The sequence below is a fragment of the Streptomyces sp. NPDC020422 genome (genome assembly GCF_044386705.1).
Classification (GTDB): Bacteria; Actinomycetota; Actinomycetes; order Streptomycetales; family Streptomycetaceae; genus Streptomyces.
This window is the reverse complement of the sequence record NZ_JBIRVJ010000009.1, coordinates 1-56306: the sequence shown is the minus strand read 5'-3', so window position 1 is coordinate 56306 and position 56306 is coordinate 1. Positions and strand designations below refer to the sequence as shown.

Annotated in this window: 52 protein-coding genes (1 of these 52 running past the window's edge); 15 read left to right on the top strand and 37 right to left on the bottom strand. The window is 73.6% G+C overall.

The features are described 5' to 3' along the window. Positions 1-787 carry the start of an MFS transporter gene (locus tag ACH414_RS24370; RefSeq protein WP_398943317.1) on the bottom strand. 896 nt of this gene lie to the left of the window's left edge, so 787 of the gene's 1683 nt are visible here — the first part of the coding sequence; it begins with the start codon at positions 785-787; the stop codon falls past the left edge of the window. A 414-nt stretch (positions 788-1201) separates the two neighbouring features. On the opposite strand from ACH414_RS24370, the gene ACH414_RS24365 reads away from it, so the two are divergent. Beyond that, positions 1202-2206 (top strand): phosphatase PAP2 family protein, encoded by a 1005-nt coding sequence (locus tag ACH414_RS24365; RefSeq protein ID WP_398943315.1) that lies wholly within the window; start codon positions 1202-1204, stop codon positions 2204-2206. A 74-nt stretch (positions 2207-2280) separates the two neighbouring features. Here ACH414_RS24365 and ACH414_RS24360 read toward each other — a convergent pair whose 3' ends face one another. Further along, positions 2281-2472 (bottom strand): I78 family peptidase inhibitor, encoded by a 192-nt coding sequence (locus tag ACH414_RS24360; protein ID WP_386566574.1) that lies wholly within the window; start codon positions 2470-2472, stop codon positions 2281-2283. Positions 2473-2759: 287 nt separating this feature from the next. Between ACH414_RS24360 and ctaD the strand changes: the two genes are divergently transcribed. Next, positions 2760-4454, top strand: a complete 1695-nt coding sequence (ctaD, locus tag ACH414_RS24355; protein ID WP_382546491.1) for a cytochrome c oxidase subunit I — start codon at positions 2760-2762, stop codon at positions 4452-4454. 30 nt (positions 4455-4484) lie between these two features. Here the strand turns inward: ctaD and ACH414_RS24350 are convergent, their stop codons facing one another. The 3 genes from ACH414_RS24350 to ACH414_RS24340 all read right to left on the bottom strand — a co-directional run bounded on the left by ACH414_RS24350 (position 4485) and on the right by ACH414_RS24340 (position 7631). Then, positions 4485-5777 (bottom strand): glycosyltransferase, encoded by a 1293-nt coding sequence (locus ACH414_RS24350; protein WP_398943313.1) that lies wholly within the window; start codon positions 5775-5777, stop codon positions 4485-4487. A gap of 68 nt (positions 5778-5845) precedes the next feature. Then, the gene (locus tag ACH414_RS24345) at positions 5846-7153 is read right to left on the bottom strand and encodes an ABC transporter substrate-binding protein (protein WP_391770293.1); all 1308 of its coding nucleotides are present in this window, start codon (positions 7151-7153) and stop codon (positions 5846-5848) included. Next, positions 7131-7631 (bottom strand): hypothetical protein, encoded by a 501-nt coding sequence (locus tag ACH414_RS24340; protein WP_382546500.1) that lies wholly within the window; start codon positions 7629-7631, stop codon positions 7131-7133. The genes ACH414_RS24345 and ACH414_RS24340 overlap by 23 nt, the downstream gene beginning before the upstream one ends. 131 nt (positions 7632-7762) lie before the next feature. Here ACH414_RS24340 and ACH414_RS24335 point away from each other — a divergent pair, with 131 nt between their 5' ends. Genes ACH414_RS24335 through ACH414_RS24325 form a run of 3 tightly spaced genes read left to right on the top strand, consistent with a single transcriptional unit; the run spans position 7763 to position 11477 of the window. Beyond that, positions 7763-8164: a hypothetical protein gene (locus ACH414_RS24335; protein ID WP_382546502.1), complete on the top strand. Its 402-nt coding sequence runs from the start codon at positions 7763-7765 to the stop codon at positions 8162-8164. Further along, complete coding sequence (locus ACH414_RS24330) at positions 8152-10773, top strand: ATP-binding cassette domain-containing protein (protein ID WP_398943309.1); 2622 nt, start codon at positions 8152-8154, stop codon at positions 10771-10773. The genes ACH414_RS24335 and ACH414_RS24330 overlap by 13 nt, the downstream gene beginning before the upstream one ends. Beyond that, positions 10770-11477: an ATP-binding cassette domain-containing protein gene (locus tag ACH414_RS24325; RefSeq protein ID WP_398943307.1), complete on the top strand. Its 708-nt coding sequence runs from the start codon at positions 10770-10772 to the stop codon at positions 11475-11477. Before ACH414_RS24330 ends, ACH414_RS24325 begins: the two co-directional genes overlap by 4 nt. A 47-nt stretch (positions 11478-11524) precedes the next feature. Here ACH414_RS24325 and ACH414_RS24320 read toward each other — a convergent pair whose 3' ends face one another. Then, positions 11525-12046 carry a transglycosylase family protein gene (locus ACH414_RS24320; protein WP_382546511.1) on the bottom strand — a complete coding sequence of 174 codons (522 nt, stop codon included), beginning with the start codon at positions 12044-12046 and terminating at the stop codon, positions 11525-11527. 194 nt (positions 12047-12240) lie between these two features. On the opposite strand from ACH414_RS24320, the gene ACH414_RS24315 reads away from it, so the two are divergent. Together ACH414_RS24315 and ACH414_RS24310 are read left to right on the top strand one after the other, a co-directional pair. Continuing rightward, a complete protein-coding gene (locus ACH414_RS24315) occupies positions 12241-13023 on the top strand; it encodes a hypothetical protein (protein ID WP_382546514.1) in 783 nt (260 codons plus the stop codon). 176 nt (positions 13024-13199) lie between these two features. Beyond that, entirely contained in the window at positions 13200-13433 is a 234-nt protein-coding gene (locus ACH414_RS24310; RefSeq protein WP_382546517.1) for a hypothetical protein, read from the top strand. 81 nt (positions 13434-13514) lie between these two features. On the opposite strand, the gene der is transcribed toward ACH414_RS24310, so the two are convergent. The 6 genes from der to ACH414_RS24280 form a co-directional block, all read right to left on the bottom strand. Continuing rightward, positions 13515-14963, bottom strand: coding sequence for a ribosome biogenesis GTPase Der (gene der / locus ACH414_RS24305; RefSeq protein ID WP_382546520.1), 1449 nt, complete (start codon positions 14961-14963; stop codon positions 13515-13517). 70 nt (positions 14964-15033) lie between these two features. Further along, positions 15034-15621, bottom strand: coding sequence for a lysophospholipid acyltransferase family protein (locus tag ACH414_RS24300; RefSeq protein ID WP_382546626.1), 588 nt, complete (start codon positions 15619-15621; stop codon positions 15034-15036). Positions 15622-15674: 53 nt separating this feature from the next. Further along, a complete protein-coding gene (cmk, locus tag ACH414_RS24295) occupies positions 15675-16337 on the bottom strand; it encodes a (d)CMP kinase (RefSeq protein ID WP_382546628.1) in 663 nt (220 codons plus the stop codon). Between the two features lie 143 nt (positions 16338-16480). Continuing rightward, positions 16481-17569, bottom strand: a complete 1089-nt coding sequence (locus tag ACH414_RS24290) for a prephenate dehydrogenase (protein WP_382546522.1) — start codon at positions 17567-17569, stop codon at positions 16481-16483. Then, positions 17566-17928: a chorismate mutase gene (gene aroH, locus ACH414_RS24285; RefSeq protein WP_382546525.1), complete on the bottom strand. Its 363-nt coding sequence runs from the start codon at positions 17926-17928 to the stop codon at positions 17566-17568. Before aroH ends, ACH414_RS24290 begins: the two co-directional genes overlap by 4 nt. A gap of 87 nt (positions 17929-18015) precedes the next feature. Next, positions 18016-18510 (bottom strand): YidB family protein, encoded by a 495-nt coding sequence (locus ACH414_RS24280; protein ID WP_398943304.1) that lies wholly within the window; start codon positions 18508-18510, stop codon positions 18016-18018. Positions 18511-18589: 79 nt separating this feature from the next. Here ACH414_RS24280 and ACH414_RS24275 point away from each other — a divergent pair, with 79 nt between their 5' ends. From ACH414_RS24275 to ACH414_RS24265, 3 genes are read left to right on the top strand one after another with little or no spacing between them, the layout of a single operon-like run. After that, a complete protein-coding gene (locus ACH414_RS24275) occupies positions 18590-18925 on the top strand; it encodes a DUF952 domain-containing protein (RefSeq protein WP_382546531.1) in 336 nt (111 codons plus the stop codon). A gap of 45 nt (positions 18926-18970) precedes the next feature. After that, positions 18971-19372, top strand: a complete 402-nt coding sequence (locus ACH414_RS24270) for a Rieske (2Fe-2S) protein (protein WP_398943301.1) — start codon at positions 18971-18973, stop codon at positions 19370-19372. A 10-nt stretch (positions 19373-19382) separates the two neighbouring features. Next, positions 19383-20060: a DNA polymerase beta superfamily protein gene (locus ACH414_RS24265; protein ID WP_382546537.1), complete on the top strand. Its 678-nt coding sequence runs from the start codon at positions 19383-19385 to the stop codon at positions 20058-20060. On the opposite strand, the gene ACH414_RS24260 is transcribed toward ACH414_RS24265, so the two are convergent. The 12 genes from ACH414_RS24260 to ACH414_RS24205 form a co-directional block, all read right to left on the bottom strand. Continuing rightward, positions 20057-21097 carry an ADP-ribosylglycohydrolase family protein gene (locus ACH414_RS24260; protein ID WP_382546539.1) on the bottom strand — a complete coding sequence of 347 codons (1041 nt, stop codon included), beginning with the start codon at positions 21095-21097 and terminating at the stop codon, positions 20057-20059. The genes ACH414_RS24265 and ACH414_RS24260 overlap by 4 nt on opposite strands. Further along, complete coding sequence (locus tag ACH414_RS24255) at positions 21094-21834, bottom strand: NUDIX domain-containing protein (protein WP_382546542.1); 741 nt, start codon at positions 21832-21834, stop codon at positions 21094-21096. The genes ACH414_RS24260 and ACH414_RS24255 overlap by 4 nt, the downstream gene beginning before the upstream one ends. Continuing rightward, positions 21831-22715, bottom strand: coding sequence for an AAA family ATPase (locus ACH414_RS24250; RefSeq protein WP_382546545.1), 885 nt, complete (start codon positions 22713-22715; stop codon positions 21831-21833). The genes ACH414_RS24255 and ACH414_RS24250 overlap by 4 nt, the downstream gene beginning before the upstream one ends. Before the next feature lie 147 nt (positions 22716-22862). After that, positions 22863-23981, bottom strand: a complete 1119-nt coding sequence (locus ACH414_RS24245) for a pseudouridine synthase (RefSeq protein ID WP_382546548.1) — start codon at positions 23979-23981, stop codon at positions 22863-22865. Further along, a complete protein-coding gene (gene scpB / locus ACH414_RS24240) occupies positions 23981-24541 on the bottom strand; it encodes an SMC-Scp complex subunit ScpB (protein ID WP_398943557.1) in 561 nt (186 codons plus the stop codon). Before scpB ends, ACH414_RS24245 begins: the two co-directional genes overlap by 1 nt. 32 nt (positions 24542-24573) lie before the next feature. Continuing rightward, a complete protein-coding gene (locus ACH414_RS24235; RefSeq protein ID WP_398943298.1) occupies positions 24574-25467 on the bottom strand; it encodes a segregation and condensation protein A in 894 nt (297 codons plus the stop codon). A gap of 692 nt (positions 25468-26159) precedes the next feature. After that, positions 26160-26651: a hypothetical protein gene (locus ACH414_RS24230; protein ID WP_382546633.1), complete on the bottom strand. Its 492-nt coding sequence runs from the start codon at positions 26649-26651 to the stop codon at positions 26160-26162. Continuing rightward, positions 26648-27673 carry a ParA family protein gene (locus ACH414_RS24225; protein WP_345492490.1) on the bottom strand — a complete coding sequence of 342 codons (1026 nt, stop codon included), beginning with the start codon at positions 27671-27673 and terminating at the stop codon, positions 26648-26650. The genes ACH414_RS24230 and ACH414_RS24225 overlap by 4 nt, the downstream gene beginning before the upstream one ends. Positions 27674-28142: 469 nt before the next feature. Continuing rightward, on the bottom strand, positions 28143-29258 hold the full coding sequence (gene ald / locus ACH414_RS24220) for an alanine dehydrogenase (protein WP_382546554.1): 1116 nt from the start codon (positions 29256-29258) through the stop codon (positions 28143-28145). Between the two features lie 146 nt (positions 29259-29404). Next, entirely contained in the window at positions 29405-31420 is a 2016-nt protein-coding gene (locus ACH414_RS24215) for a tetratricopeptide repeat protein (protein ID WP_398943295.1), read from the bottom strand. A 144-nt stretch (positions 31421-31564) separates the two neighbouring features. Continuing rightward, positions 31565-32191, bottom strand: a complete 627-nt coding sequence (locus ACH414_RS24210; RefSeq protein ID WP_382546560.1) for an NUDIX domain-containing protein — start codon at positions 32189-32191, stop codon at positions 31565-31567. A gap of 93 nt (positions 32192-32284) precedes the next feature. Beyond that, the gene (locus ACH414_RS24205; protein WP_382546636.1) at positions 32285-33943 is read right to left on the bottom strand and encodes a CTP synthase; all 1659 of its coding nucleotides are present in this window, start codon (positions 33941-33943) and stop codon (positions 32285-32287) included. 537 nt (positions 33944-34480) lie between these two features. On the opposite strand from ACH414_RS24205, the gene ACH414_RS24200 reads away from it, so the two are divergent. Both ACH414_RS24200 and ACH414_RS24195 read left to right on the top strand, forming a co-directional pair. Further along, positions 34481-36244, top strand: coding sequence for a glycoside hydrolase family 15 protein (locus ACH414_RS24200; protein ID WP_382546638.1), 1764 nt, complete (start codon positions 34481-34483; stop codon positions 36242-36244). A gap of 87 nt (positions 36245-36331) precedes the next feature. Further along, positions 36332-37732 carry an FAD-binding oxidoreductase gene (locus ACH414_RS24195; protein WP_382546562.1) on the top strand — a complete coding sequence of 467 codons (1401 nt, stop codon included), beginning with the start codon at positions 36332-36334 and terminating at the stop codon, positions 37730-37732. Here the strand turns inward: ACH414_RS24195 and ACH414_RS24190 are convergent. Together ACH414_RS24190 and ACH414_RS24185 are read right to left on the bottom strand one after the other, a co-directional pair. Then, entirely contained in the window at positions 37725-39371 is a 1647-nt protein-coding gene (locus ACH414_RS24190) for a flavin monoamine oxidase family protein (RefSeq protein ID WP_398943292.1), read from the bottom strand. The two genes, ACH414_RS24195 and ACH414_RS24190, sit on opposite strands and share 8 nt — an antisense overlap. A 34-nt stretch (positions 39372-39405) precedes the next feature. Further along, complete coding sequence (locus tag ACH414_RS24185) at positions 39406-40932, bottom strand: APC family permease (RefSeq protein ID WP_386566601.1); 1527 nt, start codon at positions 40930-40932, stop codon at positions 39406-39408. A 161-nt stretch (positions 40933-41093) separates the two neighbouring features. Here ACH414_RS24185 and ACH414_RS24180 point away from each other — a divergent pair, with 161 nt between their 5' ends. Next, positions 41094-42716 carry a PucR family transcriptional regulator gene (locus ACH414_RS24180; protein ID WP_398943290.1) on the top strand — a complete coding sequence of 541 codons (1623 nt, stop codon included), beginning with the start codon at positions 41094-41096 and terminating at the stop codon, positions 42714-42716. A gap of 373 nt (positions 42717-43089) precedes the next feature. On the opposite strand, the gene ACH414_RS24175 is transcribed toward ACH414_RS24180, so the two are convergent. The 6 genes from ACH414_RS24175 to ACH414_RS24150 all read right to left on the bottom strand — a co-directional run bounded on the left by ACH414_RS24175 (position 43090) and on the right by ACH414_RS24150 (position 49033). Next, positions 43090-44169 (bottom strand): glycosyltransferase family 4 protein, encoded by a 1080-nt coding sequence (locus ACH414_RS24175; protein ID WP_382546574.1) that lies wholly within the window; start codon positions 44167-44169, stop codon positions 43090-43092. A gap of 90 nt (positions 44170-44259) precedes the next feature. Beyond that, entirely contained in the window at positions 44260-44961 is a 702-nt protein-coding gene (locus tag ACH414_RS24170; RefSeq protein ID WP_382546577.1) for a hypothetical protein, read from the bottom strand. After that, positions 44961-46703 (bottom strand): DNA repair protein RecN, encoded by a 1743-nt coding sequence (gene recN / locus ACH414_RS24165; RefSeq protein WP_386566606.1) that lies wholly within the window; start codon positions 46701-46703, stop codon positions 44961-44963. Before recN ends, ACH414_RS24170 begins: the two co-directional genes overlap by 1 nt. Before the next feature lie 287 nt (positions 46704-46990). Next, entirely contained in the window at positions 46991-47914 is a 924-nt protein-coding gene (locus tag ACH414_RS24160) for an NAD kinase (protein WP_382546582.1), read from the bottom strand. Beyond that, positions 47911-48726: a TlyA family RNA methyltransferase gene (locus ACH414_RS24155; RefSeq protein ID WP_398943287.1), complete on the bottom strand. Its 816-nt coding sequence runs from the start codon at positions 48724-48726 to the stop codon at positions 47911-47913. The genes ACH414_RS24160 and ACH414_RS24155 overlap by 4 nt, the downstream gene beginning before the upstream one ends. A 7-nt stretch (positions 48727-48733) precedes the next feature. Next, positions 48734-49033, bottom strand: a complete 300-nt coding sequence (locus tag ACH414_RS24150) for a hypothetical protein (protein WP_398943285.1) — start codon at positions 49031-49033, stop codon at positions 48734-48736. Between the two features lie 42 nt (positions 49034-49075). Here ACH414_RS24150 and ACH414_RS24145 point away from each other — a divergent pair, with 42 nt between their 5' ends. Further along, positions 49076-49423 carry an SCP2 sterol-binding domain-containing protein gene (locus tag ACH414_RS24145; protein WP_382546590.1) on the top strand — a complete coding sequence of 116 codons (348 nt, stop codon included), beginning with the start codon at positions 49076-49078 and terminating at the stop codon, positions 49421-49423. On the opposite strand, the gene ACH414_RS24140 is transcribed toward ACH414_RS24145, so the two are convergent. The 4 genes from ACH414_RS24140 to ACH414_RS24125 all read right to left on the bottom strand — a co-directional run bounded on the left by ACH414_RS24140 (position 49412) and on the right by ACH414_RS24125 (position 53520). Continuing rightward, complete coding sequence (locus tag ACH414_RS24140; RefSeq protein WP_382546593.1) at positions 49412-50284, bottom strand: ABC transporter ATP-binding protein; 873 nt, start codon at positions 50282-50284, stop codon at positions 49412-49414. The genes ACH414_RS24145 and ACH414_RS24140 overlap by 12 nt on opposite strands. Next, a complete protein-coding gene (locus ACH414_RS24135; RefSeq protein ID WP_382546596.1) occupies positions 50281-51315 on the bottom strand; it encodes a FecCD family ABC transporter permease in 1035 nt (344 codons plus the stop codon). The genes ACH414_RS24140 and ACH414_RS24135 overlap by 4 nt, the downstream gene beginning before the upstream one ends. Further along, complete coding sequence (locus tag ACH414_RS24130; RefSeq protein WP_398943554.1) at positions 51312-52364, bottom strand: FecCD family ABC transporter permease; 1053 nt, start codon at positions 52362-52364, stop codon at positions 51312-51314. Before ACH414_RS24130 ends, ACH414_RS24135 begins: the two co-directional genes overlap by 4 nt. 97 nt (positions 52365-52461) lie before the next feature. Then, positions 52462-53520, bottom strand: a complete 1059-nt coding sequence (locus ACH414_RS24125) for an HAD-IIA family hydrolase (protein WP_398943282.1) — start codon at positions 53518-53520, stop codon at positions 52462-52464. Between the two features lie 84 nt (positions 53521-53604). Between ACH414_RS24125 and ACH414_RS24120 the strand changes: the two genes are divergently transcribed. Continuing rightward, positions 53605-54891 (top strand): DUF1015 family protein, encoded by a 1287-nt coding sequence (locus ACH414_RS24120; protein ID WP_398943280.1) that lies wholly within the window; start codon positions 53605-53607, stop codon positions 54889-54891. 68 nt (positions 54892-54959) lie between these two features. On the opposite strand, the gene ACH414_RS24115 is transcribed toward ACH414_RS24120, so the two are convergent. Beyond that, a complete protein-coding gene (locus ACH414_RS24115; protein WP_391770454.1) occupies positions 54960-55727 on the bottom strand; it encodes a hypothetical protein in 768 nt (255 codons plus the stop codon). Between the last annotated feature and the right edge of the window lie 579 nt (positions 55728-56306).

Here is a 56306-nt window from a genome sequence, read left to right as displayed (position 1 = left end):
GGCGCTTCTGCCGCCGTACGAAGAGGACGAGCAGGGCGGCCCCGAACAGCAGCGGACCCGCGGTGCCCGCGGCCAGCGGGGGGTCGCCGGCGCCGAGCCGCTTGACGCCGAGGACGGCGCCGAGCACACCGGCGGCGGCCATGAGCGCCCCGAGCACGTCCCAGGGGCCGTCGGCGTTGCCCTTGGACTCCGGCAGCAGCCAGCGGCCCAGCGGCAGGATCAGGGCCATCAGCGGGATGTTGATCAGGAAGACCGAGCCCCACCAGTAGTTCTCGACCAGGAAGCCGCCGAGCACCGGGCCGGTGGCGGCGCCCACGGCGGCCACCGCCGTCCAGATGCCGATGGCGGTCGCCCGCTCGCGCCGGTCGGGGAAGACCGCGCGGAGGATCGAGAGCGTGGCGGGCATGATCATCGCGCCGCCGACCCCGAGCAGAGCGCGGGCGCCGATCAGCACCTCGGGGACGGTGGCGAGCGCGGCGACCGCGGAGGCGGTGCCGAACAGCGCGTACCCGAGGAGCAGCACCCGTCTGCGGCCGACCCGGTCGCCGAGCGTGCCGAAGAGGATCAGCAGCGAGGCGCAGACCAGTGGATAGGCGTCGACGATCCACAGCAGCGCGGTGGAGCTCGGGCGCAGGTCCTCGGTGACGGAGGGGACGGCGACGTGCAGCACGGTCGCGTCGAGCGCGACGAGGAGCAGACTCACGCAGAGGACGACGAGGACGACCCAGCGGTTGGCACCGCCGGCAGCGGTTCGGAGTCGCGCTCCGGCCGTGTTCGTCCGCGTCATGTACGTACCTCCCAGTGAAGCCCTCGCGCTCGGCGGGCACCTGCCGGGGAGCGGCCCCGGGGCGGCCCGGCATCGACGGGCGAGTGAGCCGTCAGCGTACGCGAGTTCAAGGCCCGAGCGCGTGGTGCAGCTCTCACCCCGGCGGGCCGCGGAGTGTGGCGTACGCCACTCGGTCCGCTCCGCGCGTCGCGTGGAATTCGGCGCGGAAGAGGCCTCGTCCAATTGCCGGGGCTTTCCCCGGCGCCTCAAACAGACTTCCGGAAACGCCCTCCCGGCAATAGGGCAGAAGGTCATCCGATTTTCCGACGGGCGACGGGAACAAACGCCCGGCTGAGAGCAACTCCACATCACATCGTCATCACGAAGGGACCGGAACGACCAAGGTCGCTACTCACTCCCTGTAACGTCGATTGGGTGCGTACCGACATCTTTGCCCGGCTGGACCGGGAGCCGGAACCGCCGAAGATAGAGGTCCCGCGGATGACCCGCACGCGTCTCGCCCTCTTCGGCGGGACGTCGGCGTTCTATCTGGCCATCGTCGTCGCCGTACTGCTGTCGACCTGGCTGGTGACCCTCGACTGGAAGATCATGCTCTTCCGGCCCTATCAGCAGTGGCCGGAGCTGCACGCCTTCCTCGACTACTACGTCGTCCTCGGCCAGCGCGGCCCCACGGCCGTCATGGTGGCGGCCTGGCTGGGCTGGCGCTCCTGGCGTCAGCACACCCTGCGACCGCTGCTCTGCCTCGGCGCCGCGCTGCTCCTCCTCAACGCGACCGTCGGCGCGGTCAAGCTCGGACTGGGCCGGCTCGGCCCCCACTACGCGACGCAGGTCGGCTCCGCCGAGCTCTTCGCCGGCGGCGATATATTTCCGTCGGGCCACACCGCCAACGCGGTCGTGACCTGGGGCATCCTGGCCTATCTGGCGACCACGCCGAGGGCCAGGCGCTATCTGTCGGCCCTCTCGGCCGTGGTCGCCCTCGGTGTCGGCCTCACCACCGTCTACCTCGGCACCCACTGGCTCAGCGACGTCCTGCTCGGCTGGGCCGCGGGCCTGGTCATCCTGCTCGCGCTGCCCTGGTGCGAGCCCGTGATCGCGGTGGCCGAGGCGTGGATCCTGGGGCTGCGGGACCGGCTGCGCGAGCAGCTGCGGGCCCGCCGCCGGCTGGTCCCCTCGCTGCCCGTCGCGACCGGGGGCCCGGTGCCCGGGCTGTTCCCGCAGCGTCCGGCCGGGGCCGAGGAGCCGGTCCGGGAGAAGATCGGCGCCGGCACCGGGCGGGCCGTCGCGGGCCGCGCGGGCGGCCTTCCCACCCCGCCGCTCGCCCCGCCCCGTACCCACCACACGGTGCGCTCGGAGCGCAGCCCGGTCAGCCCGGCCGGCAGCCGCCGCCCGCCGCACTCGCGGCCGGCCACCGGCGGCTGAGCCCGCCGGACGGCACGACAAGGGGCCCGAGCCGATCCCGGCCGGGCCCCTTCGCCGTATCCGCGCGGCCTCCCTCAGCCGAGCCAGGCGCGGGTGACGACGCCGTCCTCGACCTCGAAGTTGATGCGCCCGGCCAGGTACTCCATCGTCACGATCGAGCCGGGCGGCAGGGACCTGACGACGCGCCAGCCCCGCTTCCTGGCGATGCGTTCGGCGTCATCCGCGTCGAGCCCCACATACGTTTCGGGTGCGTGTTCGGGTGTCATACAGCTCACGTTAGTCCCTTGTCGGTCACGCTTGTGTCACAGGTTCTCGACATGCGTTTGACCGGGCCGGGTCCGTTCGAACGGACGGTTTCCGGCCGCTTCTCCGATAATTCTCGGCCCCTCCCCGGAATTCGAGTGGGGGCTCCGTTCCGCCGGGAATTCCCGGGCATCCACCACCATGACCGGCTTTCACGTTTTCCGCGCACCGCACGCACACCGTCCGCCGACCGGACGACCCGTCGGTCGGCCTCCCCCGCTTCCCGTACGGCCCGGCGCATCATCCAGGGATGGGTACCGAGACCGCGGCCGCGACCGTCGAATCCGCACGGCAACGGCATGGACGGGTCCTGATCGACTGGATCACCACGACCGACCACAAGAAGATCGGCCACCTCTATCTGGTGACCTCGTTCGTCTTCTTCCTGATCGCCGGGGCCCTCGCCATGGTCATGCGGGCCGAGCTGGCCCGCCCCGGACTCCAGCTGGTGACCAACCTGGAGTTCAACCAGGCCTTCACCCTGCACGGCACGATCATGCTGCTGCTGTTCGCGACCCCGACCTTCGCGGGCTTCGCCAACGAGCTGGTGCCGCTGCAGATCGGTGCCCCCGACGTCGCCTTCCCGCGGCTCAACATGCTCTCGTACTGGCTGTTCCTCTTCGGCGGCCTGATGGTGCTCGGCTCCGCGCTCACCCCCGGCGGCCCCGCCGCCTTCGGCTGGACCGCCTACGCCCCGCTGAACAGCCTGCTGCGCGCGCCGGGCGTCGGCGTCGACCTGTGGATCATGGGCCTCGCGCTCTCCGGCTTCGGCACGATCCTCACCTCGGTGAACTTCCTGGCCACCATCATCGGCATGCGGGCGCCCGGCATGACGATGTTCCGGATGCCGATCTTCACCTGGAACATCCTCTTCACCACGGTCCTGGTGCTCATGGCCTTCCCCGTCCTCGCCGCGGCCCTGCTCGTCCTGGAGTCCGACCGGCGGCTCGGCTCGGTGGCCTTCCAGCCGCAGAACGGCGGCGCGCTCCTGTGGCAGCACCTGTTCTGGTTCTTCGGGCACCCCGAGGTCTACATCATCGCCCTGCCGTTCTTCGGCATCGTCAGCGAGATCATCCCGGTCTTCTCCCGCAAGCCGCTCTTCGGCTACGTGACCCTGATCGCCGCCACCATGACCATCACCGGTCTTTCGGTGGTCGTGTGGGCGCACCACATGTTCGCGACCGGTGCGGTGCTGCTGCCCTTCTTCTCGATGCTCTCCTTCCTGATCGCGGTGCCCACCGGGGTGAAGTTCTTCAACTGGACCGGCACGATGCTGGGCGGCTCGCTCTCCTTCGAGACCCCGATGCTGTGGGCGACCGGCTTCCTGGTGTCGTTCCTGTTCGGCGGGCTCACCGGGGTGATCCTCGCCTCGCCGCCGATGGACTTCCACGTGACCGACTCGTACTTCGTGGTCGCCCACTTCCACTACACGGTCTTCGGCACCGTCGTCTTCGCGACCTTCGCCGGCTTCTACTTCTGGTGGCCCAAGTTCACCGGCCGGATGCTCGACGAGCGGCTCGGGAAGGCGCACTTCTGGACGCTCTTCGTCGGCTTCCACACGACCTTCCTCGTCCAGCACTGGCTCGGTGCCGAGGGCATGCCACGGCGGTACGCCGACTACCTCGCCGCCGACGGCTTCACCGCCCTCAACACGGTCTCGACGATCGGCGCCTTCCTGCTCGGCGCCTCCACGCTGCCGTTCCTCTACAACGTGTGGCACACCTGGCGGTACGCGGAGAAGGTCGACGTCGACGACCCGTGGGGCTACGGCCGCTCGCTGGAGTGGGCCACCTCCTGTCCGCCGCCCCGGCACAACTTCCTCGCCGTCCCCCGGATCCGCTCCGAGTCCCCCGCCTTCGACCTGCACCACCCGGAGTTCGCGGACTACGAGCGGATGCGGCTCACCGGCCCCGAGGAGGAGCGGCGCCCGGCCGGCCGGGAGTAGCCGGGGGCGGTCGGCGGGGCGGGCGCGGGGTCAGACGAGACGGCGCAGACGGCGGACCAGCACGCCCGCCTTGGCCTTCGCCGTGTAGCCGGCGTCGAGGGCCGTGCCGACGGCCCGGTGCACCAGCGCGCGGCCGCGGCCGTGGCTCCGCGGCCGGGACCGACCGGCGGCGCCGGCGGCGAGCTCGTTCCAGATCTCCTCGTGGCGGGCGGCGATCCGGGACGGGTCGAAGCGCTCGGAGGCCACCAGGGCCGCCTTGGCCGCCCGGGCGCGGCCCTCGTCGTCGTTGATGAGGGCGAGCAGGGCGGCGCTCACCGCGGCCGTGTCGTCGACCGGGACGAGCCGGCCGTCGACACCGTCCTCGATGATCTCGCCGGGGCCGTGCGGGCAGTCGGTGGAGACGACCGGGAGGCCGCAGCGCATCGCCTCGACGATGGTCATGCCGAAGGACTCGCGCCGGGAGGTGACGGCGGCGAGCGAGCCCTTGGCCCACTCCGGCTCCATCGGGTGGGCGGTGCCCATGAGGAAGACGTGCTCGCGGAGGGAGCGCTGCTCGATCTGCCGGGCCAGCGCCTTCTTCAGGTTGTCGGAGGCGTCGCCGGTGCCGTAGATCCGCAGCTTCCAGTCGGGCCGGGCGGCGGCCACGTCCGCGAAGGCGTCGATCAGCAGGTCGTACCGCTTGACCGGGGTGAGCCGGCCCGCCGCGACGACGACCTTGGCGGCGGGGTCGGCGGGCGGCACGCCCGGCGCCGGCACGCTGTTGGGCACCGCGTCGATCCGGACGCCCGGCAGGGCGAGCGCCCGGTAGGCGCGGGCGTCGGCCTCGGTGACGGTGGTGACGGCGTCCAGCAGCGCGTACTCGTGGGCGATGTCGCGCCGCAGCCGGTAGCTGTGCCCTTCGAGGATCAGGTGCTCCTGCCCGACGAGGACCGGTCCGCGCGGGGCCTGCCGGGCCAGCTGCACGTTGAGGCCGGGCCGGGTGGCGACCACCACGTCCGCCTCGACCGAGGCCAGATGGGCGCCGATCCGGGCGTCGGTGAGCGCGCTGTACTGCTTCCAGCGTCCGTCGCCGCGGGGGAAGACCCGGGCGGGGCGGTGGAAGTCGGGGTGCTCCCCGTCGAAACCCGGGCTGTTCTTCCGCAGGTCGACGAGGTGACGCAGGGTCACTCCCGCGGGGATCCCGAGGATCGGCTCGTCGCGGTGGCGGAACACGGAGACGATCTCCACCTCGTGACGTGCCGCCAGCTCGGCGGCGAGGGTGAACGTCGTCCGGATGGTGCCACCGATGTGGTACCCGTTGTGCAGCAGGAAAGAGATGCGCATGGCGCTACCGGTTCCCCCCGGTCAGGTGCTTGGTCGGGGCGACTGTACTGCCCCGGCGCCGGGCTCGCTCACGGACGGTAGGGCAGCTGGGGAACGGTGGCGCACGCGCGGTCCATGTCCCCTTGGGAGACCCAGCCGCGGCCGTCCTGCCAACGGGCCACCGACAGACAGGTGAAGCGGGTCTTCGGCGGCTGCGCGAGACGCTCGAAGCGTACGGGCAGCAGCAGCCCGCCCGCGGTGTACGGCTCCGGCCGGCCGACGAACTCCTCGACGCAGCCGCGGGTCGGCCGCGCACCGCAGGACCTCACCGCGTCCGTGAACCACCGGGCCGCCGCCCAGCCCTCCAGCTGCCACTGGGAGAGCGGCCGGTCCCCCATCGCCGCCCGGAACTCGCGCACGGCGGGCCGGGCGGCGTCGTCGTAGTTGCGGCTGGAGCCGGTCACATAGAGCGCGGCCCGGCAGCCCGGCGCGTCCGCGTAGTCGCGCGGAACGGCCGAGGACCAGTTCTGCACGTTGGTCACCTTGGCCGCGACCCGGACGCCGAGCGCCTCCATCGCCGCGCACAGCCGGGCGTTGCCGTGGGTGTCCATGGCGTCGAAGACGACATCGGCCCGCTGGGCCCGCAGATCGGCGGCCACCGCACGGAAGTTGGGGAGGGCGAAGTCGACCTGCTCGTCGACGACCCGGTAGCCCTCGGCCCGCAGCCCCGCGGAGACCAGCCGGGCGTACGAGGCGGAGGCGGCCTGGTTGTAGGAGACGACGGCGGCGGTGCGGGCGCCCAGGTGCTCCCGGAACCAGCGGTAGACCTCGGTGCCCCCGTACAGGACGCCGTTCCAGCCTGGGGCGCGGCCGGTGCGCGGGGCTGAGCTGCCGTAGATCCCGTACAGGTGCGGGTAGGTGTCGTAGGCCGGGGTCAGCGGCTGCCCGCCGATGTCGGGGACGCCGGCCCGGGAGACCAGCGGGGCGCCCGCGTAGTCCAGGGCGGTGGTGGCGACCAGCGCGAAGACCTTCCGCTCGTCGATCAGCCTGTGGACGCACGCGTTGTTGCCGACGCCGCTGCCGCCGTCGTCGCAGGTGACGACCTCGACCTTGCGCCCGTCGATGCCGCCGCGGGCGTTGAGGGCGTCGAAGTAGGCGCGGGCCCCGTCGCGCGGGCCGGTGAAGGCGGCGCCGCCGACGGGGCTGGTGGCGCTGGTGATGATGCCGACGCGGAGCGGCTCACCGCCGGAGGGGAAAGTGACGGTGGGCCGCGTCTCGAAGGCGCGCTCCGGGAGCCGGCTGCCGCAGCCCGCGAGGAGCAGGAGGGCGAGGAGGGCGAACACGGCGACGGCGACCAGCGGCGCCGGGGCCGCCTCAGCAGCCGGAGACCTGCGCACCGCTGAGCTGGACCAGACCGCAGAGCGTCTGCACGGAGACCTTCCACACGTCGTTCTGCAGGACGGAGGTGCCCTTGGCGTCGGGCAGGGCCGGGTTGCCGCCGACGAGGAGGTCGTAGGTGACCTCGGCGCCGGTGGGCGAGGTGAACGCGACGGCCTTGACCGCGGCGGAGGCGTGGGCGGCGGTCTTGTCGGCGGCGAAGGCCCGGAGGACGGGCGCCATCTTCTCCCCGTTCTCCAGGAGCCTGATCCGCTCCGTGGTCGGGGTCTTCGGGTCGAAGAAGGCCGTCCAGTTCTCGGTGATCTCCGCCTTGGCGCGGACGGGATCCTGCGGCTGGTCCGTCTTCGCGGGTGCCGTGCTCGACGGGCCGACCTGCCCGGAGGTCGACCCCCCGTCGTCCGAGCAGCCCGCGAGGGCCGGGGCCAGCACCAGTACCGCGGCGGCCGCGATCGCGGCGGCACGTCGTCCGAGAACCATCTGGCTCACCACCGGATGTCCGTACAGGCCGGGCGGCCTGATGATTCCAGGGTGTGCCGGTTCAGGGCATAGTGCAAGAAACGGCAACAAGACATCCGCTACCTGACCAGCGGAGGGCGAAGGAGCTTCCCGTGCCGTCGACGTCCCGGATCCTGCTGTGGGGTGGTCTCGCGGCGGCCGCCGGGGGCGCGGTGCTGTGCGCGCTCGGCTGGTACGGGATCTCGGGCGAGCGCTTCGCCGAACGCCAGCTGCCGTATCTGGCGTCGTGCACGGTGCCGGGGGCGGCGCTGATCGTGGCCGGGACGGTCCTGCTGGCGACGGCCCTGCGCCACCCCACGCCGCCAGGCGCGGAGTCCCTCCCTCCGCCCTCCGACACCCCTCCCCCCTCCTCCACGGACCCCCCGCTCCGGGTCCCCGGCGGAACGCTCGCGCACCGGCCTGACTGCCCGCTGGTGGCGGCGCGGCCGGAAGCGGTGCCGGTGGGGGACGCCGACCTCGACCCGTGCCCGGTGTGCGAGCCGTGGCCTCGCTGACATACGACCTGGCGCTCGCCGGCCTGGCGGTCGGCAGCGCGGCGGCGCTCACCGGCATCGGACTGATCGTCACCTACCGGGCGACGGGCGTGCTCAACCTGGCGCACGGCGCGATCGCGATGGTCTGCGCGTATGTGCTGCGGCAGCTGGTGGTGGAGTGGGGCTGGCCGCTGCCGCCGGCCGCCCTGCTGACCCTTCTCCTGATCGCCCCGGCGATCGGCCTGGCCCTGGACCGGCTGGTGTTCCGCCCGCTCGCGCTCGCGGGCTCGAACCCGGCGCAGACGCTGGTGGCGTCCATCGGCGTCTTCGTGCTGCTCGTCGGCGCGGCGGCGCTGATCTGGGGCAGCGGCGCCCGGTCGGACGCGCCGGTGCTGCTCGGTGACGAGCCGTGGGCGCAGACGGCGGCGGTGGTGGCGTTGGCGTGCCTGGTGGGCGCGGTGACCCGGTGGACCCGCTTCGGCCGGGAACTGCGCGCGGTGGTCGACAACCGCCCGCTCGCGATGGTCGCCGGCATCGCGGCGGACCGGGTCTCGGCGGCGGGCTGGGCCTTCGGCTCCTTCACGGCGGGGCTCACCGGGGTGCTCCTCGCGCCGTACGTGCGACTCGACCCGTACGGGATGCCGCTGCTGGTGGTCGAGGTGATCGCGGTCGCGGTGGTGGCGCGGATGCGGAGCCTGCCGGTGGCGGTGCTGACGGCCCTCGCGCTGGGGGTCGCCCAGGCCCAGCTCACCCGGCTGCACCCGGAGGGCTGGGCGGGCCCGCTGGTGCAGGCGGTGGGGGCGAACCTGTTCGTGGTGGCGCTGCTGGTGGCGGCGCTGCTGCTGCCCGGGGTGGGCGGCGAGGACACCCTGCCGCCGACGACGACGGGGGGTCGCACGCCACCGGGCCTGTGGCTGACGGCGGCGGTCCTCCTGCTCCTCCCCCTGGGCTTCGGGGGCACGGACCTGACGACCGCGGTCCAGGTCCCGGCCCTGGCGCTGATCCTGCTCTCACTGGTGGTCGTCTCGGGAAGGGCCGGCCAGATCGCGCTGGGGCAGACGGCGTACGCGGGCCTGGGCGCCCTCTTCACGGGTCTGCTCGCGGGGGCCGGGCTGCCGGGACCGGCGGCGCTGGGGGCGGCGGTGCTGTGCGTGGCGCCGCTGGGCCTGGTGACGGGCTGGCCGGCGATCCGCCGCCACGGCCTCGCGCTGGCGCTGGCCAGCCTGGCGGTCGGCGTCGCCGTCAGCCGCTTCGTCTTCGCCCAGCCGTACGCCACGGCGGGCCTGGCGCTTCACCGCCCGGCCGGCTTCCTGGACGACCGCGCGTACTACGCCCTGGAACTGGTGCTCCTGGCCGCGGCCCTCGTCCTGGTCGCCGCCCTGCGCCGGGGGCGGGCGGGCCGCGCCCTGGCCGCCCTGCGCGACCACGAGCCGGGCGCGGAGGCGGCGGGCGTCCGCGTGGCGGGCCTCAAGCTCCTGGCGTTCGTCCTGGGCGCGGCCCTGGCGGCCCTGGGCGGCGGCCTCCTGAGCATGGGCGGGCGCGCCTTCGACCCGGACGCCTACGACCCGATCCGCGGCCTGATCTGGTTCGCCGCCCTCGTGGTCCTGGGCGCCGACAGCCTCCTCACCCCCCTCGTCGCCGCCGCCCTTCTGATCACCCTGGACACGGGCACCCACGCGGGCGTGGCGGCGGCCGCGATCGGCCTCCTGGCCACGCTGGTGGGCAGAGTGCCCCCACTGCTGCGGGCGTTGGGGTCGCGACGGGGGACGGAAGCGGAGGGGAGGGAAAACGCGGCGGGCGGGGCCGCCGGCGCCCAGCGGCCCGCAGCCGCCGACGGCTCGGCACCCCGCCCGGGAAGGCCCGCGCCTCTGTCCGCCCACAGAACGGGGGACGCGGGCGGGCGCCCCGGCCGGGCCGCGGGCCGGGCGCACCCCCACCGGCCCGCGGCCGTGGAAGCACCCGCGCCCCCCACGGGAAAACCGCCCCCGACCCTCCGCGCCCACCGGCTCACCCTCACCTACCCCGGCGGCCTCACCGCCCTCCACGCCGTCGATCTCGCCCTCCGCCCCGCCCAGGTCACCGCCCTCGTCGGCGCCAACGGAGCCGGCAAGAGCACCCTCTTCGACTGTCTCGCCGGGACCCTGCGGCCGACCTCGGGCCGCGTCACCCTCGGCGGGGTCGACATCACCTCGCGCCCCGCCCACGCCCGCGCCCGGCTCGGGATCGGCCGGACCTTCCAGCAGCCGGCCGTGTTCCCGTCGCTCACCGTCGAGGAGAACGTCCGCGTCGGCGCGGAGCAGGCCCGCACCGCCCGCGCGGGCGCGGTCGAGCAGGCCCTGCGCCTCGTCGGGCTGGCCGGGGCCGTGCGGCACCGGGCCGCGGCGGGGCTGCCGACCGGGACGCTGCGGCGGGTCGAGCTGGCCCGGGCCCTCGCGGGCGGCCCGCACACCCTGCTCCTGGACGAGCCGGCCGCGGGGCTCGACGCCGAGGAGACCGCGGCCCTCGCCCGGATCCTCGCCGCCCTCGCCGCCGACGGCCTCGCCGTGCTGGTCGTCGAGCACGACCCGGACCTCGTCGCCGGCATCGCCCGTACCGTCCACACCATGGAAGGCGGCCGGATCCTGTCATGAGCGTCGAGATCGCCCTGCGCGCCGCCCGGGTCCGCTACGGCCCCCTGGAGGCCCTGCACGGCCTCGACCTGCCGGTGCCCGCCGCCACCGTCACCGTGCTCCTGGGCCGCAACGGCGCCGGGCGCAGCTCCGCGCTGCGGGCCCTCGCCGGGATCGTGCCGCTGGCCGCGGGGCGGGTGGTGTGGCGGGGCGAGGACGTCACCCGGGTGCCGGCCCACGCACGCGCCCGCCGCGGCCTGTGCTTCGTACCGGATCTGCGGGCCGTGTACGCGGGCCTCACCGTGGCCGAGAACCTGGACCTGGCGGCCCCGGGCCGCCAGGACGAGGCGCTCGCCGCGTATCCGGAGCTGGCGCCGCTCCTCGGGCACCGCGCCGGCACCCTGTCGGGCGGCGAGCGCCGGATGCTCGCGCTGGTCCGGGCCGTCCTCGCGGACGCCCGCGTGGTCCTGGTCGACGAACCGTCGCTGGGCATGTCGACGGTCGTGGCCTCCCGTACGTACGCCCTGCTCGGCGCCCTCGCGCGGTCCGGCGGCGCGGCCGTCGTCCTGGCAGAGCAGCGGGTCCCGCAGGGACTGCCGCCGGGCTCCGTGGGGTACGAGCTGCGCCGCGGCTCCCTCGCGTCCGCCGGCGAGCTGCTCCAGGCCGGGTCCGGAGGGGCCGGAGCGGCCGGGGGGTCCGGGGAGTCCGGGGAGCGCGGGGAGTAGTGCCGTGCGGCCGCCCGACGTGCGGGGCCTTCCGGCAGGGGCGCGCCCTAGGGCAGCCGCAGCAGCGTGCCCACCATCAGCCGGTTCGGGTCCGCCCCGATCGCCGCCCGGTTCGCCGCGTACAGCGCCTCCCAGCCGCCCCGTACGCCGAAGCGCCGGGCGATCGTGCTGAGCGTGTCGCCGCGCTGGACGACGTGGGCGCGGCCGCTCAGCCCGTACCGCTTGGAGCAGACCGGCCAGGCGTCCCACCCCTGGGTGCGCAGCACGTCCTCGGCGACCGTGATCTGCTGCGCCCGGGTCGCGAGGTCGGCGCGGCGCGCGTACCGCAGGCCGCCGTACTCCTTCCACGTGGGCTGCCAGAACTGGAGCCCGCCATAGAAGCCGTTGCCCGTGTTCGCCGCCCACCGGCCGCCGCTCTCGCACTCGGCGACGCAGCCCCACGGCCACTGGTCCTTCACGCACGCCTGGACGGGCGAGGGGGCCGCGGCGGCGTCGGGAGCGGCCCCGGGGGCGAGCAGCGCGGCGGCCAGTGCGGCACCGGCCGCCGTCCAATATCGGATCTTCGACATCGGCGCAGGCTAGGCACGCGCCGCGGGAGCCCGGCCCGTGCCGCGCGGAACACCGTTCACATGCCACCCGGTCGGCCTCACCCAAGTTGCCGGGCGCCCACGCGTGACCCCGGCCGAGCCTTGCCCGTTGAACTCGGCATGAGACGACCGGGAACCGCCCGGCCGTCGCACGCATCAAGTCCAGGGAGCCCCCCGTGCCGCGCATGCTCGACGTCAGCGAGGACGTACGCGCCGAGATCGGCGACGAAGAAGCCGACCGGCTGCTCGCCGGCGACAACGCCCCGGGCAGCTACGACTGCACCTCCTGCCGCACGCCGGGCGATTCCGAGCAGGAGCCCACCAGCACGGTGCTGTTCGTCGGCGACGAGACCGCGGTCCTCGCCTTCGCCCACGCCAGCTGCATCCCGTCCCAGGTCGTCAAGGTCGAGGAAGCGCAGCTCCAGGGCGCCGTGGCCTCCATCGCGGCGGCGGACGCGGCCGACTCCCTGGCCGTGGCGCACCCGGAGCAGGCGGTGCTCGGCGTCACCAGCGGCCTGGTGCTGATCGAGGGCGAGCTGCACCCGGCGCTCGTGGTGGAGCCGACCGCCCCGGTCGCCCGTCCCGGTTCGGCCGGCCTGACCGACGAGTTCCTGCCGCTCCTGACCGAGCAGGGCTTCCAGCCGGTCTCGGACGTCAACCAGAAGCCAGCCCCGCTGCCCGGCTGGTCCGTCCTGGTCGCCATGGGCCAGCTGCACTCGGTCCTCCAGCCCGGCACGGGCGGCACCGGCCAGGTCGCCTGGTGGCAGGCGCACCAGCCGCTCCAGGTCACCGAGGGCTGGCGGGCCGCGGCCAACAAGTCGCACACGGTGCTGGTCTTCGCCGCCCCGGTCGGCTCCATCGGCCAGCAGCCGCGTGAGGACCTGCTCCGGGACGCCCTGGAGAAGGCCGCGGCCAACGGGCGCCTGGTGGCCGCGGCCATGCCGCTGGCCGGGACGTGAGGGAGGACAGGCCCGGCATAGGGCCGGCGCGCGTCCCGGGCGTTCCGACCGTTCCGCGCCCCCGGCCGGCCCCTCTTTCCGAGGGCCGCCCGCATCTCACGGACGGCGGGGTCGTTGGCACCTACGTGCACCCATACGACCCTTTCCGTCAGCAGTATCCGAGTCCGATCCCGTCCATGCGCCCGGCGCAGGACGCGTCGGCGGGTCCTTCGGCGACGCCGATCTACGACGCCCTGTACTCCGAGTACCGGCGGTCGTTCCGCACGCTGCCGGGTGACCGCAGCGGTGAGGAGGAGCTGAGCTTCCGCTCCTTCGGGGCGGGGACACACGGGCACGCGCACGGACACGGACACCGGCATACGGGCTGGTCGGCGTACGCGCTGCCGCCGGGATCCCGGACGAGCCCGTAGCGACGGGTACGACGACGGCGGAGGGCCGGGGCGATCACGCCCCGGCCCTCCGCCGTTCGCTTCCCGCGTCGCCTGCCCGCGTTACTTCTTCTTGCCGCGCTTCTCGCGCACCCGCACCGAGATGTGGATCGGGGTGCCCTCGAAGCCGAACTCCTCGCGCAGGCGGCGCTCGACGAAGCGGCGGTAGCCGTGCTCCAGGAAGCCGGAGGCGAAGAGCACGAAGCGCGGCGGCTTGGTGCCCGCCTGCGTGCCGAAGAGGATGCGGGGCTGCTTGCCGCCGCGGATCGGGTGCGGGTGGGCGGCGACGAGCTCACCGAGGAAGGCGTTCAGGCGGCCGGTGGGGACGCGGGTCTCCCAGCCGGCGAGCGCGGTCTCGATCGCCGGGACCAGCTTGTCCATGTGGCGGCCGGTCTTCGCGGAGACGTTGACGCGGGGCGCCCAGGCGACCTGCTGCATCTCGGTCTCGATCTCGCGCTCGAGGTAGTAGCGGCGCTCCTCGTCCAGCTCGTCCCACTTGTTGTACGCGATGACGAGCGCGCGACCGGACTCGACGGCCATGGTGATGATCCGCTGGTCCTGGACCGAGATGCTGTCGGTGGTGTCGATGAGGACGACCGCCACCTCGGCCTTCTCGACGGCGGCGGCGGTGCGCAGGGAGGCGTAGTAGTCCGCGCCCTCCTGGAGGTGCACCTTCTTGCGGATGCCGGCGGTGTCGACGAACTTCCAGGTCTTGCCGCCGAGCTCGATCAGCTCGTCGACCGGGTCGCGGGTGGTGCCGGCGAGCTCGTTGACGACGACGCGGTCCTCCCCGGCGACCTTGTTGAGCAGGGAGGACTTGCCGACGTTGGGGCGGCCGATCAGGGCGATGCGGCGGGGGCCGCCGATGGCGTTGCCGAAGCGCTGCTCGGGCGCCTCGGGCAGGGCCTCCAGGACGGCGTCGAGCAGGTCGCCGGTGCCGCGGCCGTGCAGCGAGGAGACCGGGTAGGGCTCGCCGAGGCCGAGGGACCACAGGGCGGTGGCGTCGGCCTCGCCGGAGGGGCCGTCGACCTTGTTGGCGCACAGCACGACGGGCTTGCCGGCGCGGCGCAGCAGCTTGACGACGGCCTCGTCGGTGTCGGTGGCGCCGACGGTGGAGTCGACCACGAAGACACAGGCGTCGGCGGCCTCGATGGCGTACTCGGCCTGGGCGGCGACGGAGGCGTCGATGCCGAGGACGTCCTGCTCCCAGCCGCCGGTGTCGACGACCTTGAAGCGGCGGCCCGCCCACTCGGCCTCGTAGGTGACGCGGTCGCGGGTGACGCCCGGCTTGTCCTCGACGACGGCCTCGCGGCGGCCGATGATCCGGTTCACCAGGGTCGACTTGCCGACGTTGGGACGGCCGACGACGGCGAGGACGGGGAGCGGGCCGTGGCCGGCCTCCTCGATCGCGCCCTCGACGTCCTCGACGTCGAAGCCCTCTTCCGCGGCGAGCTCCATGAACTCCGCGTACTCGGCGTCGCCAAGTGCCCCGTGGTCGTGCTGGTCGTTCATGAAGTCCGTTCCTTGATCATTCGTGGTCGGTGGGTACCCGGGCCCCGGGTCCCACTACTGAGAGTGTCGCTCAGCGCCCGGTGAGGCGCCTGGCGTTTTTCAGGTGGTCGGTGAGGCGTTCCTGGATCCGGAAGGTCGCCTCGTCCAGTGCCTTGCGGGTGCGCCGGCCGCTTCCGTCGCCCGCCTCGAAGGCATCGCCGAAGACGACGTCCACCCGGCTGCGGAGCCTCGGCAGCGCCTTGACCAGCCGTCCGGGACGGTCCGTGCTGCCCAGCACGGCGACCGGGACGATCGGGGCGCCGCTGCGGACGGCGAAGTAGGCGAGGCCGGCGCGCAGCGAGGCGAAGTCGCCCTCGCCGCGGGTGCCCTCGGGGAAGATCCCGAGGACGCCGCCGTTCTCCAGGACGGCGAGCGCGTTGCCGATGGCGGCGCGGTCGGTGCTGTCCCGGTCGACCTTGAGCTGGCCGATGCCTTCGAGGAAGGTGCCCAGCGGCCCGACGAACGCTTCCTTCTTGATGAGGAAGTGCACGGGTCGCGGGGCGGTGCCCATGAGCATGGGGCCGTCGAGGTTGTGCGCGTGGTTGACGGCGAGGATGACGGGGCCGGAGGCCGGCACCCGCCAGGCGCCCAGCACGCGCGGCTTCCAGAGGCCGTACATCAGCCCGATGCCGATGCCCCGGCCGACGGCGGCCCCCTTCCCGGAGGGCTGGGTCACGCGGCGGCCCTCTTCTCCTCCACCAGGGTGACGACGCACTCGATGACCTGGTCGAGGGTGAGCTCGGTGGTGTCGACCTCGACGGCGTCGTCGGCCTTGGCGAGCGGGGAGGTCTTGCGGCTGGAGTCGGCCGCGTCCCGCTTGATCAGGGCCTGCTTGGTGGCGTGCACGTCGGCGCCCTTGACCTCGCCGGAGCGGCGGGCGGCGCGGGCCTCCGGGGAGGCGGTGAGGAAGATCTTGAGGTCGGCGTCGGGCAGCACGGTGGTGCCGATGTCGCGGCCCTCGACGACGATGCCGTTCTCGGCGCCCCTGGCGATGGACCGCTGGAGCTCCGTGATCAGGGCCCGCACCTCGGGGACGGCGCTGACGGCGCTGACCTTGGAGGTGACCTCCTCGGTGCGGATGGGCCCGGCCGCGTCGACGCCGTCGACGGTGATGGTGGGCCTGGCCGGGTCCGTGCCGGAGACGATGACGGGCTTGCCGGCGGCGTTGGCGACGGCGTCGGCGTCCTGGACGTCGACGCCGTTGCTGATCATCCACCAGGTGATGGCCCGGTACTGGGCGCCGGTGTCGAGGTAGCTGAGCCCCAGCTTGGCGGCCACCGCCTTCGAGGTGCTCGACTTGCCCGTGCCGGAGGGGCCGTCGATGGCGACGATCACGGTTTCCACGGTGGGGAACGCCTTCCTGGGTGAGCGGGAGCCCCCGGCGGACACGCGGGGACTCCCCCCAAGGTTACCGAGTCCCCCGCCCCCGTTCGGCCCAGTGGGCCCCGGACCCGGTCCGGGGCCCGGGGTGCCCGGACTCAGCTCGTGCGCAGGGCCCAGCCCCGCTCCTTGAGGGCGGCCTCCAGGAGCGGTGCCGCGGAGGGCTCGACCATCAGCTGGACCAGGCCCGCCTGCTGGCCGGTGGCGTGCTCGATGCGGACGTCCTCGACGTTGACGCCCGCGCGGCCGGCGTCGGCGAAGATCCGGGCCAGTTCGCCGGGCTGGTCGCTGATGAGGACGGCGACCGTCTCGTACGTGGTGGGGGCGGCGCCGTGCTTGCCGGGGACGCGGGCGCGGCCCGCGTTGCCGCGGCGCAGCACGTCCTCGACTCCGGAGGCGCCGGCCCGGCGCTTGGACTCGTCGCCGGACTCCAGGGAGCGTAGCGCCCGTACGGTCTCGTCCAGGTCGGCCGCGACGCCCGCGAGGACGTCGGCGACGGGTCCCGGGTTGGCGGAGAGGATCTCGACCCACATGCGCGGGTCGGAGGCGGCGATCCGGGTGACGTCGCGGATGCCCTGCCCGCACAGCCGTACCGCCGTCTCGTCGGCCGCCTCCAGGCGGGCCGCCACCATGGAGGACACCAGCTGGGGGGTGTGCGAGACGAGGGCGACCGCGCGGTCGTGGGCGTCGGCGTCCATGACGACGGGGACGGCTCGGCAGAGCGCGACGAGTTCGAGGGCGAGGTTGAGGACCTCGGTGTCGGTGTCCCGGGTCGGGGTCAGCACCCAGGGGCGGCCCTCGAAGAGGTCGGCGGTCGCGGCGAGGGGGCCGGAGCGCTCCTTGCCGGACATCGGGTGGGTGCCGATGTACGCGGTGAGGTCGAGGCCCAGCTCCTCCAGCTCCCGCTTGGGTCCGCCCTTGACGCTGGCCACGTCGATGTAGCCGCGGCCGAGCCCGGCGCGCATGGCCTCGGCGAGGGTGGCGGCGACGTGTGCGGGCGGTACGGCGACGACGACGAGGTCGACCGGTCCGGCCGGGGCCTCGTCGGTGCCGGCGCCGAGCGCGGCGGCGGTGCGGGCGCGGGCCGGGTCGTGGTCGCGCAGGTGGACGCCGATGCCGCGCCCGGCGAGGGCGAGCGCCGCCGAGGTGCCGATCAGGCCGGTTCCGATGACGAGCGCGGTTCTCACTGGGCGATGTCCTTGCGCAGGGCGGCCGCGGCGCCGAGGTACACGTGCGCGATGCGGGACTTGGGCAGATCCGACTCGACGTGCGCGAGGAGCCGTACGACCCTCGGCATCGCGCCCTCGATGTCGAGCTCCTGGGCGCAGATCAGGGGGACGTCCACGATCCCGATGCGGCGGGCCGCGGCGGCGGGGAAGTCGCTGTGCAGATCGGGCGTGGCCGTGAACCAGATGCTGATGAGGTCGTCGGCGGTCAGCCCGTTGCGTTCGAGCACGGCGGAGAGCAGCTCCTCGACCTGCTCGTGCATGTGTCCGGCCTCGTCCCGCTCCAGCTGGACGGCGCCTCGGACCGCTCGTACCGCCACCTCGTACTCCTTCTGCCTGCGTCGGTGCTCCGGCCAGCCTAGTCAGCCGGCCGGAGCACCGTTGCCGCGCCCGTCCTTCGAGACGGGTCAGAGGTTCTGCTGGCGGATCAGGTCCTCCAGGGAGGTCCCGGGCGCCGGCAGGGAGCCCTCGGGGGTCAGCTTGTCGACGGCCTGGGGCAGGCTCCGGGCGATCTGGTCGGCGGCCTCCTGCGGGCTCACGCCGGCTTCGGCGGCGACCTTCTGCAGGGTGTCGTCGGGCAGGGCCTCGGTGATCTGGGCGCCGCTGACCGGCTGGTTGTCGCCGGTGCCGACCCAGGACTGGGCCTGGTCGGCGAGGCCGGCCTTGGTGAGCCCTTCGAGGAGGCCGCCGAGCGGGTTGGATCCGTTGCCGCCCTGGGAGGTGAGCGCGCCGAGGAGGGCGCCGAGGATGTTTCCGGCCCCGCCGCCGGCGCCGCCCTGGCCGCCGCCGAGGAGACCGCCGAGAAGACTGCCGAGATCGTTTCCCGCCATGGTCCTGCCTTTCGTCCGAGGGGAGCTCGATGGGAGCCCGAGGGGAACTCGACGAGGATTGATGCCAAACATGGACAATCTCACGCAAACAGACGTGTTGCGCCACTCGGGGTAGCGGGCCGGCCGGCTCGGGCGCGGTAGAAAGGTCGGCATGCTGCTGCACGTCGTACCGCTGGACGAATGGTCCGCCGACCCCGGTCTCCCCTACGCCCCGCCCTCACTGGCCGCCGAGGGCTTCGTCCACTGCTCGCCGGACGAGACCGCCGCCCTCGCCATCGCCGACGGGCACTACCGGGGCGTGGCGGGACCGCTCCTGGTCCTGCTCATCGACGAGACCCGGCTCTCCGGCGAGGTCCGCTGGGAGGGCTCGCAGGACATGCTCTTCCCGCACGTGTACGGCCCGATCGAGCGGGCGGCGGTGACGGGAGTCCTGGAGGTGCGGCGGGACGAAGACGGCCGGGCGAGGGAGCTGACGCCCTGGACGTAGGCGTGTCGCCGCGCGGGGGCGGGGCGGGCGGCCAGGCTGGGCGCCATGACTGCCGACGCCCTGTCCCGCCGCGCGACGCTCCTCGCCGGTGCCGCCCTCGTCTCCGGCTGCGCGAGCGGCTCGGGCGGGTCCGAGTCCCCGCCGACCGGGGCCTCCTCGGCAGCGGTGCTCGCCCGCACCGCGGACATCCCGGTCGGCGGCGGCAGGGTCTTCGAGGACGAGAAGGTCGTGGTGACCCAGCCGGTCGCGGGGCGGTTCAAGGCCTTCTCCGCGATCTGCACGCACCAGGGCTGCACGGTGAACAAGGTCGCCGACGGCACGATCGACTGCCCCTGCCACGGCTCGAAGTACCGCATCACCGACGGCTCGGTGGCGGCCGGCCCCGCGCCCCGCCGGCTCCCGGACGAGCGGATTAATGTGTCGGACGGAACCATCACCCTGGCCTAGCCTGACGCGCATGACTCCCGACGAGCTGGTCCGCGACCACACCATCTACTCCTGCGTCATGGGGTCGCGCGCGTTCGGTCTGGCGACCGAGGACAGCGACACCGACCGCCGGGGCGTCTTCCTCGCCCCGACCCCGCTCTTCTGGCGCTTCGACAAGCCGCCGGCCCATGTGGAGGGCCCGGCCGAGGAGCAGTTCAGCTGGGAGCTGGAGCGCTTCTGCGAGCTCGCGCTGCGCAACAACCCCAACATCCTGGAGTGCCTGCACTCCCCCCTCGTCGAGCACGCCGACGCCCTCGGCCGTGAACTGCTCGCGCTGCGCGGGGCGTTCCTGTCCCGCCAGGCGCACACCACCTTCGTCCGCTACGCGGCGGGCCAGCGGCGCAAGCTGGAGGCGGACGTCCGGCAGTACGGCGCGCCGCGCTGGAAGCACGCCATGCACCTGCTGCGCCTGCTGACCAGCTGCCGCGATCTGCTGCGCAGCGGCGAGCTCCGCATCGACGTCGGCGAGGAGCGCGAACGGCTGCTCGCGGTGAAGCGGGGCGAGGCGTCCTGGCAGGAGGTCGAGTCATGGATGACCCGCCTCCAGGACGAGGCCGACGCGGCCCGTGACACGAGTCCGCTGCCCGCCGCCCCGGACCACGCCCGCGTGGAGGACTTCCTGGTCAGGGCACGTAAGTCGGCGCTCTAGACGCCGCTTCCCGGGGCGTCCCAGGACGCCCCGAAGGCCAGCAGCTCGTCCCGGTGCTCGATCGGCTCCACCCACTCCCGGGGCCAGGCGTCCGCCCCGAGGTGGGCGCCCGCGAAGGCACCGGTGAGACAGGCGATCGAGTCGGAGTCGCCCCGGGTGCAGGCGGCGCGGCGCAGCGCGGTGAGCGGCTCCTCGGGGAAGAGCAGGAAGCACAGCAGGCCGGTGGCGAGGGCCTCCTCGGCGATCCAGCCGTCGCCGGTGTACGCGCAGGGGTCGAGCTCCGGGTCGGCGGTGCGCTGGACGGCGTCGAGGCGTTCGAGGACGGCCAGGCACTCGTCCCAGCCGCGCTCGGTGAAGTGGCGCGGCGAGGGGTCCTGCGAGCGGGTCCACAGGTCGCCGAGCCAGCGCTCGTCGTACCGGGAGCGGTTCTCGTACGCGTACGAGCGGAGCCGCCCGACGAGCCCGGCCGGGTCCACGCCCTGGGCGAGCAGGTGGACGGCCCGGGCGGTCAGGTCGGAGGCGGCGAGGGCGGTGGGGTGCCCGTGGGTGAGGGCGGACTGGAGCTGGGCGGCGCCGGCCCGCTGCTCCTCACTCAGCCCGGGCACGAGTCCGATGGGCGCGACCCGCATGTTGGCGCCGCAGCCCTTGGAGTGGATCTGGCTCGCGTCCTGCCAGGCCCGGTCGGAGTCGAGCAGCATGCAGGCCTTCATGCAGGTGTTGCCGGGGGCCCGGTTGTTCTCGGGCGAGTGGTACCAGTCGACGAACTCGTCGCGGACGGGCCGGGCGAGCCGCAGCGGGGCGAGCGGGCCGCGGTCCATGGCGGTGCGCAGGCCCCGGGCGAGCGCGAGGGTCATCTGGGTGTCGTCGGTGACGAGGGCGCGCCCGCGCCGTACCGGCAGCTCCATCGTGCGCCAGGGCCCGGTCTTCGCCAGGATCGCGGGCACGTCGTTGAACTCCGTCGGGAAGCCCAGCGCGTCGCCGAGCGCCAGGCCGAGCATCGCCCCCGTCGCGGCCCGCTTCGTCGTTTCCCCGGTCATTCCGTCCGTCCTTCCGGTCGCAGCAGCGGCGGGTGGAGCGCGGTGGCCTCGCCCGCCCGGTAGAGAGCGGCCGGTTTCCCCCGTCCGCCGGTGCGGCGCGGCGGTGCCTCGACGGCCCGGACGAAGCCGGGGGTGGCGAGGACCTTGCGCCTGAAGTTGGGGCGGTCGAGCGGCACGCCCCAGACCGTCTCGTACACCTCACGCAGCTCGCCGAGGGTGAACTCGGGCGGGCAGAAGGCGGTGGCGAGACAGCTGTACTCGAGCTTGGCGCCGACGCGTTCGCGGGCGTCGGCGAGGATCCGGTCGTGGTCGAAGGCGAGGCCGCGGGCCGACTCGTACGGCAGCCAGCGGGCCTGGGCCGCGTCCCCGCCGCCGCGGGGCTCGGGCAGGTCGGGGACGAGCGCGGCGAACGCGACGGAGACCACCCGCATCCGGGGGTCCCGGTCCGGCTCGCTGTAGGTGCGCAGCTGTTCCAGATGGAGCCGGGCGGCGGTGGCGCCGGACAGGCCGGTCTCCTCGGCGAGTTCGCGGCGGGCGGCCTGCTCGGCGGACTCGTGGGGCAGCACGAAGCCCCCGGGCAGCGCCCAGGCTCCGGCGTAGGGCTCCTGGCCGCGTTCGACGAGGAGGACGTGCAGCCGGCCTTCGCGGACGGTGAGGACGGCGAGGTCGGCGGTGAGGGCGAAGGGCTCGAAGGCGCGCGGGTCATAGCCGTCGACGGCGGGGCGGGCCGCGGTCATCGGCGCTCCAGGGGGGTGGCGAGCAGGGCGTCCACGGCGGCGACGGCCGTGGCGAGCCGTTCCTCGTGCGGGCCGGTGAGGACGGCGGCGGGGCGGCCGGTGCGGGTGAGCTGGGTGAGCAGCCGGGCGGTGGTCCAGGGCCGCAGTCCGTCGTCGTCCGCGGGCGCCGCCACCCCGCGGTGGTCGGTGAGCAGCCACAGGTGGTGGCGGGCGCGGGCGGCTATCTCGCCGGTGTCGGCGCTGCGGGTGCCCAGGTGCCGTTCGTGGCGGATGGTCACGGTGAAGGCGTCGGTGTCGCAGAAGAGGACCGGGGAGCCGTCCCGCGCGGCCTCCTCCTCGCGCTCGGCCTGCCCCAGGGCGATGAGCGGGAAGTCCCCGGAGCGCAGCGGCGCCCCGTCGCGGGCGGCGCGGTACTCCGGCGCGTACTCGGGGACGTGGCGGGTGCGGGCCCAGACGCCGCCGCGGGCGCGGTAGTGGGCGACGAGGGCGTGGACCAGGGTGGTGGTGCCGGTGTGCCCGGCGCCGAGGACGACCACGCGCCGGGTGAGCGCGGCGCGTACGGGGGCCTCCAGGAGGTCCCAGTGGGCCGCGGGGTCGGCGAGCACGTCCGCTGCCGGGCGCTCGGGGGTGAAGACGGCGTCCACGGGCTCGGAGACGGCGGCGAGGGGGTCGTCGCCCGTGGTCCCGGTGACGAGCGCCTCGGGGTGGATCTCGCGCATCCAGGCGACGCGCTCGGCGAGCGGCAGCGGGTCGTCGGGGCAGCCGCGGACGAGGACGGTGAGCCGCTCGCAGCGCTCGTGGGCGGTGCGGACGAGCCGGTGGTGGGCGGCGTGCGGCGGGCAGAACGCGCCGAGGACCAGGCCGTGCCCGTAACGCTTCATGCGGTCGCCTCCCCACCCCGTACCTTTTAAAGTCACTCTGACTATAAAGCGGGGCGCGTTCGCACACAAGGACGAAAACGCACGGAGGCCCGTGACCGCCGGGCGGGCGGTCACGGGCCTCTCGTGGGACGGGGGCGGCGGTGGGTCCTACAGACCGACTTCCTTCATCAGCATGCCGACCTCGGTGTTGCTCAGGCGGCGCAGCCAGCCCGACTTCTGGTCGCCCAGGGTGATCGGGCCGAAGGCGGTGCGGACCAGCTTCTCGACCGGGAAGCCCGCCTCGGCGAGCATCCGGCGCACGATGTGCTTGCGGCCCTCGTGCAGCACGACCTCGACCAGGTAGTTCTTGCCGGTCTGCTCGACGACCCGGAAGTGGTCGGCGCGGGCGTAGCCGTCCTCCAGCTGGATGCCGTCCTTCAGCCGCTTGCCGACCTCGCGGGGCAGCGGGCCGGTGATGGCGGCCAGGTAGGTCTTCTTCACGCCGTACTTCGGGTGGGTGAGACGGTGGGCCAGCTCGCCGTGGTTGGTGAGCAGGATGATGCCCTCGGTCTCGGTGTCGAGCCGGCCGACGTGGAAGAGCCGCGTCTCACGGTTGGTGACGTAGTCGCCGAGGCACTGGCGCCCGTCCGGGTCCTCCATCGTGGAGACGACACCGGCCGGCTTGTTCAGCGCGAAGAACTGGTACGACTGGGTGGCGACGGTCAGGCCGTCGACCCGGATCTCGTCCTTCTCCGCGACCCGCAGACCCTGCTCGAGCACGATCTCGCCGTTGACCTCGACGCGGGCCTGCTCGATCAGCTCCTCGCAGGCGCGGCGCGAGCCGTAGCCGGCGCGGGCGAGCACCTTCTGCAGCCGCTCGCCCTCCTGCTCGGCACCCGGGAAGGTCTTGGGCGTCTTGATCTGGGGCTTGTTGGCGTAGCGCTCCCGGTTGCGCTCCTCGGCGCGGGCGTCGTACTCGCGCGAGCGCGCCGGGGCCGTGCGGCCGCCGCCGCGGTTCGGGGACTGCTTCGGGCCGCCCTTGGCGCCACCGCGGGCGGCGTCGCCGCGACCGCGCTTGGGGCCGTCGGAGGGACGGCCGGCGAGACCGTCGACGTCGTAGCTCCGCTCCTCGGGGCGCGGCCGGCGCGGACGGCCGGCGCTCTGGCCGCCCTGGCCGCCCCGGTCGTCGCGGCTGTTGCCCGCACCCCTGTAGTTACCGCGGCCGCCGCTCTTGGCACCACGGCTCCCGCCGTTGTTTCCGCTGTTCCTGCCGCTGCTGCTTCGCATCAATCGTCCGTAGTCTCGTCAGTCTCGTCTTCGTCTGGATCGAACGAGGGGACCCCCTCCAGGGAGTCCGGCTCGACCGCTTCCGCCTCGGGGAGGAAGGGCGCGAGTTCCGGGAGCTCGTCCAGGCCGCGCAGGCCCATCCGCTCCAGGAAGTGGTTCGTCGTCGTGTACAGGATCGCACCTGTTTCGGGTTCCGCGCCCGCCTCCTCCACCAGACCGCGCTGGAGCAGGGTGCGCATGACGCCGTCGCAGTTCACCCCGCGGACCGCGGAGACCCGGGAGCGGCTGACCGGCTGGCGGTACGCGACGACCGCCAGGGTCTCCAGGGCCGCCTGGGTGAGCCGGGCCTGCTGGCCGTCCAGGACGAAGGCCTCGACGGCCGGGGCGTACGCGGCGCGGGTGTAGAACCGCCAGCCGCCGGCGACCACCCGGAGCTCGAAGCCGCGGCCCTGGGCGGTGTACTCGTCGGCGAGCTCGCGCAGGGCCTCGCCGACCTCGCGGGGGGTGCGGTCGAGGACCTTGGCGAGGTGGGCCTCGGTGGCGGGCTCGTCGACGACCATGAGGACGGCTTCGAGCGCGGGCTTGAGATCACTCACCGGACGACCTCCTGATCTTCCTGATCTTCCTGATCGAACTCGTCGCCGACGGCCCCGGAGGCGTCCGTCTCCCCGCCGGTCCAGGAGACGGTGAGGTCCCCCAGGGCGGTCTCCTGCTCCAGGGCCACGGCCTTCTCCCGGTACAGCTCCAGGAGGGCGAGGAAGCGGGCGACGACGGTGAGCGTGTCGTCGGCGCCCTCGACGAGCTCCCGGAAGCTCAGGACACCGCGCTCGCGCAGCAGGGCGACGACGATCCCCGCCTGCTCGCGGACGCTGACGAGGGGCGCGTGGATGTGGTCCACGTACACCTGCGGCTTGGCCTTCGGCTGCATGGCCTTGACCGCGAGCCGGGCGAAGCCCTCGGCCCCGATGGAGATGACGACCTCGGGCAGCAGCTCGGCGTGGTGCGGCTCGAGCCCGACCGTACGGGGGTACCGCCGGCCCTCCCCCTCCCAGCGCTCGGCGAAGATCTCGGCGATCCGCTTGTACGCGCGGTACTGCAGCAGCCGCGCGAAGAGCAGGTCCCGCGCCTCCAGCAGCGCCAGGTCGGCCTCGTCCTCCACCTCGGCGGCCGGCAGCAGCCGCGCGGCCTTGAGGTCGAGCAGCGTGGCCGCGACGACGAGGAACTCGGTGGTCTGGTCGAGATCCCAGTCGGGCCCCATCGCCCGGATGTGGGCCATGAACTCGTCGGTGACCTTGGAGAGGGCGACCTCGGTGACGTCGAGCCGGTGCTTGGCGATGAGCTGCAACAGCAGATCGAAAGGCCCCTCGAAGTTCGCGAGCCGCACGGTGAACCGCCCGTCCGCGGGCGCGTCCCCGGAGGGCGCGTCCGCCGGGGGCGCCTCCGCGGGCACGGGGTCCGGCTCGGGCGCGGCCTCCCGCTCGGCCACGGGCCGAGACTCGGGCGCGGGCGCCGACCCAGGCTCGGGCTCGGGCGCGACGAGCCCAGGCACGGGCTCGGGCGCGGGCTCGCCGAGCGAGCCGGAAGCAGGCCGCGATAGATCGGCGGGGGCAGGCAGAGGCTCGGTCCGCGGCTCGTCCGCAGGCTCGGAGAAGGGCTCGGGCGCCGCCGTCGGGGCCGGGACGGGCCATTCGGGGTCGTACGGCTCCGCGAGGGGCTCAGGGACCTCCTCGGCACCCACGGCAGGCTCCACGGCCTCCTCAGCACCCGCGGACGGCCGTTCGGCGTCGTACGGCTCCGCGAGGGGCTCAGGCACCTCCCCGGCGCCCACGGCAGGCTCCACGGCCTCCTCGGCACCCGCGGACGGCCGTTCGGCGTCGTACGGCTCCGCGAGGGGCTCAGGCACCTCCCCGGCGCCCGCGGCAGGCCTCACGGCCTCCTCGGCACCCACGGCAGGCTCCACGGCCTCCTCGGCGCCCACCGCAGGCCCCCCGGCCTCCTCGGCGCCCGCGGCAGTCTCGCCGGTGCCCCCGGCGGGCTCCAGGCCCCCGGTGCCCGGTGGTGGGGCCGCGCCCGGGCCGCGGCCCAGGAGGCGGCGGCGGGGCGGGCGGGACGTTTCGTCAGGGGGGTGGGGCATCGGGGTCCTGGTGGAGCGGGGGTGCGGGAGCCCGCAGGCTACCGTCAGCGGCCGCGCAGGCGGCGGACGAGGATGCTCGCGTCGCCGCGGGACTCCAGGTCCGCCAGGACCACGGCGACCGCCTCGCGGACGATCCGGCCGCGGTCGACCGCGAGGCCGTGCTCGCCGCGCAGCACCAGGCGCGCGTGCTCCAGGTCCATCAGCTCCTCCGCGGAGACGTAGACCGTGATCTTCTCGTCGTGGCGCTCACGACCGCTCGGCCGCCGGTTGGCGGCGCGGGCCCGTCGGCGGGCCGCCTGGGTGGGGGCGGCGGCGCCCGGGGCCTTCGCCGGCGCGGGGGCCGGGGCCTCCGCCTCCGCCGCGCGGGCGCGCGGCTCGGCCGGCTCGGAGTCGGCGGGCGCGTGCTCCGCCGCGCCCTGCGCGGCGGCCGTGTCGCTCTCGCCGGCCGGTGCCGGGACGGCACGGCGCGGCGAGGACGCCTGCAGCGCCATCCCCCCGGTGGTACGGAACAGTTCGTCGGCGCCGGGCAGACTCACTCGGCGTGACACCGGGCGAGCACCTCCCTGGCCAGCTGACGGTAGGCGGCGGCGCCCACGGAGTTGGAGGCGTACGTGGTGATGGGCTCACCGGCGACCGTGGTCTCCGGGAAGCGGACCGTGCGCCCGATGACGGTGTGGTAGACGTGGTCGTCGAAGGCCTCGACCACCCGGGCCAGGACCTCCCGGCTGTGCACCGTCCGCGAGTCGTACATCGTGGCGAGGATGCCGTCGAGCTCCAGCTCGGGGTTGAGCCGCTCCTGGACCTTCTCGATGGTCTCGGTCAGCAGGGCCACACCGCGCAGCGCGAAGAACTCGCATTCCAGCGGCACGATGACCTTGTGAGCGGCCGTCAGGGCGTTCACGGTCAGCAGGCCGAGCGAGGGCTGACAGTCGATCACGATGTAGTCGTAGTCGTTCATCAGCGGCTTGAGCGCACGCTGCAGCGTGGACTCGCGCGCGACCTCGGAGACCAGCTGCACCTCGGCGGCGGAGAGGTCGATGTTGCTCGGGAGCAGGTCCATGTTGGGGACCGCGGTCTTGAGCAGCACCTCGTCCGCCGACATGCCCCGCTCCATGAGCAGGTTGTAGACGGTGAGGTCGAGCTCCATCGGGTTCACGCCGAGGCCGACCGACAGGGCACCCTGCGGGTCGAAGTCGACGAGCAGCACGCGCCGCCCGTACTCCGCGAGCGCGGCACCCAGGTTGATGGTCGACGTGGTCTTGCCGACGCCGCCCTTCTGGTTGCACATCGCGATGATCTTCGCGGGGCCGTGGTCGGTCAGCGGGCCGGGGATCGGGAAGTACGGCAGGGGCCGTCCGGTCGGGCCGATCCGCTCGCGGCGCTGCCGGGCGGCGTCGGGCGCGAGGGTGGCCGCGTACTCCGGGTCGGGCTCGTACTCGGCGTCAGGGTCGTAGAAGTGCCCCTCGGGCACCTCGTCATAGGCGGCGAAGTGGGTGGACTCTCGGCCCATCTCGTTGCCGGCCGTGGCGTTCACGTGTAGGCCGTCCGTCATCTTCATCGTATGGGCTGGCGTCATGGGCTGGTGCGTCGCGAAGGTCCGCACCGCGACGGAGCCGATCGGGGCTCCTGGCTCCGCACCCCCGGGAGTAAATGTCGACTCATTCACAAGTCGTCTTACCTCCTTGGATGTGACCAGGAACATTTATCGATAGGTCAGCGTGGCACCATGCCGACGGTTGGCGACTCTATGGCGTGTCACCGGTCCGCAGCAACACAATCCGCCGGACCCGGCCCGATGTGTCGGCAACCGAACACCCCTCTGTCAAGGGTGCGCAGGCATGGAACCGCACGTTTCAGGGGTGCGCGAAACGGTTAAAGAGTTACGTTCGAGGCGAGTTGACCAGCCGTCGGAACGTGGCCGGACACACATCGGGCCGGACCTTGCTCGACAAGGTCCGGCCCGGTGCGCGAGGTTGACGGAAGGGGTTGACCGACCGTTTCTCCTCTTGTGTGAAGCGTCGGGAGGGTCAGCCCAGGAGGGTGCTCAGCTCGACGTGCTCGAGACCGTGGGCCTCGGCGACCTCCTTGTAAACGACCTTGCCGTCATGGGTGTTGAGACCCTTGGCGAGCGCGGCGTCACGGCGCAGCGCCTCGACCCAGCCGTTGTTCGCCAGCGACACGATGTAGGGCAGCGTGGCGTTGGTGAGCGCGTAGGTGGAGGTGTTCGGGACGGCACCCGGCATGTTCGCCACGCAGTAGAAGACCGAGTTGTGGACCTGGAAGGTCGGCTCGGCGTGGGTGGTCGGGTGGGAGTCCTCGAAGCAGCCGCCCTGGTCGATGGCAATGTCGACAAGGACACTTCCGGGCTTCATCTTGGCGACGAGCTCGTTGGTGACCAGCTTCGGGGCCTTGGCGCCGGGGATGAGGACGGCACCGACGACGAGGTCGGCCTCGACGACGGCCTTCTCCAGCTCGAAGGCGTTGGAGACGATCGTCTTGACCTTCGTGCCGAAGATCTTGTCGGCCTCGCGGAGCTTGTTGATGTCGCGGTCGAGCAGGGTCACGTGGAAGCCCAGGCCGATGGCGATCTGCACGGCGTTCCAGCCGGAGACGCCGCCGCCGATGACCACGCACTCGCCGGCGTGGGTGCCGGGGACGCCGCCGGGGAGCACGCCGCGGCCGCCGGCCGAGCGCATCAGGTGGTAGGCGCCGACCTGCGGGGCCAGACGGCCCGCGACCTCGGACATCGGGGCGAGCAGCGGGAGCGCGCGGTTGGCGGTCTCGACCGTCTCGTACGCGATGGCGGTGGTGCCGGACTGCAGGAGGGCGTCCGTGCACTCCTTGGAGGCGGCGAGGTGCAGGTAGGTGAAGAGGGTCTGGTCCTTGCGGAGGCGGTGGTACTCCTCCGCGATGGGCTCCTTGACCTTGAGCAGCAGGTCGGCCGTGGCCCAGACCTCGTCGGCGGTGGGGAGGATCTCGGCGCCGGCGGCGACGTACTCCTCGTCCGTGATCGAGGAGCCGACACCGGCGTTCTGCTCGATGAAGACCTGGTGGCCGTTGCGGACGAGCTCGTGGACACCGGCGGGGGTGATGGCCACGCGGAACTCGTTGTTCTTGACCTCGCGGGGGATGCCGACCTTCATCGTCGATCACGGTCCTTGAATCAGGGGATGAAACGGGGGTGATGAATACATACCCGGATGCACCAAGGCGCACCGGGACAGACCGCGGTCGAACGCGGCGCACCCAGTCTAATGAAGGAGTTCCCCGTGTCTAGCCTTTCAAAGTATTAATCTTCAGCAGATGCACTGCGGATTTCGTAGGCGGAGGCCTCGGTTCCAAGCAGTCTTTCCGCCGCCGCGCGGTGCAGCCGGGCGGCAGCCGGGTCGCCGAGCCGGTCGAGCGTGTCCGCGAGCCTGAGCTGGAGCGCCGCCTGGAGCCGTACGTCCTGCGCACGCCGGGCCCACTCGATCGCCTCCTCGCAGCTGCGCAGGCACTCCTCGGGGCGCCCCGCGTATTCCTGGACCCGGGCCGCCTCGCTCAACGCCCGTGCGTGGCCCGGGAGATCGCCGAGCCTGCGGTAGCCGGCCGCGGCGGCCCGCCAGTTGCGCAGCGCCTCGCCGTAGCGGCCCGCGTAGGTGTGCACCGTGCCGAGCCGGCCGTAGAGCCGGGCCTGGTCGGCCCGCTCGTCGCGGGCGAGCCGCTGGGCGAGGGCACGCCCGTACCAGTCGCCGGCCCGCTGCCAGTCCCCCAGCTCCTGATACGCCCCACCTACGGATTCCATTGCGCGACCCACCGCGTACGGGTCATTTGCTTCCCTGCCGGCCTCCAAAGCCGACCGATATCGCAGCAAGGCGTCCTGAGTGCGTCCGGTCCTGGCATCCAGGTCGGCCAGGTTCAGCAGCGCCGCCGCCCGCTCCCGGTGCAGCCCGCGCCGCTCGGCGACGTCCAGGACGAGCCGGTGCAGCCCGTAGAGGTCGGGGGCGGCTGCCTCGGCTCCGCGGTGGGCGGCGAGCGCCCGGACCAGGGCGGCGATCAGCCGGCGGGCCAGGGTGTCGAACTCGCCGTCGGCCACGGCGAGCCGTGCCGCGGCGAGCAGCACGGGCCGCCGGCTGTCCAGCCAGGCCGCGGCGGTGGCGGCGTTCGGGAAGCGCACGGCCCGGGGCAGCCCGGCCAGCTTGCGGCGGGCAGGCGAGCCCTCGGGTTCGGTGACGGCGCGGCCGGACTGGAGGAGCCTGACGGTCCGCTCCAGCATCCGGGCCCGGGCGAGCTGCACCTCGGCGGGCCGGTCGCGCTCCTCCAGCTCCGCGCGCAGCAGCGGGACCAGGTGCGCGGGCACCTCGTACTGCCCGTCCCGGCCCGGGGTCTCCCGGACGAGTCCCGCCGCGGCGAAGTCGGCGAGGGTGGTGGCCGCCGCGGAGACCGAGCAGCCGGCGAGCGCGGAGGCGGTGTGGGCGTCGGCCCGGCCCAGCGGGGCGAGGCAGAGGTGTCGCAGTATCCGCGCGGCCGGCTGCGGCAGCGACTCGTGGACGAGGGTGAAGGCACGGGTGACCGGGTCGCCGCCGAGGGCGCGCAGCCGCTTGGCGAGGTCGGCGACGGAGGCCTTGGGCCGGGCGGCGAGCCAGCCGCCGGCCAGCACGAGCGCGCCGGGCAGTCCGCCGCACTCCTCGGCCAGGGTCTCGGCGGCCTGCGGGTCGACGGTGACACGGACGGAGCCGGTGAAGCCGGTGAGCAGTTCGATGGCCGACTTGGGGTCGAGGCCGCCGAGGGTGCAGGGGCGGACGTCCGGGATCCCGGTGAGCGGGCCGCGGGCGACGCCGACGACGAGGCAGTCGGGGTTGTCGGGAAGCAGCGGGTCGACCTGCTCGGCGTCGACCGCGTCGTCGAGGAGCAGCAGGGCCCTGCGGTCGGCGAAGGCCGCGCGGACCAGGGAGGCGAGCTCGTCCTCGGCGGCACCGGGCGGCTCGGCGACGCCGAGCGCGGCGAGCAGCTCTTGGGCGGCCCGGCCGGTGGGGACGGGGTCGCCGCCGGGTTCGGTGAGCCGGACCCGGAAGACCCCGCCGGGGTAGTCGGCGGCGAGTCCCGCGACCAGCTCCTCGGCGAGGGCGGTGCGTCCGGAGCCGGGCTTGCCGGCGATCAGCAGGACCCGGGCGCGGGGGGCCTTGCGGCCGGTGAGGGTGTCGAGGCCGGTGCGTTCGATGTCGGCGCGCAGGGCCTTCAGCTCCCGCTGGCGGCCGTAGAACGGCACGGCGCCGACCTCCTCCGGACTCCGTCCGGGGGCACCCCCAACCGCCTGATCCGTCACGGGCCACGCTCCCGTCCACCTGCGCACGAGCCGATCCCGCGGGGTTCCCGCACGGGCGCTACCGAGCGTAGTTCAGGGCTCGGTGCGGACCCGGCGGAGCACGGCGGGCGAATCCCCCGATCGGATCAGCAGATGATCAGTCCCCTATGCCTCGAAAGGTCGCGCCGGCCAGGCCGCCTCCGCCGGGCGCAGTGCGTCCGGGCCGTCGCCGTTCAGGGCGGCCGCCAGGGAGAGCACGCCCACCACCAGGCAGGTGTTGTGCAGCTCGCCGGCGAGCACGCCGCGGACGAGCTCCGCGAGCGGCACCCGGGCCAGCTCCATGTCGGCCTCCTCGTCGGCGACCTCGTAGCGCTCGCCCTCCGCCTCGGACAGACCGCGGGCGAGGAAGATCCGCACCGCCTCGTCGCTGCCGCCGGGGCTGGTGTAGGTGTCCGCGAGGACCCGCCAGTCCTCGGCCTTGACGTGCGCCTCCTCGTACAGCTCGCGCTGGGCGGCGTGCAGCGGGTTCTCGCCCGCCACGTCGAGCAGCCCGGCCGGGACCTCCCACAGCTTGTGGCGCACGGGGTGCCGGTACTGCTTGAGCAGCAGGACCCGGTCCTGCTCGTCGAGGGCGACGACGGCGACGGAGCCGGGGTGGACCTGGTAGTCGCGGCGGGCGACCGAGCCGCCCGGCATGACCACCTCGTCCGTGCGGACACTCGTCTTGGCTCCCTGGAAGGGGGTGGTGGTGGCGACGACCCGCCACTCCTCCGGGGTGTCCTGCACCTGCATCGTCGAGTCCTCCCACATACGTCAGCCGATACGAAAGCCGGGGCACGCGTCCCGGAAGGGGACGCGTACCCCGGCAACGTTAACGCCAGGCGGCTACTCGGCCGACTTGCCCGTCTTGCGCTCGACGGCGGCCTTCACCAGGCCCGCGAAGAGCGGGTGCGGGCGGGTCGGGCGGGACTTGAGCTCCGGGTGCGCCTGGGTGGCGACCAGGTAGGGGTGGACGTCCTTCGGGTACTCGACGAACTCGACGAGCTTGTTGTCCGGGGAGGTGCCGGAGAAGACCAGACCGGCCTTCTTCTCCAGCTCCGCGCGGTACGCGTTGTTCACCTCGTAGCGGTGGCGGTGGCGCTCCTCGACGTACGGCTCGTCGCCGTAGGTCTCGCGGACGACCGAGCCCTCGGCGAGCTTCGCCGGGTACAGGCCGAGGCGCATCGTTCCGCCCAGGTCGCCCGCGCCCTCGACGTACGCCAGCTGCTCCTCCATCGTCGAGACGACGGGGTGCGCGGTGGCCGGGTCGAACTCGGTGGAGTTGGCCTCGGGGATGTCGGCCAGGTTGCGCGCGGCCTCGATGACGATGCACTGCAGGCCGAGGCAGATGCCGAGCAGCGGCACCTTCTTCTCGCGGGCGTACTGGATCGCGCCGACCTTGCCGCTCACGCCGCGGTCGCCGAAGCCGCCGGGGATGAGGATGGCGTCGCAGTCGCCGAGCTGCTTCTCGGCACCGGCCTGGGTCTTGCAGTCGTCGGAGGTGACCCACTTGACCTTGACCCGGGCCTTATTGGCGAAACCGCCGGCCCGCATGGCCTCGGTGACCGAGAGGTAGGCGTCGGGCAGGTCGATGTACTTGCCGACGAGCGCGACGGTGACCTCGTGGTCGGGGTTGTGGACGCGGTCGAGGAGGTCCTCCCAGACGGTCCAGTCCACGTCGCGGAAGGGCAGGTCGAGCTTGCGGACGACATAGGCGTCCAGGCCCTCGGTGTGCAGCACCTTCGGGATGTCGTAGATCGACGGGGCGTCGATGGCGGCGACCACGGCGGCCTCGTCGACGTCGCACATCAGCGAGATCTTGCGCTTGATCGCGGTCGGGACCTCGCGGTCGGCGCGCAGCACGATCGCGTCGGGCTGGATGCCGATGTTGCGCAGGGCGGCGACCGAGTGCTGGGTCGGCTTGGTCTTCAGCTCGCCCGAGGGGCCGATGTAGGGCAGCAGCGAGATGTGCACGACGAAGACGTTGTCGCGGCCGACCTCGTGACGGACCTGGCGGACGGTCTCCAGGAACGGCAGCGACTCGATGTCGCCGACCGTGCCGCCGACCTCGGTGATCACGACGTCCACGTCGTCCGTCGCCATGCGGCGGATGCGGGACTTGATCTCGTTGGTGATGTGCGGGATGACCTGGACGGTGTCGCCCAGGTACTCGCCGCGCCGCTCCTTGGCGATGACCTGCGAGTAGACCTGGCCGGTGGTGACGTTGGCCGAGCCGTCGAGGTCGACGTCGAGGAAGCGCTCGTAGTGGCCGATGTCCAGGTCGGTCTCGGCGCCGTCGTTGGTGACGAACACCTCACCGTGCTGGAACGGGTTCATCGTGCCCGGGTCGACGTTCAGGTACGGGTCGAGCTTCTGCATCGTGACCCGCAGGCCGCGGGCCTTGAGGAGCGCACCCAGGCTGGAGGCGGTGAGGCCCTTGCCGAGCGAGGAGGCGACACCCCCGGTGACGAAGATGTGCTTGGTCGTCGTGGTGTTGGGCGGCATCGCCAAGAGGGGGCTCCCGTGGTCGCGTTCTGGAGGTGCGTACCGGCGTCCCCTCCGGAAGAATCGGGGGGTGCCGTCGCTGCGGTTGCGGGGTCCTCGGCTGTCGCCGTTTCCCACCGGTCCACGGGGTACCAGGGTATCAGCGACATCGGGAGACCGCTTCCGGCCACACGGGGCAGTCGGGTGCACACGTACCGCGACACGCCGTGGTCGGGGCGGCCGGAGCCCGGAGCCGCGGTGGGGCACGGCCGGGGTCCTGGCCTGGATCCTGGCCGAGGTCAAGACCCGTTCACCCGAACGGAGCAATGACGTTCAAGATCGGCGCCACCGGTCACTAGGGTGCGTCGTATCCTGCTCGGACACGCGCTGCCGAGCCGGACCGGCACGGCACCACCCCCGCCCTCCCCCGGACCCTGAGCTCGTCAACGATCCCTTGACCGCTGACCTGTAGTAAGCGCCCCGCGGGGCGGACGTGGCCGTTGGACTGGAGTGAAGCACGTGGCCGGGCGCATCGAGGATTACGCACTCATCGGAGACATGCAGACCGCGGCGCTGGTCTGCCGGGACGGCAGTGTCGACTGGCTCTGTCTGCCCCGCTTCGACTCGCACGCCGTCTTCGCGGGACTGCTCGGCACCGAGGAGCACGGCTTCTGGCGGGTCGGCCCGGCCGGCCCCGAGGGGGCCCCGGCCCTCCCGGCCGACCGTCGCCGCTACGTCGGCGACTCGCTCATCCTGGAGTCCGAGTGGGACACCCCGCGCGGCACGGTCCGGGTGACCGACTTCATGCCCCCGCGCGACGGGGCCCCGCAGCTGATCCGGATCGTCGAGGGCGTCAGCGGCCGGGTGCCGATGCGCTCCTCGCTGCGGATGCGGTTCAGCTACGGCCGCGTGGTGCCCTGGGTGCACAAGGTGGGCGAGCGCACGGTGGCCGTCGCGGGCCCCGACTCGGTCTGGTTCGACACCGACGTCGAGACCCACGGCAAGGACCTCACCACCTACTCCGAGTTCACCGTCACCCCCGGCGACCGGATCACCTTCACCCTCTCCTGGCAGCCCTCCCACAAGGAGCCGCCGGCGCTGCCGGACCCCGAGGGCTCGCTGGAGGCGACCGAGGAGTTCTGGCGCGAGTGGGTCGCGCACTGCACGTACCACGGCCCCTACCGGGAGGCCGTGGTCCGCTCCCTGATCACCCTGAAGGCGCTGACGTACGCGCCGACCGGCGGGATCGTGGCCGCACCGACCACCTCCCTGCCGGAGGAGATCGGCGGCGTGCGCAACTGGGACTACCGCTACACCTGGCTGCGGGACGCGGCGATCACCCTCTCCTCGATGCTGCGCACCGGCTACCGCGAGGAGGCCCGCGCCTGGCGGGACTGGCTGCTGCGCGCGGTCGCCGGCGACCCCGAGAACCTGCAGATCATGTACGGCATCGCGGGCGAGCGCGAACTCGGCGAGGCGGAGCTCGACTGGCTGCCCGGCTACGAGAACTCCGGCCCGGTCCGGGTCGGCAACGGGGCCGCCAACCAGCTGCAGCTCGACGTCTACGGCGAGGTCACCGAGGCCCTGCACCTGGCGCACATGACGGGCCTGTCCCGCAACGACTACGCCTCGCTCCTCCAGATCAAGCTGATCAACTACCTGGAGAAGAACTGGGACCAGCCCGACGAGGGCATCTGGGAGGTGCGCGGCCCGCGCCGCCACTTCACCCACTCCAAGGTGATGGCCTGGGTGGCCGTCGACCGCACCATCAAGCTGATCGAGTCCGGCGACGCCGACGGCCCCCTGGAGCGCTGGCGCGAGCTGCGCGACGACATCCACCGGGACGTCTGCGAGAAGGGCTACGACAAGGAGCGCAACACCTTCACCCAGTCCTACGGCTCCAAGGAGCTCGACGCCTCGCTGCTGCTCATCCCCCAGATGGGCTTCCTGCCGCCCGACGACAAGCGGGTGATCGGCACGATCGAGGCGATCCAGCGGGAGCTGTCCACGGAGGACGGCTTCGTGCTGCGCTACCCGACGGCCGGCGAGGAGGCGGGCGTGGACGGCCTGGAGGGCGACGAGGGCGCGTTCCTCGCCTGCTCGTTCTGGCTCGCCGACGACCTGGCGATGATCGGCCGGGTCGACGAGGCCCGCAAGCTCTTCGAACGGCTGCTCTCGCTCCGCAACGACCTGGGCCTGCTCGCCGAGGAGTGGGACCCCCGGCTCCAGCGTCAGGTGGGCAACTTCCCGCAGGCCTTCAGCCACGTTCCGCTGATCGACACGGCACTGCGGCTGACGGCGTCCGGGGCGTACGGGGGCTAGGCCCGGTCCGGAACCTGAGGGGCGGGGGACGGGGCCCGGACCTACGATGAAGGTGTCCTGTCCCCCCGTACGAAAGGGGGGCATCCCATGGCTCCCCACACCACCGTCACGGACAGCGCCCTCGCCGGTCTGCGCGAGGACCTCGCGGGCGAGGTGTTCACGCCCGGCGATCCCGGCTACGACGAGGCCAGGGTCGTCTTCAACGCGATGATCGACCGGAGTCCCGCCGTCATCGCCCAGTGCGCGACCCCGGAGGACGTCTCCAACGCGGTGCTGTTCGGCCGCGAGACGGGGCTGCCGATAGCGGTGCGCGGCGGCGGGCACAGCGTCGCGGGCTCGGCCCTCAACGACGGCGGGCTCGTGGTGGACCTGCGGCGGATGCACCAGGTGGTGGCCGACCCCGAGCACATGACGGCACGGATCGAGGGCGGGGCCACGATGAGCCACCTCGACCGCGCCTGCCAGCCCTTCCACGTGGCGGTGACCGGCGGGCGGGCGTCCACGACCGGGGTCGGCGGTTTCACGCTGGGCGGCGGATCGGGCTGGCTGGAGCGCAAGTTCGGGCTGGCCTGCGACAGCCTGCTCGCCGCGGAGCTCATCACGGCCGAGGGCAAGCACGTGCACACGGACGCCGAGGAGAACCCGGAGCTGTTCTGGGCGCTGCACGGCGGCGGCGGCAACTTCGGCGTGGTCACCTCGATGACGCTGCGGGTGCACCCGCTGCCCGAGTTCGGCTTCGCGATGCTGCTCTTCCCGAGCGAGGCCGGGCCCGACGTGATCCGGGCCTACCGGGACCTGATGGCCGACGCGCCGGACGAGGCGGGCGGCGGCGGGATCTACCTCAACGCGCCTCCCGAGCCGTTCATCCCGGAGGAGCTCCAGGGCACCCTGCTGAGCGGGGCCCTCGTGACGTACGCCGGGCCGGCCGCCGAGGCGCGGGAGCTCGCGGCGCCGCTGTACGCGCTGAAGCCGTCGGTGGAACTGCTCATGGACATCCCGTACGCCGACTTCCAGTGCATGCTCGACGACCCGCCGGGGATGCGGAACTACTGGTCGGCCGAGTATCTGACCGGCTTCCCCGACGAGGCCGTCGACGCCTTCTGCGCCCGCGCCGACGACATGATCGTGCCCTCGGGCATGCAGCACGTGCTGTTCCCGATGGGCGGGCGGCTGGCCGCGGGACCGGAGGAGTACCCGATCCCGTGGCGTACCGCGCGCTGGGCGCTTCACCCCTTCGCGGTCTGGGAGGACCCGTCCGACGACGCGCGGGCCGTCCAGTGGGTGAGGGACGTACGGGCCGACGCGCAGCCGTGGTCGACGGGGGCCGTCTACCTCAACTTCACCGGCGACGAGGGGCGGCAGCGGGTGACGGCGGGCTTCGGCGCCGACAACTACCGGCGCCTGGCCCGGGTCAAGGCCGAGTACGACCCCGACAACACCTTCCGCTTCAACCACAACATCGCGCCGGCCGCTCAGCCGGTCACCTGAGGGCGGCGATCACCTCCCGGGCGGCCCGCTCGCCCTCGGTGGCGCCACCCTCCATGAAGCCCTGGAAGTCGTACGAACAGTGCTCGCCGCCGATGTGGACGCGGCCCTGCGCGGTGCCCTCGTAGCCGGCGTAGCGGTGCAGGTAGCCGACCGGCCAACAGGAGTACGCGCCGAGGGAGTACGGGTTCTTGTGCCAGGCGGAGAGCTGGGCGCGGCCCGTGTACGCCTTGGAGGTGCCGGGGAAGAAGGCGTCGATGCCCGCGAGGTAGCGGGTGACCAGGCCGCGTACGTACGGGTCGGACTCGGTGGAGAACGGCCCGGCCGGGTTCAGGGACTTGGCGAGGGTGCCGCCGCCGTACTGGAGGAGGATGCCGCCGGTGCCGCCCTGGACCTTGGTGGTGTCCCAGGTCTGCTGCACCTCGCCGTCGGTGAAGCAGTCGCCCGCCGAGACACCGGGCCAGGGGCCGGTGCCGCGCCAGGGGCGGGTGCCGAACTGCATGTTGAGCTTGGTGCAGTAGCCCATCCGGGCGTCCCGCAGCAGGTCGGTCATGAGCGGGTCGAAGGCGGCCCGGCTGAGGTCGAGGCGCTGGAGGATCGGCAGCGGGACGCACAGGATGGTGTGGTCGGCGGTGACGGTCCGGGTGGCGCCCGCCTCGGTGAAGGTGAGCGTCTGGGTGCCGTCGGCGTTGGCGCGCACGGCGTCGAGGGACCAGCCCATGCGCAGGGTGCCCGGCTTGAGGGCCCCGGCGATGGCGTTCGGGAGCCGGTCGTTGCCGCCGACGACGTGGTAGCGCTCGTTGGACAGGCCCCACACGTTGAAGTTGCCCGGGTTGGTCTGGTAGCCCATGAGCAGGACCAGGGCGAGCGAGGACTGCTCGGTGGTGTCGGCGCCGTACTCGACGTTGTAGGCGACGTCGAGGAAGCGCCCGAGCGGCGAGGAGTGGCCGCCGGGGACGCGGCGCTCGATCCACTCGTACAGCGACATGTTGTCGAGGGCGGTGCCGGTGGGGGTGGTCTGGTTCCAGCGCACCTCGCCCGCGTCGAGCAGATCGCGGTGGAGCGCCTGGTAGACGGCGTTGAAGTCCTCGTCGGCCTGGGCGCGCGGGTAGTACCCGCCGTTGAACCAGAGGACCTCCTCGGCCCCGTTGGGTCCGTCGCCGAGGAAGTCCTCGGTGGCGAGGCCGAAGCGGCGGCAGAGCTCCAGGATCTTCTTGTGGCTGGTGTCGATGAGCTCGCCGCCGATCTCGGAGGTCTGCCCGTACGCCCAGTGCTCGCGCTGGGTCCACATCCGGCCGCCGACCCGGGCGGGGTTGGCCTCGTAGAGGACGGAGCTGAGGCCGGCGTCCTGGAGGGTGAGGGCGGCGGTGAGCCCGGCGATGCCGGCGCCGACGACGGCCACGCGGGCGGCGCTGTCCTTGACCGGCGGGTCGGGAGTGGCGGCCGCCGCGGGGAGGGCCGTCCCCGCGGAGACGGCGGAGGCGGCGAGGCCGGCCGCCGCCGCGTACTTCAGGAGGGTGCGCCGGCCGGGCCCGTCGGTTCTCAGGCCGCGCAGCTCGTCGACGGGGATGTCCAGCCGCCGGGCGTCGGCGTGCTCGGCGGCCAGTTGCTTCAGGAGGTGCATCGGGTTGGTGCGTGCCATGGGGCGCTCCTGGGGGAGATCGTCTGGGGAGTGATCAGCTCTGCGGTACGGCGGCGGGGGCGGGCTCGGTGCTGTCGTCGGTGCGCTCGGCGGCGTCCTCCAGGACGATCCGGCCGATGATCTCGTAGCGCTCGGGGCGCCGGGCCTTGAGGTAGAGGCCGAGGCCGAGGCCGCCGAAGAAGACGACGCCGACGATCCAGGGGATGGCCTTGAAGAAGAGGGAGTCGGCGGCGAGCCCGGCCGCGGTCTCCATGTTCATGATCAGCAGCACGACGACGGCCGTCATGCCGATGCCGCCGAGGAGCGGGGCGACCAGGGTCTTGAACCAGTGCCGGTCCTCGGGGTGGTTCTTGCGGAAGTAGCCGATGACGGCGAAGGAGCAGAGGGTCTGCACGATGAGGATCGCCATCGTGCCGAGGATCGCCAGCAGCGTGTAGAGGTGGATGTAGGGGTCCTGGTCGGTGAGCCAGAAGGCACCGACGAGGACGACGGCGATGACGCTCTGCACGAAGGAGGCGAGGTACGGCGAGCCGTGCCGGGGGTGGGTGCGGCCGAGCGCCGGGTGCAGGAAGCCCTCGCGGCCGATGGCGTAGAGGTAGCGCGAGGCGCACTGGTGGAAGGCCATGCCGCAGGCGAAGGAGCCGGTGAGCAGCAGCCACTGGAAGGCGTCGACGGCCCAGGCGCCGATGAAGGACTCGGCGGGCGCGAAGAACAGGTCGAGCGGGCTGGAGGAGGCGGACAGCTTGACCGAGCCGCTCAGGCCGTTGCCGGCGATGGTCATCCAGGAGACGTAGATGTAGAAGAGTCCGACGCCGACGACCGAGATCAGCGTCGCCTTCGGGATCACCCGCTTGGGGTCGCGGGACTCCTCCCCGTACATCGCGGTCGACTCGAAGCCCACCCAGGACCAGAAGGCGAAGAAGAGGCCGAGCCCGGCGGAGGCGCCGGTGAAGGCGTTCTTGGGGTTGATCGGTTCGACCGGGATGCCGTCGGGGCCGCCGCCGGCGATCAGCACCGCGGTGGCGACCGCGAACAGCACCGCGATCTCGGCCACCAGCATCACGCCGAGCGCCTTGGCGGTGAGGTTGATGTCGAAGTACGACAGGACGGCCGTGACCGCGAGCATCACCGCCGCGTAGCCGATCCACGGCAGGTCCACGCCGAGCTGGTCGGCCACGGTCGTCTTGGCGAAGTAGGCGAAGACGCCGACGATCGAGGCCTCGAAGACGATGTACGCGAGGACGGCGAGCATGCCGGAGGCCATGCCGGCGATGCGGCCGAGGCCGTGCGAGATATAGCCGTAGAAGGCACCGGCCGCGGTGATCCGTTTCGCCATGGCGACGTAGCCGACCGAGAAGACGGTCAGGACGACCGTCGCGAAGAGATAGCCGGCCGGGGCGCCGACGCCGTTGCCGAAGCCGACGGCGATGGGGAGGTTGCCGGTCATCGCGGTGATCGGGGCGGCGGTGGCGACGGCCATGAAGACGACGCCGACCAGCCCGACCGAGTCCGCCTTGAGTCTGTCGACCCGCCGGGCCTCTGGGGTGGGGTTCTCTGCCATGGCGCGAGAGCATCCTCCCGCGTGACGTAGGCCACAATCGACATCCGGTCGCACAAATCCCGCCACCGGGCGACGAGTTGTCGCCCTGGTGTACGAACTGTCCGGTCAGGTAACGCCCCGGTGATGTCCCCGGAACCCCGACGCGGGTAGCGTCCGGGCCCATGGACAATCAGGGCGGGATCACCGTGCAGCGGGCCCTCGAACTGCCGGGGCTGCGCAGCGGGCTCCCGGAGGTCGTCGCGGGCGCCGACCGGCTGCACCGCACCGTGCGCTGGGTGCACGCCGGCGAGGTGCCGAACATCGCCTCGCTGCTGAAGGGCGGCGAACTGCTGCTCACCACGGGCCTCGGGCTCGGCACCCGGCCGGCCGAGCAGCGGGCCTTCGTCCGGCGGCTCGCCGAGCGGGGCATCGCGGCGCTCGTGGTGGAGCTCGGCCCGCGCTTCGCCCGCCTGCCGGCGACCATCGTCGAGACGGCCCGAGCGGCCGGTCTGCCCCTCGTCCAGCTCCATCGCGAGGTCCCCTTCGTCGCCGTGACGGAGGAGATCCACACCGAGATCGTCAACGGGCACTACGCGCTCCAGCGCCAGGCGGAGGAGGTCCACCGGCAGTGCACCGAGGCGCTGCTCGGCGGCGGCGGGGTGCCGCAGGTGCTGCGGATCCTGGCCGACTTCTCCCTCAACCCGGTCTTCCTGGAGACCGCCGACGGACAGCTCCTGTACGCGGCGGGCACCGAGTCCGAACCCGCCGACCCGCTCCAGGTCTGGGACGGGCTGCGCGGGCAGCGCGCCGCCCGCGAGTCCGGACCGCCGGTGGGATCGGTCCTGGTGGACGTGCCGGGCGGCGGCCCCGGCACCGGCAGCATCCGGGCGCGCCTCGTCCTGCTGGCCGTCTCCTCGCCCCTCTCCCCCGTGCACCGGATGGCCGCCGAGCGGGCCGCCGGGCTGCTCGCGGTCGTCCTGATGCAGGCCCGCCAGGAGGAGGAGCTGGCCGCCCGGGGCCGCGGCGACTTCCTGACGGACCTCGCCGAGGGCCGCATCTCGGCGGAGGACGCGCCGGCGCAGGCCCGGGTCCTGGGCTTCAAGCCCGGCGAGGGCCCGCTGCTGCCGGTCGTGATGCGACTGGCCGCCGAACTGTCCCCGTCGGGCAACTGGGCGCTGCTGGCCCGGGCCGTCCTGGAGGAACTCTCCTCCGTCGGCGTCCCCGTCCTCCTGGGCGTGCGCCCGGTCGAGGGCCGTGTCCCCCTCCTCCTCGGCCTGCGCTCGGAGTCGGAGCGGACCGCGGTCGCCGACCGCGTCGCGGCGGCGCTGCGGGCGGGCGTGGAACGGGCCGGTCTGGAGCGCTCGGGGGCTCACCAACCCGTCGTCGTGGTCGGCGTCGCGGGCAGCTGGGCGGCGGCCTCGGCGGGGCTGCGGCACGCGGCCGAGACGGCGACGGCGGCGCAGGGCCTCTCGGACCTCCCCTGGCACGACGCCCGCCGCCTCGACACGGACCTGCTGTTGTGGCGGCTCCGGGACCACCCGGACCTGGCGGCCTTCGTGGACCGCGCGATCGGCCCCCTGCGCGACCACGACCGCACCTCCCGGCCGCCGCTGCTGCCGACCCTGGAGACGTACCTGGCCCACGCGGGCCGCAAGGCGGAGACGGCCCGCGAACTCCACCTCAACCGGCAGACCCTGTACAACCGACTGGCCCGCATCTCCGAACTCCTGGGCACGGACCTGGACGACCCCCAAACGGTCCTGGCCCTCTCCCTGGCCCTCCGAGCCCGCCGCCACACGCCGTAACCGCCCCTCCGCCCACCTGCGCCCCGCCCCGCCGTTGTGGGCATTCGTTCCGCTGGGCCGGCGCCCACCCTCCCGGCCGCGCCTGCGCCCGTTGGGGGCCTGCGGCCCCCCGTTGTGGGCATTCGTTCCGCTGGGGCGGAACGGGTGGGCACAACGGACGGCGCCCCTTGCCGGGCCTAGGCTTCCGCGCCCTGACCCGCACCCCTAGTGCGGCGCGGTCGTGGTGCGGGCCAAGGCACGAGGAGCGGAGGCGCCGCTAAGCGCGCCGTCCCGTGTGCCCACCCGTCCCGCCCTGCGGGACGATTGCCCACACTCCGCGGAGCGGGGCGGAGGCGGCCCGCACGGGGGTGCGCGGGGCGCGGGAGCGGCGGGGTCAGTGGCCCGTGAGTTCGTCGTAGATGGTCAGGACGTGCGCGATCGTCTCGTCCTCCGTAGGCCACGTCCCCGCCTGCACCCGCCCCGCCGCCGCCAGATCCATCCGCCGGTCGACATCGTCGAGCAGCCCCCGGACAGCGCCGGCAAGCCCCTCCGCGTCCCCGTACGCCACCAGCTCCGCCGCGTCGCCGACGAGCTCCGGCACCCCGCCGACGGCCGTCGCGACGAGCGGCACTCCCAGGCGCAGGGCCTCCTGGGCGAGCAGGGAGCGGGCCTCCCAGCGCGACGGCAGGACGGCGACGTCCGCCGCGGCCAGGAGCTCCGCCACGTCCTCCCGGCGCCCGATGAGCCGCACCGCGAGCCGCTCCGCCTGGATCCGCCGCTGCAGCGCCGCCCGCTCCGGCCCCTCCCCCGCGATCACCAGGAGCGGCTGGGGATCCAGGTCCCGCCACACCCGCGCCGCGTCGAGCAGCATCCCGTACCCGCGCCCCGGTTCGAGCGCACCCACCGCCATGAGCAACGGCCGGTCCACCGCGCCGAGTTCGGCGCGGGCCTTGCCGTCGTGCAGGCAGACCGGCGCACGCGAGGCCGGTACGGTCACCGGCGCGAGCCGGGCGTCCCGAGCGCCCCTGCGCCGCGCCCGGTCGACCAGCTCCGACGAGGTGCCGAGCACGACGGACGCCGCCCGCGCGGTCCTGCGCTCCAGGAGGCGCACGACCCCGGCGCGGGCGCCGACGAGCCGGCTGCGGGTGTGCCAGGTCGTCACCAGCGGCGTCCGGGGCCCGCCCGACAGGGCGAGCGCGGCCCGCACGGAGGCGTCGAGCCCGTGCGCGTGCACGACGTCGGCGCCGATGCACAGGTTGCGCAGCGCGCCGACCGTCGCCGGCCCGCCCCGCCGCGGCGCCGGCACGAAGTGCGCGCCGGCGCCCATGAAGTCGTAGGCGTGGTCGAGTTCGGGCGGAGCGCACACGGTCACCCGCACGCCCCTCGCCACGAGCCCCGCGGCAAGCGATCTGACGTGCGCACCGCCACCCGCGCTTCCGTCGCCCAGCACTTGGACCGTACGGAGCTGTGTCACGCGCCCAAGGATGCCAGTCCGTACGCACGTTCCGGCACCGAAGTGGCGTCGTTACCGTGTCGGGTGCCTCAACTTACCGACGGGGATCACTCACACGGGTGAAGAGCGCAGCTCCCCGTACACCGCCGCGGCGACCACTCCCGCCGCGTGGACGGCGAGCCCGAACCGCCCGTTCCCGGCGGCGATCGCGGTGCCGACGGCCGCGCCGAGCGCGTGCGCACCGGTGTCGCCCAGCATGGTCTCCTCGGCGAGGTCGGCGCCGAGGACGGCCGCCACCGCCCCCATGGGCGCGGCGGCCTGCGGCCCCCGCAGCAGACCCGGCGCGCCCAGCGCGAGGACGGCGAGCCCGGCCCGCCCCGGCCGCACGTCGACCAGGTTCACCAGATGGGCGCTCCCCGCGATGACGGTCGCGGCCAGCAGCCGGTCGAGCGGGCGCTCCTTGAGCAGCGCCCCGGCCACGAGACCCGCGGCGCCGATCCCGAACAGCTTGACGGCCCCGCTGGTCACCTCGCCGTCCCGCAGCGCCGCCAGATGCGCCCGGAAGCCGCGCCGGTGGTCCCCCCGGACGTCGTCGTACGCCCCGCACGCGCCGGCGGCGAGCACGGCCAACGCGCCCGCCCCGCTCCCGGCGCCCGCGGCGGCGCCGAGCACCGTCGCGGGACCCGCGTACAGGGAGACGCTCCGCCCGGCGTGGTTCGTCCGCTCCCAGCGCGGGTCGCGGCGCCGCCGCAGCCCCTCGTACACGCCCCGGGACACCCCGGCGGCCACGGCGAAGCCCCCCAGCCGCCCCATCAGGCGTCGGCCCGCGCCGTCGCGAGGAGCTCCTCGGCGTGTGCCCTCGCGGTCTCGGAGTCCTCCTGGCCCGCGAGCATCCGGGAGAGTTCGCGCACCCGGTCCTCGCCCTCCAGGACGGTGACGCCGGAGCGGGTGACCGAACCGTCGTTGGTCTTCTCCACCAGCAGCTGGCGGTCCGCGAAGGCCGCCACCTGGGGCAGGTGGGTGACGACCACGACCTGCGCGGTCTTCGCCAGCTTGGCCAGCCGCCGGCCGATCTCGACGGCCGCCTTGCCACCGACGCCCGCGTCGACCTCGTCGAAGAGATAGGTCGGCACCGGGTCCGTACCCGCGAAGACGACCTCGACCGCGAGCATCACCCGGGACAGCTCACCGCCGGACGCGCCCTTGGCGATCGGGCGCGGCGGGGCGCCGGGGTGCGGGGCGAGCAGCAGCTCGACCTCGTCGGCACCGGACGGGGTGTAGGCGACCCGGCGGCCGCCGACCTCGACGCCGTCGGGGTCCTCGGTCTGCCGGATGGCGAAGGACACCCGGGCGTGCGGCATGGCCAGCGAGGCCAGTTCGGCGGTGACGGCGTCGGCGAAGCGGTCGGCGGCCTCCGTACGGGCGTCGGTGAGCCGCTGGGCGAGCACCGACAGCTCGTCGCGCAGCCGGTCCCGCTCCTCGGTCAGCTCGCCGACGCGGTCGTCGTCGCCGTCGAGCTCGGCGAGCCGGGCGGTGCTCTGCTCGGCCCAGGCGAGCACGGCCGCGATGTCGGCGCCGTACTTGCGGGTCAGCTGCGTGAGCGCGGCCCGCCGCTCCTCCACGGCGGCCAGCCGCAGCGGGTCGGCGTCCAGGTCGTCGGCGTATCCGGCGAGTTCCCCGGCCACGTCCGACAGCAGGATGGAGATCTCGCCCATCCGGTCGGCGAGCGCGGCGAGCGCCGGGTCGTGCGCCCGTACGGCCTCCAGGGCCCGGCCCGCGCCCGCGACGAGCGTCGTCGCGTCGACGGCCTCCGGGTCCTCGGGCTGGCCCGCGAGCGCGGCGTGCGCGAGGGCGGCGGCGGAGGCCAGGGACTCGGCGTGGCCGAGCCGCTCCGCCTCCGCGGCCAGCTCGACGTCCTCGCCCGGTCGCGGCTCGACGGCCTCGATCTCGCCCAGTCCGAAGCGCAGCAGATCGGCCTCCTGGGCCCGCTCCCGGGCCCGGGTGGTGATCTCCTCCAGCTCGGCGGTGACGGCCCGCAGCCGCTTGTACGCCTCGCCGTACGCCGCGAGCGGCACGGCCACGCTGTCGCCCGCGTACCGGTCGAGGGCCCCGCGCTGCCGGGCCGGCTTCAGCAGGCCCTGCTGGTCGGTCTGCCCGTGCACGGCGACGAGCTCGTCGGCGAGCTCGGCGAGCAGCCCGACGGGCACCGACCGCCCGCCCAGGTGCGCCCGGGAGCGCCCCTCGGCCGAGACGGTGCGGCTGACCAGCAGCGCGCCCTCGTCGAGCTCGGCGCCCGCCTCCTCGGCCCGCGCCGCGACCGGCGCGCCCGGGGGCAGCGCGATGCGCCCCTCGACGACGGCGGAGCCCGCCCCGATCCGCACCAGGGCCGGGTCGGCCCGCCCGCCGAGCAGCAGCCCGAGGCTGGTCACGACCATGGTCTTGCCCGCACCGGTCTCACCGGTCACCGCGGTGAAACCGGGCGACAGCTCGACGACCGCGTCGTCGATGACTCCGAGCGACCGTATACGCATCTCCTCCAGCACGCCCCAGACCATACGAGGTTTTCCCCGCCCGGTGCCACGTCGCCCCGCTCCGACGGCGAATCGGCAGGTCGGCGACGCTGCCACGTGCCCTTCCCGGCACCGGCTCGTTGACCCGTGCGGTTCCCGGAGCCGTCGGCGGCCGTCCTCGGTGAGACGCGTCCGGGGACGCTCCCGTCGTGCCCGTGCCCGTGTCCGTGCCCGCGCCGGACGGGACGCGGATGCGTTGCTCCCCCGCCCGTGCGGGGGCCGGCCCTCGCGGTGCCACGCCCGGTCGGCCCGGCACCGCTCGGCGGGCGGACCTAGTGCGGCGCCCCGCGCCACCCCGACACCGGCAGCGCGAACTTCGCCACCAGCCGGTCGGTGAAGGAGGCGTGGTGGAGGCGGGCGAGCCGGACCGGGACGGCGCCGCGGCGGACCTCGACGCGGGCGCCCGCCGGGAGTTCGACGGTGCGGCGGCCGTCGCACCACAGGACCCCGTGCGGGGTGTGCGGCTCGACCTCGACGGCGAGCACCGAGTCGGGGGTGGTGACCAGCGGCTTGGCGAACAGGGCGTGCGCCCCGATCGGCACCATCAGCAGGGCCTCGACCTCGGGCCAGATCACCGGGCCGCCGGCGGAGAACGCGTACGCCGTCGAGCCGGTCGGCGTCGCGCAGATCACACCGTCGCAGCCGAAGCCGGTGACCGGCCGCCCGTCGATGGCGAGGACGACCTCCAGCATCCGCTCGGGCGACACCTTCTGCACGGCCGCCTCGTTGAGCGCCCAGTCGCGGTGCAGGACGTCGCCGTTCTGGTAGACGGTGACGTCGAGGGTCATCCGCTCCTCGACCTCGTACGCCTTCGTCACGACCCGGTCGACGACCTTGTCGAGGTCGTCGCGCTCGGCCTCGGCGAGGAAGCCGACCCGGCCCAGGTTGACGCCGAGCATCGGCACCCCGGAGGCGCGGGAGAACTCCGCGCCGCGCAGCAGGGTGCCGTCGCCGCCCAGGACGACGAGCAGCTCACAGCCCTCGAGCGCGTCGGAGCAGGCCTCCGGCACCTTCTCGACGGACGGCGGCAGCGGCAGGTCGGCCGCCTCCGCCTCCAGGACGCGCACCCCGATGCCGCTGCGCAGCAGCCCGAGGACGACGAGTTCGGCGCTGCGCACGGCGGCCGGCCGGCCGGTGTGCGCGAGCAGGAAGACGGTACGGGTGCTGTCGGTCGAGGTACTCGAACCAGTGCTCAACGAGGTCCTTCCGCCACGGCGCGGTCGACTTCCGCGGGATCAAGCGCGGGCGCTCCGGCCCGCAGCCACAGAAAGTACTCGACATTCCCGGAGGGCCCGGGCAGCGGGCTCGCCGTGACGCCGAGGACGCCGAGCCCGAGCTCGGCCGCCTGCCGGGCCACGTTCTTGACCGCGTCGGCGCGCAGTTCGGGGCTGCGGACGACTCCGCCGGTGCCGAGCCGCTCCTTGCCGACCTCGAACTGCGGCTTGACCATGAGGACCAGGTCGGCGTCGGGCGCGGTGCAGGCGGCGAGGGCGGGCAGCACCAGGCCGAGCGGGATGAAGGAGAGGTCGCCGACGACGAGGTCGACGGGGATGCCGTCGATGGCGTCGACGGTCAGTTCGCGCACGTTGGTGCGGTCCTTGACGGTGACGCGCTCGTCGCACTGCAGCGACCAGGCGAGCTGCCCGTAGCCGACGTCGACGGCGACGACGTGGGCGGCGCCGGCGCGCAGCAGCACGTCGGTGAAGCCGCCGGTGGAGGCGCCCGCGTCGAGCGCGCGCCGGCCCTCGACCCGCAGGCCCTGCGGCACGAAGGCGGCGAAGGCGCCGGCCAGCTTGTGGCCGCCGCGCGAGACGTAGTCGGGGTCGGTGTCGTCCTGGGCGACGACGATGGCCGCGGCGGTCTCCACCTGGGTGGCGGGCTTGGTGGCGACGGTCTTGCCGACGGTCACCCGGCCCGCGGCGATCAGCTGGCTGGCGTGCTCGCGCGAGCGCGCCAGCTTGCGCCGTACCAGCTCGGCGTCGAGACGGCGGCGGACCACTCCTGCCACGTTCGGTTCAGCTCCTGTTGTCGTACGGACGAGGGGCGGGACGCTCGTCGAGCGAGCTCAGCTCGGCGCGCAGCCCACGGTGTACATCCTCGTACACGTCGAGGTGTCCGTCGGCCGTGAGGTGGTCCGCGTCGCCGAGGCGGTCGAGCAGCGCGTCGACGGAGGGCCGCCCGGTGGGGGTGCGTACGACGCCGAGGGGCGCGGGTCCGGCGGCCTCGGTGTCCACGGCGGGGGCGTCCCCGGCGTCCTCTCCGGGGCCCGGGGGCAGGTGCGGGAGGTCCTCGTCGGGGTCCTGCGGGTGGCTCATGCCCCGACGCTACCGCGAAGCCCTGGGGTACCGTCGACCGCGATGGCGACGATCACCGAGTGCCGCAGCGCACTGAGCAGACTTTCGGACAACCTCGCGCGGGCGGACGGCGACGTGCGGGGCGCGGCCGCGTTCGACCGCACCCTCAGCTGTCACCTCACCGACCTCGACACGACCTTCACGGGCCGTCTCGTGGACGGCCGGATCGAGGTCCAGGACACCGTCGCGGGCCCGCCGCCGGGGAAGGCCCAGATCCGGCTGCGGATGACCGGGGACGACCTGGTGGCGATGGTGGACGGCGAGCTGAACTTCGCGAAGGCCTGGGCCTCCGGCCGGGTGGGCCTCGAGGCGGGCTTCCGCGATCTGCTCAGGCTGCGGTCACTGCTGTAGCGCGGGCTCCGGGCGGGTGCGGGCGCGGGCCTTGCGCCCGGCCGGCACGACCAGCGGCGTGCCCGTCTCCGGGTCCTCGATGACCTGGCAGCGCAGCCCGAAGACCCGCTCGACGAGCTCGGCGGTGACGACCTCGGACGGCGGCCCCTCGGCGACGACCTCGCCGTCGCGGCAGGCGATGAGGTGGGTGGCGTAGCGGGCCGCGTGGTTGAGGTCGTGCAGGACGGCGACGAGGGTGCGGCCCTGGTTCTCGTGGAGTTCGGCGCACAGGTCGAGGACGTCGATCTGGTGCTGGATGTCGAGGAAGGTGGTCGGCTCGTCGAGCAGCAGCAGCGGGGTCTGCTGGGCGAGGGCCATGGCGATCCAGACCCGCTGCCGCTGGCCGCCGGAGAGCTCGTCGACGAACCGCTCGGCGAGCTCGGCGACCCCGGTCGCGGCCATCGACTCCTGCACGATCCGCTCGTCCTCGGGGGACCACTGGCGCAGCAGCCCCTGGTGGGGGTAGCGGCCGCGGGCGACGAGGTCGGCCACGGTGATGCCGTCGGGGGCGATGGAGGACTGCGGCAGCAGACCGAGGGTCTTGGCGACCTTCTTGGCCGGCAGGGAGTGGATCGCCTGCCCGTCGAGCAGGACCCGCCCCTGGCTGGGCCTGAGCATCCGGGACAGGGCGCGCAGCAGGGTGGACTTGCCGCAGGCGTTGGGGCCGACGATGACCGTGAAGGAGTTGTCGGGGATCGCGACGCTGAGGTCGCGGGCGATGACCCGCTGGTCGTAGGCGAGCGTGACCGACTCGGCCATGAGCCGCTGCGCCTGCTGCTGCCCGTTCATACCCTTGCTCCTGGTGGTGTTCTGGATGGTCATATCCGGCCCGCCTTGCGCTCGCTGACGAGCAGCCACAGCAGGTAGCAGCCGCCGAGGACGCCGGTGACGACGCCGACCGGCAGCTGGCGCTCGCCGAACGCGTTGGTGGCGGTCCAGTCGGCGACGAGCAGCAGGGTGGTGCCCATCAGCGCGGAGGCGGCGAGGTTGGGCCCGGGCGAGCGGGTGAGCCGGCGGGCCAGCTGGGGCGCGGTGAGGGAGACGAAGACGATCGGCCCCGCGGCGGCGGTGGCGACCGCGACGAGCAGTACTGCCGAGCCCATGAGCACGATCCGGGTCCGCTCGACCTTCACCCCGAGGGCGTAGGCGGCGTCGTCGCCCATCTCCAGCATGCGCAGCGCCCGCCCGTGGCCGAGCACGACCGGCAGCAGCACGCAGCTGACGGCGAGCAGGGGCCAGAACTGGGCCCAGTCGCGGCCGTCGAGCGATCCGGTCATCCAGACGGTGGCCCGGGCTGCGTCGACGAACTGCGCCTTGGTGATGAGGTAGTTGATGACGGCGGTGAGCATGGCGGCGGCGCCGATGCCGATGAGCACGAGCCGGTAGCCGCTCACCCCGCGCTTCCAGGCGAGCAGGTAGATCACGACGCCGGTGACGAGGCCGCCGACGACCGCGCCGCCGGCCGCCGCGGCGGCGCCGCCATGGAAGAGCACCATGACGGTGAGCGCGCCGACGGTGGAGCCCTGGCCGAAGCCGATGACGTCGGGGCTGCCCAGCGGGTTGCGGGAGACCGACTGGAAGACCGCGCCGCCGATGCCGAGCGCGGCGCCCACGAAGACGGCCACCAGGACCCGCGGCAGCCGCAGGTCCATGACGGCGAACTCCTGCACGGGCGTGCCGTGGCCGAGCAGGGTGGCGACGACGTCGCCGGGCGCGATGGGGAAGTCGCCGCTGCCGATGAGCACGACCGCGGCCGCCGCCGCCAGGACGAGCAGGCCGAGGACGGAGACGAGCGCGCGCGGCTCGTAGCGTACGGAGAGCCCGCCGGCGGTCCGCAGGGTCTTGGTGCTCACAGCGTGGCCATCCTCTTGCGGCGGACGAGTCGGATGAAGACGGGCCCGCCGACGAGCGCGGTGACGATGCCGACCTGGAGTTCGGAGGGCCGGGCGACGACCCGGCCGATGATGTCGGAGCCGAGCAGGAGCACGGGCGACAGGACCGCCGCGTACGGCAGGATCCAGCGCATGTCCGGGCCGGTGATGGACCGCACGATGTACGGCACCATCAGGCCGAGGAAGACGATCGGCCCGCAGGCGGCGGTGGCGGCCCCGCACATCAGCGTGACCGCGACCATGGCGACGAGCCGGGTGCGGTTGAGGTGCGCGCCGAGGGCGCGGGCGGTGTCGTCGCCCAGCTCCATGGCGTTCAGCGGCCGGGCGATGAGCAGCGCGAGCACGGCGCCGACCAGGATGAAGGGCGCGACCTGGGTGACGGTGTCCATGGTCGCGGAGGCCAGCGAGCCGACCGTCCAGAAGCGCAGCCGGTCCAGGGCCGCGGAGTTCAGCAGCTGTACGGCGTTGACGTAGCCGTACAGCGCGGCGGTGGCCGCGGTCCCGGCGAGCGCGAGGCGTACGGGGGTGGCGCTGCGGCTGCCGCCGAGGACGTAGACGAGGACGGAGACGAGTCCGGCGCCGACGAAGGCGAGCCACACGTAGGACCCGGTGTCGGTGATCCCGAGGAACGCGATCGCGGACACCACGGCGGCGGCCGCGCCGGCGTTGACGCCGAGCAGCCCGGGCTCGGCGAGCGGGTTGCGGGTGAGGCCCTGCATGACGGCGCCGGACAGGCCGAGGGCCAGCCCGACGAGCAGCCCGAGGAGGGTGCGGGGGACGCGGACGTCGTGGATGACGACGTCGTTGCGGATGCCGCTGTTCTGGAACAGACCGTGCCACACGTCGCCGAGCGGCACCGGCTTGGCGCCGATCATGACGCTCAGGACGCAGACCAGCAGCAGGACTCCGACGGCCGCGACCAGTCCGACGGCACGCAGGGAGTTGCTGCGCGTCGGTTTCCGGACGGGGCCGACCGGCTCCGCGCTCGTACGGGAGGGACTCTCGACCAACACGAGGTTAGGTTAGCCTACCCTGCCATGGGTGATCGATCCCCTGTCGGGCCCCCGGTACGAGCGGGGAACGCACCGCTCGCCCCCAGCCCGCCCGTCAGCGCAGCCCCAGCCGCCCCAGCGCCTTCCCCGCGTCCAGGCCGCACGCCCCCGTACCCGCCTCCGTCCAGGCCGCCGCACACAGCGCCCGCACCCCGTCCAGCGGGTCGAGCGCCTCCCCCGCCCCCTCCACCACGAGCGCGCCGCCGCTCACCGAGGCCGTCCAGCCCCCGCACCGGAACGCCCCCTCGGCGGCCTCGGCCACCTCGGGCTGGGGCACGAGCAGCCCCCGCAGATCCGCCGACACAAAGGTCGGACGGTGCTCCGGCACGGCCGCCAGGAGCCGCGCCACGTCCGTGACGCCCGTCAGCACGAGCAGCGAGTCCACGCCCCCGTTGGACGCCCCCTCGATGTCCGTGTCCAGCCGGTCCCCCACCACCAGCGGCCGCTCGGCCCCGGTCCGCAGCACCGTCTCCCGGTGCATCGGCGGCAACGGCTTGCCCGCGACCTTCGGCTCCCCGCCCGTCGCGATCCGCACCACCTCCACGGCCGCCCCGTTCCCCGGACCGATCCCCCGGGCGGTCGGCACCGTCAGGTCCGTGTTCGACGCGTACCAGGGCAGCCCCCGCGCCACCGCGTAGCTCGCCTCCGCGAGCCGCCCCCACGCCAGCTCCGGCCCCCCGTAGCCCTGCACCACCGCCGCCGGATCGTCGTCCGCCGACTCCACCGGCACCAGACCCCGCTCCCGCAGCGCCACCCGCAGCCCCTCGCCGCCGATCAGCAGCACCCGGGAGCCGGGCGGCAGCTCGTCCGCGATCAGCCGGGCCACCGCCTGCGCCGAGGTGATCACGTCCCCGGCCTCCGCCGGCACCCCGAGCTCGGTCAGGTGCTCCGCCACGACCTGCGGGGTCCGCAGCGCGTTGTTCGTGACGTACGCCAGGTGCATCCCGCCCGCCCGGGCCGCGCCCAGCGCCTCGACGGCGTACGGGATCGCGTCCCCGCCCGCGTAGACGACGCCGTCCAGGTCGAGCAGTGCCGTGTCGTACGCCTCGCTGAGCGCGACCGCGCTCCCGCTCGGCCGCGTCCTGCCCTGCCGGCCCTGGCCGATTCCCGTCATATCGCCTGCTCCTCACGTCGACCGGTGGAATTCCCACACTCCCCCGATCATCGCGCATCGCAGACGGCCACCTACGATGACGAGATGAACACTTCAGGTCACGCGGCCGATGACGTCCGCGCCCCAGGACTGCGCCTGGCCCCCTTCCGGGGCCTCCGGTACGTGCCCGCACGCGTGGGCAGTCTGGCAGCCGTGACCTCCCCGCCGTACGACGTCGTCGTACGACCTGACGGACTCCACCATCTCGAGTCCGCCGATCCCCACAACATCGTCCGGCTGATCCTGCCCCAGGCGATCACCGCCGGCACCCGCCACCGCAAGGCCGCCGTCACCCTCGACCGCTGGCTCGCCGACGGCATCCTCGCCCCGGACCCCGACCCCGCCCTCTACGTGTACGAGCAGCGCGGCGACGGCATCCTCCAGCGCGGCCTCATCGGCGCCCTGGAACTCTCCACCCCCGCCGAGGGCATCGTGCTGCCCCACGAGGACGTCATGCCGCACGTCGTCGAGGACCGCGCCGCCCTCATGCGCACCACCGCCGCCAACCTGGAGCCGCTGCTCCTGACCTACCGCGGCGACGGGGACGGCGCCGGCTCGGTCGTCGACCGCACCGTCGAGCGCGAGCCGCTGCTCTCCACCACCACCGAGGACGGCTTCCACCACCGGCTCTGGTCGGTCACCGACCCGGCCGACCTGGCCGCCGTCGCCGCCGAACTGGGCCGTCACCAGGCCCTGATCGCCGACGGACACCACCGCTGGGCCACCTATCTGCGCCTGCGCGAGGAGCACACCGCGCCGGGCCCCTGGAACTACGGCCTCGTCCTCCTCGTCGACACCGCCCGCTACCCGCTGCGGGTCCGCGCGATCCACCGCCTCCTCAACCGCCTCCCGGTCGCGGACGCCCTGGCCGCCCTCGGCGACGCCTTCCGCGTGACCCGCGTCGAGGGACCGCTGGCCGCGGCCCAGGAGGCCCTCGCGGCGGCGACGGCCGAGGGCAACGCCTTCCTCCTGGCCGGCGACGGCACCTTCCACCTCGTCGACCGCCCCGACCCGGAGCTCCTCGCCCGCACGATCCGCACCGACCGCCCCGAGGCCTGGCGCACGCTGGACGCGACGGTCCTGCACTCGACGCTCCTCGACCACGTCTGGCACATCCCGGACGCCCCCGAGGACATCGCCTACATCCACGACACCGAGGCCGCCGTCGAACAGGCCGAGCGCCGCGGCGGTACGGCGGTCCTGATGCACCCGGTGAAGGAGGAGGTCGTGCGCGACCTGGCCCGCCAGGGCGTCACGATGCCCCGCAAGTCGACCTCCTTCGGCCCCAAGCCGGCCACCGGCCTGGTCCTGCGGAGCCTGGCGATCGACTGACCCCGCCGACAAACGAGAAAGGGCGCATCCCCCGCGGGGGATGCGCCCTTTCCTCATGCACTCAGCGGTCAGGCCTTGTCGCCGTCACGCTCGTCGCCGTCCTCGGCACGCACGTCCTCCGAGGGAGCCTCGTCCGCGCCCTCGTCCTCGTCCTCGTCCTCGAACGCGTCGACGAACTCGACACCGTCGAGCTCGGCGAGCCGGTCCGAGGCGTCCGTGGAGCCGTCCTTGTCGGCCTCCAGCGCCTTGGCGAACCACTCGCGCGCCTCGGCCTCGCGGTCGGCGGCCAGCAGCGCGTCGGCGTACGCGTAGCGCAGGCGGGCGGTCCACGCGTGGTGGGCGTTGGACGCCAGCTCGGGGCTCTGCAGGGTCACGATGGCGGCGTCGAGCTGCCCCATGTCCCGGCGGGCTCCGGCGGCCACGAGCCGCATCTCGACCTGCCCGGCCTTGTCGAGCTTCTGCACCTCGGGCTCGCCGGCCATGGCGAGCGCACGCTCGGGACGGCCCAGACCGCGCTCGCAGTCCGCCATGACGGGCCACAGCTCGACGCTGCCGGTCATCCGCCGCGCGGCCCGGAACTCGGCCAGGGCCTCGGCGTACTTCTGCGTCGCGTACGCGGCGAAGCCGGCGGCCTCGCGGACGGCGGCGACACGGGAGGCGAGCCGCAGGGCGATGCGCGAGTACTCGTACGCCTTCTCCGGCTCCTCGTCGATCAGCTGGGCGACCATGACGAGGTTGCGGGCGACGTCCTCGGCGAGACCCTTGGGCAGGCTCATCAGCTCCTGCCGCACGTCCGGGTCGATCTCCTCACCGGTGACCTCCGGCGGGATCGGCAGACGCTTGATCGGCGCGCGGTCCGGACGGTCCCGGTCCCCGCCACGACGGTCCCGGTCGTCCCGGCGGCCGTAGCCACCACGGTCGTCCCGACGCGGCCCGCGCCCACGGTCGTCCCGTCGGTCGTCGCGCCCACGGAAGCCGCCGCCACCACGCCGGTCGTCCTCACGACGGGGCCCACGGGGCCGCTCGTCGCGGCGGTCGTCGCGGGAGTAGGAGGGGCGGTCGTCGCGGCGGTCGTCACGGGAGTAGGACGGACGCTCGTCGCGGCGGAACGAAGGCCGCTCGTCACGACGCTCGTCACGCCGGAAGGACGGACGCTCGTCACGACCCCGGTAGCCACCACCACGGTTGTCGTCACGACGGTTGTCGTCACGACGGTCATCGCGGCGGTCGTCACGTTGGTACGAGGGACGCTCGTCGCGGCCGCGGTAGCCGCCACCGCGGTTGTCGTCGCGGCGGTCGTCACGGGGGTAGGACGGACGCTCGTCGCGGCGGAACGAAGGCCGCTCGTCACGACGCTCGTCACGCCGGAAGGACGGACGCTCGTCACGACCCCGGTAGCCACCACCACGGTTGTC

What these genes read in the sequence shown, in the direction of transcription:
- ACH414_RS24170 (WP_382546577.1), bottom strand. Translation starts at nt 44,961, where the DNA reads ATGGGGCGGCTGGGGGGCTTCGCCGTGGCCGCCGGGGTGTCCCGGGGC.
- ACH414_RS24350 (WP_398943313.1), bottom strand. Translation starts at nt 5,777, where the DNA reads ATGCGCATCTCTTTCCTGCTGCACAACGGGTACCACATCGGTGGCACC.
- ACH414_RS24190 (WP_398943292.1), bottom strand. Translation starts at nt 39,371, where the DNA reads ATGGCACGCACCAACCCGATGCACCTCCTGAAGCAACTGGCCGCCGAG.
- recN (WP_386566606.1), bottom strand. Translation starts at nt 46,703, where the DNA reads ATGGTCTGGGGCGTGCTGGAGGAGATGCGTATACGGTCGCTCGGAGTC.
- ACH414_RS24200 (WP_382546638.1), top strand. Translation starts at nt 34,481, where the DNA reads ATGCAGACCGCGGCGCTGGTCTGCCGGGACGGCAGTGTCGACTGGCTC.
- ACH414_RS24255 (WP_382546542.1), bottom strand. Translation starts at nt 21,834, where the DNA reads ATGACCGCGGCCCGCCCCGCCGTCGACGGCTATGACCCGCGCGCCTTC.
- ACH414_RS24150 (WP_398943285.1), bottom strand. Translation starts at nt 49,033, where the DNA reads ATGAGCCACCCGCAGGACCCCGACGAGGACCTCCCGCACCTGCCCCCG.
- ACH414_RS24325 (WP_398943307.1), top strand. Translation starts at nt 10,770, where the DNA reads ATGAGCGTCGAGATCGCCCTGCGCGCCGCCCGGGTCCGCTACGGCCCC.
- ACH414_RS24120 (WP_398943280.1), top strand. Translation starts at nt 53,605, where the DNA reads ATGAACACTTCAGGTCACGCGGCCGATGACGTCCGCGCCCCAGGACTG.
- ACH414_RS24180 (WP_398943290.1), top strand. Translation starts at nt 41,094, where the DNA reads ATGGACAATCAGGGCGGGATCACCGTGCAGCGGGCCCTCGAACTGCCG.
- ACH414_RS24270 (WP_398943301.1), top strand. Translation starts at nt 18,971, where the DNA reads ATGACTGCCGACGCCCTGTCCCGCCGCGCGACGCTCCTCGCCGGTGCC.
- scpB (WP_398943557.1), bottom strand. Translation starts at nt 24,541, where the DNA reads ATGGTCGTCGACGAGCCCGCCACCGAGGCCCACCTCGCCAAGGTCCTC.
- ACH414_RS24205 (WP_382546636.1), bottom strand. Translation starts at nt 33,943, where the DNA reads ATGCCGCCCAACACCACGACGACCAAGCACATCTTCGTCACCGGGGGT.
- ACH414_RS24265 (WP_382546537.1), top strand. Translation starts at nt 19,383, where the DNA reads ATGACTCCCGACGAGCTGGTCCGCGACCACACCATCTACTCCTGCGTC.
- ACH414_RS24210 (WP_382546560.1), bottom strand. Translation starts at nt 32,191, where the DNA reads ATGCAGGTGCAGGACACCCCGGAGGAGTGGCGGGTCGTCGCCACCACC.
- ACH414_RS24275 (WP_382546531.1), top strand. Translation starts at nt 18,590, where the DNA reads ATGCTGCTGCACGTCGTACCGCTGGACGAATGGTCCGCCGACCCCGGT.
- ACH414_RS24125 (WP_398943282.1), bottom strand. Translation starts at nt 53,520, where the DNA reads ATGACGGGAATCGGCCAGGGCCGGCAGGGCAGGACGCGGCCGAGCGGG.
- ACH414_RS24225 (WP_345492490.1), bottom strand. Translation starts at nt 27,673, where the DNA reads ATGAAGATGACGGACGGCCTACACGTGAACGCCACGGCCGGCAACGAG.
- ACH414_RS24340 (WP_382546500.1), bottom strand. Translation starts at nt 7,631, where the DNA reads ATGGTTCTCGGACGACGTGCCGCCGCGATCGCGGCCGCCGCGGTACTG.
- ACH414_RS24250 (WP_382546545.1), bottom strand. Translation starts at nt 22,715, where the DNA reads ATGAAGCGTTACGGGCACGGCCTGGTCCTCGGCGCGTTCTGCCCGCCG.
- ald (WP_382546554.1), bottom strand. Translation starts at nt 29,258, where the DNA reads ATGAAGGTCGGCATCCCCCGCGAGGTCAAGAACAACGAGTTCCGCGTG.
- ACH414_RS24320 (WP_382546511.1), bottom strand. Translation starts at nt 12,046, where the DNA reads ATGTCGAAGATCCGATATTGGACGGCGGCCGGTGCCGCACTGGCCGCC.
- ACH414_RS24185 (WP_386566601.1), bottom strand. Translation starts at nt 40,932, where the DNA reads ATGGCAGAGAACCCCACCCCAGAGGCCCGGCGGGTCGACAGACTCAAG.
- ACH414_RS24245 (WP_382546548.1), bottom strand. Translation starts at nt 23,981, where the DNA reads ATGCGAAGCAGCAGCGGCAGGAACAGCGGAAACAACGGCGGGAGCCGT.
- ACH414_RS24280 (WP_398943304.1), bottom strand. Translation starts at nt 18,510, where the DNA reads ATGTTTGGCATCAATCCTCGTCGAGTTCCCCTCGGGCTCCCATCGAGC.
- ACH414_RS24145 (WP_382546590.1), top strand. Translation starts at nt 49,076, where the DNA reads ATGGCGACGATCACCGAGTGCCGCAGCGCACTGAGCAGACTTTCGGAC.
- ACH414_RS24195 (WP_382546562.1), top strand. Translation starts at nt 36,332, where the DNA reads ATGGCTCCCCACACCACCGTCACGGACAGCGCCCTCGCCGGTCTGCGC.
- der (WP_382546520.1), bottom strand. Translation starts at nt 14,963, where the DNA reads ATGAACGACCAGCACGACCACGGGGCACTTGGCGACGCCGAGTACGCG.
- ACH414_RS24310 (WP_382546517.1), top strand. Translation starts at nt 13,200, where the DNA reads ATGCGCCCGGCGCAGGACGCGTCGGCGGGTCCTTCGGCGACGCCGATC.
- ACH414_RS24140 (WP_382546593.1), bottom strand. Translation starts at nt 50,284, where the DNA reads ATGACCATCCAGAACACCACCAGGAGCAAGGGTATGAACGGGCAGCAG.
- ACH414_RS24360 (WP_386566574.1), bottom strand. Translation starts at nt 2,472, where the DNA reads ATGACACCCGAACACGCACCCGAAACGTATGTGGGGCTCGACGCGGAT.
- ACH414_RS24300 (WP_382546626.1), bottom strand. Translation starts at nt 15,621, where the DNA reads ATGTACGGCCTCTGGAAGCCGCGCGTGCTGGGCGCCTGGCGGGTGCCG.
- ACH414_RS24260 (WP_382546539.1), bottom strand. Translation starts at nt 21,097, where the DNA reads ATGACCGGGGAAACGACGAAGCGGGCCGCGACGGGGGCGATGCTCGGC.
- ctaD (WP_382546491.1), top strand. Translation starts at nt 2,760, where the DNA reads ATGGGTACCGAGACCGCGGCCGCGACCGTCGAATCCGCACGGCAACGG.